A 41717-nucleotide genomic window follows, 5' to 3' on the forward strand; every position below is an offset into this window, starting at 1 on the left:
GCTCGACTTGCATGTATTAGGCACGCCGCCAGCGTTCGTCCTGAGCCAGGATCAAACTCTCCATTTAGGATGTCTTTTCTTTCGATCAAGATCGAAGGGAAAAGAGCATTTGGTTTGACTTGCTCATTACTTTTTTGTATCGCTTTACATTAACCTAAGTTAATGTGGCAGTTTCACTCGTTGTTCAGTTTTCAAAGAACAATTTCTCTTGCTTGCGTTTCGTGCGTGTCTGCCGTATGTCTCAGCGGCGACTCATATAATATATCACGGGTGCCTATACGATTGCAAGTGTTTTTTTTAAAAAATATCATTTCTTTTTAATATAGTGTTTTTCCTTGATGCTCCAAGCCTTGAATCCCTTATATATAAAGGGATAAAGCCGTCCAGAGCTTATTCTGGACGGCTTTATTTAACTATTACATCGACGATTTTACGACCTATACTCTCAATAATAGAAGCTTAATCTATTCCATCTCTACTTAGGATGGAATAACCTCATTGATATGCAAATGGCGCTCTACCGTTAAGTTAATAATAGATCCCTCAATAGAAACCCATGGTCTGGTTGGATGCACATGATCAGAAAACACGATTTCTCCTACCCGTTCATCACTAAGCCTAACCTTTGTTCCATTATGGAACTGCGTCACCTTCTCAACAAACACTCGAACATAAGTCGGATCAAGCTTGCCGAAAGCGTCGCTTTGGATCTGCTCTAGAACTAGATAAGGCGAGACCGCCTTACGATAAGACTTGTTCAAGGTCATAGCGTGAAAAATATCAGCTATTGCTACAATCTTCCCGTACGGATGGATTTTAGCTGCATCAATACCAAGAGGGTACCCCGTTCCGTCTACCCGCTCATGATGCTGAAGAGCAGCCAGCTTGGCGCCATCGTTCAGAGATGCTACATTTTTGAGCATTTGGTAGCCCAGCACGGTATGTCGTTTCATCTCATCCAGCTCTTCTACGGTTAGCGCAGTCGGTTTAGAAAGAATCGAACGATCAATACGCGTATTCCCAAAATCATGAAGCAAGCCGCCAAGAGCAACTTGCATCCATTCTTTTTGAGGAAAGCCGTTCCACTGCGCAATAAGATATGAGGTGAGTGCACAAGCAATGCTATTATGAAGCAAATAATCTCGCTCCATAAAGCTGCGCGGCACAAACGTCAAAATCTGATAGTTCTTAATATGCTGCAGCAAATTCTCCATCTGATTGCGAATATCCATAATAGGGATGCCTTGCGGCGCCGCATGATCATTAAATACTTGTCTCAGCAGCACCAGCATCTTGTCATATTCATCATGCAGGGAAGAAGCAGCAATCGGCTTATCGTCCACTTGTTTGGAGGCAGTACCTGCATTTGCATCTTCAGAAGCTTTAACAGGAACTGCTGGTCCATCAACGGCCACGCTTGAAATGATGAAAGCTCTCAAAATTTCAAGCTCGCGGCCAGCAATAACCTTGCCTTTTTGAAGTAGTACCCGACCTAACGGGGTAAGGACATCTTCACTAATCTTATCGCCTAACTTCACTTGTGATAAAGTCACCGTTGGCACAACGGTTCCCTCCCCATGTCCTGGATTCCCCTGATTTAAAAACTATTCGTTCTCTTGGCTGTCTGAAGGCTGTGAAGCATCAAATTCAGTCGCTTCTCCTTCTTCCAGATCATCGTTTACTTCTTCACTGCGGGCAATACGAGTAACCGTGGCTACTGTGTCTTCATCGCGGGTATTAATCAATTTAACACCTTGCGTATTGCGGCCCATCGTGGAGATGCCTTCCATGCTTGTCCGAATCAATGTGCCTGATGCTGTCATAATCATCAGATCCTCATCGTTTACAACGACCTTCAAGCTGACGATCGGACCGTTCTTATCCGTAACGTTAAGCGTCTTAATCCCTTTACCGCCACGATTTTGAATGCGATATTCGCTCATTGGCGTCCGTTTGCCGTAGCCCTTGGACGTAACGATCAACACATCATTATCATTCATGACGATATCCATATCAATAACAGCATCGCTCTCATCAAGCTGGATACCCTTCACGCCTGTAGCCGATCGGCCCATAGAGCGTACATCATTTTCAGAGAAACGAATCGACATGCCTTCTGCCGTCCCCATAACAATCTCCTGTTGACCGTCTGTCAGCTTAACGCCAATCAGATCATCGTCTTCACGCAGCGAGATGGCAATGAGGCCAACTTTGCGAATGTTGATATAGTCATCGAGAGGCGTTTTCTTCACGACACCTTGACGGGTTGCGAAGAACAGATAATGATTCGGGTCAAAATCCTGTACAGGAATAACCGCATTAATCGTCTCACCCTGCTCGATTTGAATTAAGTTAATAATCGGCGTACCGCGTGCTGTCCGGCTGAGATCAGGAATCTCATAAGCTTTCAGCTTGTACACCTTGCCCTTATTGGTGAAGAAGAGCAAGTAGTGATGCGTATTGGATACAAAAAGATGCTCGACAAAGTCATTGTCCTTCGTATCCATACCAACGACACCTTTACCGCCCCGCTTCTGGCTCCGATAAGTCGTGACCGGCAAGCGCTTGATATAGCCGCTATGCGTAATGGAAATAATAACATCCTCACGAGGAATCAAATCCTCATCAAGAATTTCCTCATCACTAGCCGTAATTTCCGTACGACGCTCATCACCAAAACGATCTCTAAGCTCGTTGAGTTCTGTGCTAATAATAGCAAGTACGAGCTGCTCATCAGCTAGAATAGCTTTGAACTCAGCAATTTTTTGCAGAAGCTCTGTATATTCTGCTTCGATCTTATCGCGTTCCAGACCTGTAAGGCGTTGCAAACGCATATCGAGAATTGCTTGTGCCTGCTCGTGACTCAGATCGAATCGATTGATTAAGCCCTCACGTGCTATTTCTGCTGTTTGGGAACCGCGTATTAACGCAATAACCTCATCCAGATGATCAAGCGCAATCCGATAGCCCTCCAAAATATGAGCGCGAGCTTCGGCTTTCTTCAAATCGTATTCCGTACGACGACGAATAACTTCGATTTGATGCTGCAAATAATGATAGAGCACTTCGCGCAAATTCAGCGTCTTCGGCTCGCCATTAACGAGAGCGAGCATATTAATGCCGAAGTTGGACTGCATTTGCGTCTGTTTATATAAGTTGTTGAGCACAACGCTAGGATTCACATCACGGCGGAGCTCGATAACAACCCGCATGCCCGTACGGTCAGACTCATCGCGCAAATCTGTAATGCCGTCGATCTTCTTCTCCCGAACGAGCTCAGCAATTTTCTCAACGAGACGGGCTTTATTTACTTGATAAGGCAGCTCATACACGATAATACGAGCTTTGTTGCCATTCTCTTCAATCGTTGCCCGCGCACGCATGGTCACCGTTCCACGACCCGTCAAGTAAGCTTGACGAATGCCGCTTAATCCCATAACAATACCTGCCGTTGGGAAATCGGGCCCTTTTACAAAATCGATCAATTCAAGCGGTGTAATATCCGGATTAGCAATAAGCGCCTGTACACCGTCAATGACTTCCCCCAAATTATGCGGAGGAATGTTCGTCGCCATACCTACAGCTATCCCTGTTACACCATTGACTAGCAAGTTAGGAAAACGCGCCGGCAATACCGCAGGCTCCTTCTCTTCACCGTCATAGTTCGGAATGAAATCTACTGTTTCCTTGTTAAGGTCACGCAGCAGCTCCATTGCAACCTTCGATAGACGAGCTTCCGTGTAACGCATGGCTGCTGCCATGTCACCATCAACCGAACCGAAGTTGCCATGTCCATCTACCAGCATATACCTCATTGAGAAATCCTGGGCCATACGCACCATGGACTCATACACAGCCGAATCACCGTGAGGATGATACTTACCGATTACTTCGCCTACAATCCTTGCGGATTTTTTGTGCGGCTTGTCCGGTGACATCCCAAGCTCCGACATTGCGAATAAAATCCGGCGATGAACAGGCTTGAGTCCATCCCTTACATCGGGCAATGCGCGACTTACGATAATACTCATCGCATAATCCATAAAGGAATCGCGCATTTCCGTGCCAATATCACGGTCTTTAATCTGCGAATATTGTTCTTCCGCCATGCTTTACCTCCCTGACGTCTATCTGCAAACCTGTAAACATCATTGTCTCTCTAGTTCTTTCTCAAATAAGACGATACTAAACCTAAATTCCACTAACATAGCCGAAAAAATAGGTTAAACACCGTATTCCGTTACGCTCCGATTGCCATAAACTAAACAAATCCAACTTTTATTATACCACTCATTCGAAACTCTGTCTCCTGTCGGAATAAGAAACGATAGGCTCAGGCAGTGATTTAAAGAAAGGGGAATCAAGCTTGTCTATACAGCGCGTTACTAGCAAATGGGCTAAAACGCAGGTGCTCCTGCGCTCCGAATATTTGCGCGAATACCTGCCTGCCACCAAGCTGTTCAGCAAAGAAAACCTGCTCGCTATGCTCACCGAATACAACATGGTTTATGTTAAACCCGTCAACGGCACATTTGGAAAAGGGGTCATTCGGGTCGAGCGATATGCCGCTCCAGGCCGCGGCTTCCGATACCAGATTGAAACCAGTGTCCGTACGTTCGCCACCTTCGACCAATTGTACAACAGCCTTTATCGCTATCAAGTTGGCAAACGCTACCTCATACAAAGAGGGATCTTCCTGCTTCGCCATCAGAAGCGGCGTTTTGATATCCGAGTAATGGTACAGAAAAATCCGCAAGGCAGTTGGGAAGCAACGGGCATTATTGGCCGCCTTGCTCATCCTGCAAAAATCGTCACCAACTACCATAGTGGAGGCACGCCAATGCCTTTCGAACAGCTCATGAATGGTCATTTGTCCGCATCAGAACAGCAAGCGTATAGACAGCGTTTGAACAAGCTAAGCCTATCCATCGTCCACCAACTGCAGCAAGCTTATCCGCGAATTAAAGAAATCGGTGTCGATATTGCGATCGATACGAAGCTGCGCCCATGGATATTAGAGGTTAACACTTGCCCCGATCCTTTTATTTTCCGCAAGCTTCCCGACAAGTCCGTGTTTCAAAAAATATATCGATACGCCGTTGCCTATGGCCGGTACAAAAGAAAATAGCCGCCACTAGTGCGTATTTCATACTGCGAGCATCGCCCCGTATAAAAACACATTCTAGAAACGGCTATTAATAATTTCAAGCGGCAAACTATGCCGCTGTACTTAAAAGATTCAGCTATTAACCAATCAGCGGCAAGCTAAATATCGAGATTTTTAACGCTTAAAGCATATTGCTGGATGAAGTTACGACGCGGTTCAACGTTGTCGCCCATAAGTGTATCAAAAATCGTATCGGCTTCAATAGCGTCATCAATCGTTACTTGAAGCATGGAACGGCTTTCTGGATCCATCGTTGTTTCCCAGAGCTGGACAGCATCCATCTCGCCCAAGCCTTTATAGCGCTGAATGTTAATTTTGCCGGTTTGACCGAACTCGGCAATAATTTCATCACGTTCCTTCTCGTTCTGCGCATAACGAATGACCTTATTGCGCTCGACTTTATAGAGCGGCGGCTGGGCGATATAAATATAGCCCGCTTCAAGAATTTTACGCATGTAGCGATAGAAGAACGTCAGCAGCAGCGTACGAATATGCGCGCCGTCAACGTCGGCATCCGTCATAATAATGACTTTGTGATAACGCGCCTTCGACAAATCGAAGTCCTCGCTGATGCCCGTTCCAAGCGCCGTAATAATCGCCCGAATCTCCGCGTTGCCGAGAATCCGGTCGAGTCTTGCCCGTTCAACGTTCAGGATTTTACCACGCAGCGGCAAAATCGCCTGGAAGTGACGGTCACGGCCTTGCTTAGCCGAACCACCGGCCGAGTCACCTTCTACGATGTACAGCTCGCTGATCGCCGCATCCTTGGAGGAGCAATCTGCCAGCTTGCCTGGCAGCGAGCTGACTTCAAGCGCACTCTTGCGGCGCGTCAGCTCACGCGCTTTGCGTGCTGCTTCCCGTGCTCTAGCGGCTTGAAGGCCTTTTTCCACAATTTTGCGAGATACAGCTGGGTTCTCATCGAGAAACTCCTGAAGCTTCTCCGCAAGCAGCGATTCGACAATACCGCGAACCTCGCTGTTGCCTAGCTTTGTCTTTGTTTGTCCCTCGAATTGCGGCTCAGGAATTTTGACCGAAATAATCGCCGTCAAACCTTCACGCACATCATCGCCGGAGAAGTTGGAATCATTGTCCTTCAGCAAGTTCGTTTTGCGGGCGTAGTCATTAATAACCCGCGTGAGCGCACTTTTGAAGCCAGACTCATGCGTTCCACCCTCATGGGTATTAATATTATTCGCGAACGAATAAATATTTTCGCTATAGCCATCGTTATACTGGAGGCCCAGTTCAACCTGGATATGATCCTTGGAGCCCTCTACATAAATCGGCGATTCATGGAGCGCTTCCTTGTTGCGGTTCAAAAACTGGACAAACTCATTAAGGCCGCCTTCGTATCTGAACGTATTGGTCATCCCTGTACGCTCATCCGTTAGCGAAATTTCAATTCCTTTATTTAGAAAAGCAAGCTCCCGGATCCGGGACTGCAAAATATCGTATTCATAAACCGTCGTCTCCGTAAAAATCTCCGGGTCCGGCTTAAAGCGAATCGTCGTTCCTGTATCCTCCGGCGATGTCTCTCCAATGACCTTAATATCTGATTCCGGTGCTCCGCGGCGATATTCCTGCTGATGAATTTTCCCCTTCAGCTTGACGGTTGCAACTACATGCTCCGACAAAGCATTAACGACAGAAACACCAACCCCGTGCAAACCGCCGGAAACTTTATAGCCTTCTCCGCCAAATTTACCGCCGGCATGAAGAACGGTCATAACGACTTCAAGCGTAGATTTCTTCAGCTTGGCGTTCTCGCCGACAGGGATACCCCGTCCGTTATCGACTACGGTAATACTGTTATCTTCATGAATCGTCACATTAATTTCAGTACAATAGCCAGCAAGCGCTTCGTCGATACTGTTATCGACAACTTCCCATACGAGATGGTGTAGTCCCTTGCTGCTTGTGGAGCCAATATACATACCAGGGCGCTTGCGGACTGCTTCCAGTCCCTCTAGCACCTGGATCTGACTCTCGTCATACGTATGCTGCGGATTCAAAGACATTAATGCTCACTGCTCCTCTCAACTGCTCTTGCTACACGTTATTCTGGCCCTTGTCAGCCATTCGCTACAAAATGATGAGCTCGCTTCTTCAAGGTGGAGGATGAAATTGGCGAATAATAGATTTTCTGCTTCGTCACAACGATGGATTTCGGCTCCTCTTCGCCAATCGTCTCCACATCCTTGCGCTTGCGAGCGCCTGCAACGAACTGCTTGGATAACTTGGAGGATTGCTCTATGGATATATCGAAAATGGCTACCAGCTCGGCAGCCCGAATAATTTTCTCGCCGCCCAAATGGATATACATGCTCCCCCACCTCCCGATCGTTTGCGCTTATCCGCGCGTCACTTGGCCTTCACGCACATTATAGATACAAGCGTCCTGCAGCTTGCTAATATTGACGCTCTCAAGCCCGGTTGTCGTGATGAACGTCTGCACCTTGCTCTGAAATGTTTCAATGAGCTGCGTCTGCCGGTGCTGGTCAAGCTCAGACAGAACATCATCAAGAAGCAGCAGCGGATATTCCCCAATCTCCTCAGCAATCAGCTCAATTTCTGCCAGCTTTAGCGAGAGTGCGGTTGTGCGCTGCTGTCCCTGGGAACCATATACAGATGCCTCTTTGCCGTTAATAAAAAAGGCCAAATCATCGCGATGAGGCCCAACGAGCGACATCCCTCTGCGAATCTCCTGCTCTTTCACTTGTGTTAACTTTATCATAAATTGCTCAAATAAAACAGATTCATCTTCCGGCTCGCCGCTGCCAAGCGATGGGCGGTAGGTAATCGTGAGCTGTTCGCTGCCAGCCGTAATGCCAGAATGGATCTGCTCAGCCCAGCGCTGCAGTTTATGTATGAAGTGTTCCCTTTTTTTCATAATTTTAACACCTAGCTCGGCAAGCTGTGTATTCCATACATCCAGCATCGTCTGCTGCATGGAGCCAGGAGAAGCAGACTTAAGATAGTTGTTGCGCTGTACAAGCACCTTGCCATATTGCTGAAGGGTATGCAAATAGCCGGGCTGCACCTGACCGATTTCCATATCCAGAAACCGTCTGCGTACACCCGGCGTGCCTTTTACAATTTCGAGATCCTCCGGCGCGAACATGACCACATTCAGCGACCCGATGAAGTTGCTCAGCTTACGCTGCTCCAACCCGTTAATTTTCGCTTTCTTGCCCTGCGTCGACAGCAGCAGTTCAAGCTGTGCCGTACCATAGCGCTTATCTACCATGCCTTGCAGACGAGCCGAATCCGCTTCCCAGCCAATCAGCTCCTTGTCCTTCGACGTACGGTGCGATTTGGTGAGGGCAAGCGCAAATATCGCTTCCAGCAAATTCGTCTTGCCCTGGGCGTTCGGACCAACGAACAGATTGACCTGATTATTCGTCTCCAGCTCAAGCTGTCCGTAGTTGCGGTAATTTTGCAAATGAATATTTTTTAAAAACACGTCTGCTGCCCCTCCCGGTCCTTAGCTAATCGTTATGAACCGGTAACAGTAAAGACGCCGAAGCCTTCTACTTCGACACGGTCCCCGACATACAGCTTGCGTCCACGTCTATTATCCGTCTCGCCGTTGATCGTAATCTTGTTCTCCTGCAAAAAAAATTTAGCTTGTCCACCTGTGGATATACAATCGGACAGCTTTAAAAACTGCCCCAACGGAATATATTCGGTGCGAATGGCAACTTCCTTCATCGTGGCTTGCCCACCTTCCTCTTCTCGAGCTCTATCCAGTCTTTTCGCCAGCCTTCTCGCGAGGCTGCTACGTTGTTGTCCGGTAAGGCAAAATAACGTACATGTTGTACGAATGATCGGTCGGCTTAATGATAATCGGGCTCATAGCACCTGTAAAGCCGATGAAAATTTGCTCGCTGTCAATTACTTTGAGCACATCAAGCATGAATTTGGAGTTGAAAGAAATGCGAAGCGGCTCGCCTTCAAATTTTTTGGCATCGATTTGCTCGGTTACGCGGCCAAGCTCGGTCGAGCTTGAAGAAATTTCAATGGAATTGTCATCAAGCGTAATCAGACGGACAATATTTGTCTTCTCTTCACGCGACATCAAATAAGCGCGGTCGATCGCATCCATCAAATTTTTTGTATCGACGACAAGTTCTGTTTTGTACGTTTGCGGAATAATCTTGGAAGTATCCGGGTACATGCCATCGAGCATGCGCGTATAGAACAGCACATTGCCAAGCTTGAACATAACTTGGTTGTCGGCGACGACAATATCCACGAGTGCATTTTGCTCAGGGACAAGCTTCGACAGCTCGACCAGTGTTTTCGCAGCAATAATGACATTGGAGAAACGATATTCCGGATCGGTTTCGGTATGCGCATTGCGGCTTGCCAGACGATGGCGGTCTGTTGCTATAAATTTCAGCTGCTGGTTGTTAAGCGTCCATAATACGCCGGTCAATACAGCGGTTTGCTCATTGGTGGAAGCTGCTAATACCGTTTGGCGAATCATCGTTTTCAACAAATCGCCTGGCATTTGAAATAAACCGTTCTCTTCAATAGACGGCAAAATTGGAAATTCCTCTGGATCAAGACCGACCATCTGGATGTCGGAGGAGCCGGAGCGGATCATCGTCTGGAACTGGGCGCCAACCTGAATTTCTACATTATCGGATGGCAGCTTTTTAATAATCTCGACAAAAAATTTAGCAGGGAGTACAACGCTTCCCGGTTTATCCACATGTGCAATAAATAAATTATCGCGTTCTACCGGGATGAAGCTTTGAATAGATATTTCAGTATCGCTTGCTGTTAAGGTTACACCTTGATGGGTAACATCTATTTTGATTCCGCCGAGAATCGGAATGGCTGGTCTGGAGGAGATAGCTTTCGCTACCTGCTGGATCGCATCGTTTAACTCATTTTTTGAAATCGTTAATTTCATAATTTCTCTCCTATATCCGCAGGGAGACATTCCGAATCATAGTGGATGTTCCACGAATGTCTTATTCCGCTTATGGATGATGTTTTTTTAAAGATTTTTAGTAGTCGTAGTAGTAGGGGGCCTGAATATGTGGATAAGCGGGACAAGTGCTGATAGATCAAGCCTATCCACATGTGCATAGACTGTGTATAGGCTTGTGTTCGTTTTCCGTATAAAAGTGGATAACTTTTCAGCGCAATATGCCCTTCTTAACGGCTTACGTATGATTTTTGATTTTTTCAGTTAGGTTTTGCAAAATTTTGTACAGATCCTGGTCAATTTTAAGCTGCTGCGTAATTTTCTCATGGGCATGAATGACCGTCGTATGGTCCCGGCCGCCAAAAGCTTCGCCAATCTTCGGCAGCGAGTGGTCCGTCAGCTCGCGAGAGAGATACATGGCGATTTGCCGCGGATATGCCACAGCTTTCGTCCGTTTGCGCGCCTTAAACTCCTCAAGCCGCAGCCCATAAAACTCCCCAACCTTCTGCTGGATCTCGTTAATGGTAATCAGCTTCGGCCGGCTTGAAGGAATAATATCCTTGAGCGCTTCCGCTGCCAAATGGGAGGAGATATCCTGATTAATGAGCGAGGAGTAAGCGACAACCCTGATCAGAGCGCCTTCCAGCTCACGAATATTCGTATCGATCTGGTTAGCGATATAAACCATCGCTTCATTGGGAATATCCAGATTTTCGGCCTTGGCCTTCTTGCGCAAAATCGCAATTCGCGTCTCCAGATCAGGCGCCTGGATGTCGGTAATCAAACCCCATTCAAAGCGGGAACGAAGGCGTTCTTCCAGCGTCGGAATTTCCTTAGGCGTACGGTCGCTGGAGATGACGATCTGCTTGCGCTCTTCATGAAGCGCATTAAAAGTATGGAAAAACTCCTCTTGCGTCCCGTCTTTACCGGCCAAAAACTGAATATCGTCAATAAGCAAAACGTCGATATTCCGGTATTTATTGCGGAAGCTTTCCCCACGGTTGTCACGAATCGCGTTAATAAATTCATTGGTGAATTTCTCCGACGAAATGTACATGATCTTCGTATTGGGGTTGTGATCCTTAATATAGTGGCCGATCGCATGCATCAGATGCGTTTTTCCAAGGCCAACGCCGCCGTAGAGAAACAGCGGATTGTAGGCTTTGGCCGGTGCTTCGGCTACCGCAAGCGATGCCGCATGGGCAAAGCGATTGTTGGCGCCGATAACGAATGTCTCGAACGTATATTTGGAATTCAGCACATGCGTATGGCTTTCTTCCTGAACGACGGGCACATCCATTGCTCTGGGCTGAACCATAGCTGCCGGCTCGGAGCTTCGCGCCTCTTCAATGGAAAAACGCACATCGACCTGTCTGCCTAGAAATTCAAACAGGGTTGTGCGAATTAGTTTTGTATAACGGCCTTCCAGCCATTCAGCTGCAAATGTTGTCGGTGCCGTAACTTCAAGCAAAGTATCATTCACGAACGAAGCTTTGGTTGCCTTAAACCAAGTGTCAAAACTCGGCTTGCTCAGCTTCGTCTGAATAATTGACAACACTTGCTGCCATATATCATAAGCATGGCTGTCCACAGACGTCACTCCTTATCAAAATCGCCGAAACGGCGCAATTAAGCCATATTCTGTCGAATGAATGTCATTTTTCCAAGGAAAACATCCACAATATGAAGAAATGAAAACGGTTGAGTTATAAATAGGGGATTAACTTGTTCACATTTTTATCCACAGGCTGTTAATAAGATTGAGGATAAAGGGAAGGTATCCACATATAAAACATAACTATCATAGCAAAAGATCCCTTGTATTTCAACGGATTCGAAGATTTTATCCACATATTCAATAGCTTGTGTATAAAAGTTGCACACAACACTAGATATTGTTTATATCTTGTTAAGATTTCGACAAAGTTCGTAAGTCGGCTGAAAAAGTTGTGCACAGCTTATTCATTTTCTACAAAATCACTGATTTCATTCATTTATCCACAGCTTTCGATTTCTTGTCTGTAAGGCGTTCGATGAGTTGACTTTCCGAAGGGTACGTGCTTTAATTGAACTACCTGTTTTTTTTATGAAGAAGTACGGGAGGTGCAGAGTAAATGAGACCTACATTTAGACCGAATGTTAGCAAACGTAAAAAAGTGCATGGATTCCGCAAACGGATGAGCACGAAAAACGGACGTAAAGTTTTGGCGGCGCGTCGTCAAAGAGGCAGAAAAGTTCTTAGCGCATAAGCAAAAGACCACGTCGGGTGGTCTTTTTTTTTGCCTTATCGGCGATACTTTTGAACATAATAAGGAAAGAACGGTGAAATGGAGTCGTGCAAAGAAGATTGCGTCTGCGTAACCGTAGCGACTTTGGCCGGGTCTACCGGGGAGGCAGATCGTTCGCCAACGGGCAGTTCGTCGTATATTGGTCGAAGCAGCCTGTGGCGGAGCCTTTCCGACTGGGCATTTCAGCAAGCAAAAAAATCGGCAATGCGGTTGTTCGCAACCGCATGCGCCGTGTCATTAAAGAAATCATCAGATTGAATGAGGCACGGATCGTTCCAAAGGTCGACTTCATTATTATTGTAAGAAAGCCTGCGGTAATGATGGAGACGAGTCAACTGGAAAAAAGCATTATGCATGTGCTAAGGAAGGCTGGGCTCCTCAAACGATAAGCGTAGATAGCGTTATAACCCTGTGGGAACAATACGTTTTGCGTAGAAGGAGAAGTGGGTGGATAATAGAAATGGTTATCCCTGCTAATATTAAAAAAACGGTTACATAGGTATCGAAAATACCTCATGCCATTCCTTTCTTTTGTCCTACCAATTATGGTATAGTTTAAAGGATGAGAAGGTATAAGAAATATGTCTGTAACGATGCAGATTTATCTCATGCGAAACTGCGTAGTTTGTGCTGAATGGCGACGAAACCGTTTATGCTGGATAGGCGAAGCATCGGCTCTCAAGAGAGGAGTTTTCATGTTGTTTCGGAAAGAAAACCGTAAATGGCTTTTGGTTTTAGGCATGCTAATGGCAGTGGTAGTCATTGCAGGCTGCGGTACGGAGATAGCTCAAACGACAAGTACAGAAGATTTGCTTAAGGGAAACTTCTGGCAGAAAAATGTCGTTTATTATTTTGCGCTTACTCTTGATACGTTCGCAGATTGGTTCGGCGGTGCTTATGGCATAGCCATTCTGCTCATTACCATTATTGTAAGAACAGCCATTTTGCCGCTGACGATCAAGCAGTATCGCAGCTCGAAGGCTATGCAGGCTTTGCAGCCGCAAATCGCTGAGATGAAGAAGAAATACAAGGACGACCCTAAAAAGCAGCAGGAAGAGACAATGAAGCTGTTTCAGGCCAATCAGGTAAATCCGATGGCAGGATGTTTGCCGCTCATTATACAGATGCCTGTATTTATCGCATTGTATAATGCGATTTATATGAACCCTGAGGTGCGTACGCATGCTTTCTTGTGGTTGCAGCTAGGGGAGAAGGACCCTTATTACATTCTTCCCGTTATCGCCGCAGCGACAACTTTCATCCAATCGAAGATGATGCAGAAGCAGCAGACGCAAACAATGCCTGGTATGGGAGCTATGCTTGCCATTTTCCCAGTGTTGATTTTCGTCATGGCGATTAATTTCCCAGCAGCTCTGCCGCTTTACTGGATTTACAGCAACATTTACACAATCATTCAAAACTATTTCTTGTATGTGCGCAATGCTGAAAAAAAAGGCAATGACGATACAGGCACCAACGATAAACAATCTAAAGGTAAGGGTAAACGTAAGGGGGCCCTCGCGAAATGAAGAAAATCGTTGCATCAGGGAAAACGGTAGAAGAGGCTGTACAAAGTGGTTTGACACAATTAAATGTGGCTGAGGATCGTGTGAGAGTGGCTGTTCTTGAGCAGCCTTCCAAAGGATTCCTCGGTTTGATCGGCGTGAAAGAAGCGAAAGTAGAACTGGAGCTTATTCCTGATCCAACAAGTGAAGCTGAGCAGTTCCTTCTAGAAGTGGCGAGCACAATGGGGCTAGATGTATCCATTGAACGCAAGCAGACGAGGGAAGGCACGCAGCTTTCGATTTCAGGCGGGGGAGATCTCGGCATGCTAATCGGAAGGCGCGGGCAAACGCTCGATGCATTGCAGTACTTGGTTAATATTGTGGCAAACCGCTATTCGGACAGTCATCTTCGTATCGTACTTGATGCAGAGGATTTTCGCGAGCGCCGGCGCAAGACGCTGGAAGAGCTGTCAGAGCGCCTTGCGGGCAGAGTGATTCGCACGAAAAAAGAGGTGGTGCTGGAGCCGATGTCTTCCCATGAGCGGAAGGTCATTCATTCCCAGCTGCAAAATCATCCTCGTGTGAAGACATACAGTAAAGGTGATGAGCCGCATCGACGGATTGTCATAGCACTTAAGTGATACAATAGTACAGATTCGCAGCAATGGCTCCCGTGGTCATTGCTGTTTTTCCATTTGAGAGGTGCTGAACACAATGATACAAGATACGATAGCCGCGATTTCAACCGCTGTTGGAGAGGGCGGTATTGCCATTATCCGCATAAGCGGTCCGAATGCAATTGCGGGGACAGCTGCGCTATTTCAGAGCCGAACCGATCTGCGCGAAGCAGACAGCCATACGGTGCATTATGGGCATATCGTTCATCCGGCTACAGGCGAGCAGATTGAAGAGGTGCTGGTGACGCTTATGCGTGGGCCGCGTTCTTTTACAGCCGAGGATGTGGTGGAAATCAATGCTCATGGCGGCGTAGTGGCGGTTAAGAAGGTGCTCGATGTCGTGCTGATGCAGGAAGATATGCGATTAGCTGAGCCTGGCGAGTTTACGAAGCGGGCCTTTCTGAACGGGCGCATTGATTTAATGCAGGCGGAAGCGGTCATCGATCTTATTCGTTCAAAGTCGGATCGCGCTTTCTCCATTGCGCGTAAGCAGGCAGAAGGCTTGCTGTCCAAGCGGATTAAAGCGCTCCGGCAGACGGTCATTGAGCTGCTAGCGCATATTGAAGTAAATATCGATTACCCTGAGCATGATGTCGAGGAAATGACGACTGCTTATATTCGTGATCAAAGCCAAATTGCGCTGGATGAAATCGCTAAGCTTTTAAAAACAGCAAATGAAGGCAAAATATTAAGAGAAGGTATTATGACGGCAATCGTCGGCAGGCCAAATGTAGGCAAGTCGTCATTGCTTAATATGCTGGCGCAGGAAAATAAAGCGATTGTGACCGATATTCCCGGCACAACGCGTGATGTTATAGAGGAATATGTAACGCTTAACCATATCCCGCTGAGGCTGCTGGATACGGCAGGCATTCGCGAGACGAGCGATCTCGTCGAGCAGCTTGGGGTAGAGCGGTCGCATACGGCGCTTGCGGAAGCCGATCTTATTTTATTCGTGCTGAATTATAATGAGCCGCTGCATGCCGATGACCGTGAGCTGCTGGACCGAATGGCGGGCCGCCAGGTTGTATTGGTCATTAATAAAACCGACCTGCCGGGCAAGCTCGACATGGAAGAAATCGAAAAGCGTTTCAGCCCAGAAGCGATTGTCCGGATGTCAGTACTGCAGGAAGCGGGACTGGATTATTTGGAGAAGGCGATTAGCGGGATGTTTTTCGAAGGAAAGCTGGATTCCGGCGATTTGACCTATGTTAGTAATGTCCGGCATATTGCTTTATTGAAACGGGCGCAGCAGTCGCTGCTTGATGGTATTGCGGCATCGGAGGCAGGTATTCCAATTGATGTGATGCAGATTGACGTTCGCTCTGCTTGGGAGTCACTTGGTGAGATTATCGGGGATGCCGTCGGCGATTCATTGATTGATCAAATCTTTTCACAATTTTGTTTGGGCAAATAATAAGCGATCAATAGCCTCCGGACGAACATCCATCAGGCTAGCAGCGCTTTGGGAGGTACTTGGAATGGGATACGAAGCAGGGCAATATGACGTTATTGTTATCGGTGCGGGGCATGCAGGCAGCGAAGCTGCGCTTGCGGCAGCGCGTATGGGCTGTGAGACGCTATTGCTGACGATTAATTTGGATATGGTGGCATTCATGCCATGTAATCCGTCGATTGGCGGACCAGCGAAAGGGCATGTTGTACGTGAGCTGGACGCTTTAGGCGGAGAAATGGGCCGCAATATTGATAAAACCTTTATCCAAATGCGGATGCTGAATACAGGCAAAGGGCCTGCGGTTCACGCGCTTCGCGCACAGGCGGATAAGTTTGCCTACCAGCATGAAATGAAGAAGACGATTGAGGAGACGCCAAAACTGACGCTGCGCCAAGGAATGGCCGAGGAGCTGTTGGTGGAGGAAGGCAAAATTGTAGGGCTTGTGACGAAAACAGGCGCGATTTATCGCTCGAAGACGATTGTCCTGACAACAGGCACGTATTTGCGCGGTAAAATCATTATGGGCGAGTTAATGTATGAGAGCGGCCCGAATAACCAGCAGCCGTCGCTGAAGCTGTCTGCGAGCCTGAAGGAGCATGGCTTCGAGCTGGTGCGATTCAAAACCGGTACGCCGCCACGCGTGCACAAGGATACGATCGATTTTACAAAAACAGAAATTCAACCCGGCGATGAGCAGCCGAAATTTTTCTCGCATGAGACGATTTCCTCCAATAATGAGCAGCTTCCATGCTGGCTGACCTATACGTCGGAGCAAACACACAAAATCATCAACGATAATTTGCATCGTGCGCCAATGTTCTCGGGAGCAATCGAAGGCACGGGCCCAAGATATTGCCCATCGATTGAGGATAAAATTGTACGTTTTGCCGATAAGCCGAAGCATCAGATTTTTCTGGAGCCGGAAGGGCTGCATACGTCGGAGTATTATGTACAAGGACTTTCCACAAGCATGCCGGAGGATGTCCAATTAGGTATTTTACGATCAATCCCAGGTTTGGAAAAAGTTGAAATGATGCGCAATGGGTATGCGATTGAATATGATGCGGTTGTACCAACGCAGCTTTGGCCAACACTTGAGACAAAAGTCGTTGACGGGTTATTCACAGCTGGACAAATCAACGGTACTTCCGGTTATGAGGAAGCGGCTGGTCAAGGTGTTATTGCAGGCATTAATGCTGCCCGTAAAGTTCAAGGGAAAGAGCCCGTCATTATTGCACGCTCGCAAGGCTACATTGGCGTAATGATTGATGACCTTGTAACGAAGGGGACGAATGATCCTTATCGGCTGCTGACTTCCCGTGCGGAATATCGCTTGCTGCTTCGCCATGACAACGCTGACCTGCGTCTGACGCCGATTGGCTATGAGATTGGTTTGATTTCGGAAGAGCGTTATGAAAGCTTTTTGAATAAAAAAGCATTGGTTGAGCAAGAAATTGAGAGATTGCGTACGACGAAAGTGAAACCAGAAGAAGCACAGCCCGTATTAAAAGCTGCGGAATCAGCTGAAATTCCGTTTACTGTAGATGCGTTATCGTTGCTGCGCCGGCCGGAAATTACGTATGCGATGCTGGAAAGCATTATACCTTCAGAGCTTGCTTTGACAGAGGAAATGAAGGAGCAGGTCGAAATTCAAATTAAATATGCTGGATATATCGAGAAGCAGTTATTGCAGGTTGAACGACTGAGCAAAATGGAGAAAAAACGGATACCGGATGATATCGACTATTTAGAGGTACAAGGACTTGCTTCTGAAGCGAAGCAAAAACTGTCGGACATCAGGCCGTTATCCATCGGTCAGGCTTCCAGGGTAGCTGGCGTTACACCAGCCGATATTTCCATACTGCTCGTTTATTTGGAGCATTATAACCGCGTTGTAGCGGCGAGAGGATAGAAGAACAAACGATGGAACAGACGATAGAATGGTTTCCAAAGTTGATGCAAGAGCGAGGAATAACCTTATCCCAGCATCAGCTTGATCAGTTCGATACGTATTATCGCTTATTGGTCGAATGGAATGAACGCATGAATTTGACCGGTATAACAGAACGTGAAGCTGTATATGAAAAGCATTTTTATGATTCTGTTTCCCTTTCTTTCTTTATCGATATGGAAGCAATCAGCAAAATAGCCGATATTGGCTCCGGCGCAGGTTTTCCGAGCATCCCGCTTAAAATTTGCTTCCCGCATTTGAAGATTGTTATTGTCGACTCCTTGAATAAACGTATCCAGTTTCTTAATGCTTTAGCAGAGCAGCTGGGTATTGCTGACGATGTCAGCTGTGTTCATGGCCGTGCCGAGGATGTCGGCAGACTGCAAGGTCATCGTGATGCGTATGACTTGGTAACAGCAAGAGCTGTTGCTCGCCTGAATGTACTGAATGAGTTTTGTTTGCCATTTGTACGCAAGGGCGGCCTTTTCGCAGCGATGAAAGGTTCGCAAAGTGAGGAAGAGGTTCGGGAAGCGGGGACCAGCTTGAAGGAGCTGAAAGCTGCTGTTCGTTCTGAACATAGCTTCACTTTACCATTTGAACAATCCGAACGGCATATTGTGCTGATTGAGAAACGAGAAGCTACTCCGCGCAAATATCCTCGTAAAGCGGGAACACCGCTAAAACAGCCTATTTTGTAAATACGATTTATACGATCCATGTTTATAGATTTTAAGATTGAGGCAGATAAGTGGAAATGGTAAGTTTAGGATGTTTCACGTGAAACATTGCTTGCTATTTCCAGATTTCTGCTTGTATTTTTATTTGGCATTCAAGGCTGTCAAGCAGGAAATACTTAGGCGCAAGTAGAAATAAATAGAGAGAACAAAATAGCAGGCCGTTCTGTATTTTTGCAGAGCAGCACACATTTTTAAAAATATAAGCAGGCATAAGGTTTTGCTATATGCTGCTTATATTTCTCGGAATGAAACGCGCCGCGCCGTCAAAGGACGGAGACAGCCGTTTCACCTTAATAGTAAGCATAGATAAGCTAGACACGTAACATCTGCTGCTATTTCAAGGCGTAAGTCATAAATAGTCAGATAAGCAGATGGATCGTTTTCCTTTATATGCAAAACCATTTGTAGGCTTATGTAACAATTTCCGATTGTCTCGATTGAAGTGGAACAGAATACAAGCAAGACTGTTATTTGGCAGCACATCTTTGAAGCGGGCTCTGCTGATGGGGCCGTTTCTTGATCGGGTGGTAGTGGAAAAATGAAAGAACAACTTTCTCGTTTGTTTGGTTTGAATGACCAACGCAGCAACAACAATGAAGAGGTTAAACAAATTCCTGTTAATGAAATCGACACGAGTCCATTTCAACCAAGGTCGATATTTGATGATGAACGAATTGACGAGTTATGCCAGACGATTAAGACGCACGGCATTATTCAGCCTATCGTCGTTCGGATGCGGAATAACCGCTATGAAATTATTGCGGGAGAACGTCGTTGGCGTGCTGTAACGAAGCTCGGTTATGATACGATACCAGGCATTATTCGTGAGTTTAATGACTCGCAAACGGCGTCAATCGCGTTAATCGAAAATTTGCAGCGGGAAAATTTAACGGCTATTGAAGAGGCTGTTGCTTATCAGAAGCTGATTGAGCTGCATCAATTGACGCAGGAGAGCTTGGCGCAAAGATTGGGCAAAAGCCAATCAACGATTGCCAACAAGCTAAGATTGCTGGCACTTAACGATGTAGTTAAAAGTGCGTTGATGGAGCGTAAAATTACAGAGCGTCACGCACGGGCGTTGTTGGTCCTGCCTACTGAAGAACTACAGCTTCAAGTGCTGGAAGAGATTATTTCCAAAGAACTCAATGTAAAACAAACGGAAATTCGGATCGCTTTTCTGAATGAGACAGTCAAAGCCAAAAAAGCAAAACGGGTATCTTTTACGAAAGATGTTCGGCTTGCTCTTAATACGATTAGACAATCTATTGAGATGGTGTCAGGCTCCGGTTTGCAAATTAAGACAAATGAGAAGGATCACGAAGATCATTATGAAATAGTGATTCACATTCCTAAACGTTAAGCGTATGATTCGTTAAAGGGACTCGTAAATCCTCATTTGCATGTAGATACTATTAAATGCGATAATAGATTTAACTGCTGCCGTCCTCGCTGCTTGCTGAGGGCGGCGAATCCATTTATGCTAATATTACTTACTACTATGCGATGTCCCTCTACTGGACGGTTACCGCTTGTACTGCTTCTTTGTTAATAGCTTTTACACAGAGTATAGAGGTGAAAGACTTGTCTAAAATTATAGCAATAGCGAATCAGAAGGGTGGCGTCGGCAAAACGACGACATCAGTTAATTTAGGTGCTTGTCTGGCGACGCTCGGCAGGCGGGTGCTGCTTGTTGATATTGATCCGCAAGGCAATACGACTAGCGGAGTAGGTATTAACAAGGCGGATGTTGAAAGCTGTATTTATGATGTGCTTGTTAATGATATCCATCCGCAGGAAGCAATGGCAGATACAAAAATTCCTGGGCTGAAAATCATTCCTGCTACGATTCAACTTGCTGGAGCAGAGATTGAATTAGTTCCAACTATTTCCAGAGAAGTCCGTTTAAAGAAAGCGCTACATTTATTAAAGGATGAGTTTGATTATATTTTAATTGACTGCCCGCCATCTTTAGGATTATTAACGATTAATTCCTTGACCGCTGCTGATTCGGTCATCATTCCGATTCAATGTGAATATTACGCCCTGGAGGGCTTGAGCCAACTGCTGAATACGGTGAGATTAGTACAAAAGCATCTAAACACGACGCTGCAAATTGAAGGCGTATTGCTCACGATGCTCGATGCCAGAACGAATCTAGGTATTCAGGTTATTGAGGAAGTGAAGAAATACTTTCAACAGAAGGTATACCAGACGATTATTCCACGTAATGTGCGTTTAAGTGAAGCGCCTTCTCATGGACAAGCGATCATTACGTATGATCCCAAATCGAAGGGTGCAGAAGTATATCTTGAACTGGCGAAGGAAGTGATTACGTATGAGCAAGCGGCTAGGTAGAGGTCTGGATGCGCTTATTCCATCGCTTTCGGTAAACGATGATGATAAAGTCATAGAAGTTGCAATTACGCAATTGCGACCGAACCCTTACCAACCACGGAAAACATTTGATGAGCAGTCTATAAAAGAATTGGCCGAATCGATTAAGCAGCATGGTGTCATTCAGCCCATTATTGTTCGTACTGTAATGAAGGGCTACGAGATTATTGCAGGGGAACGCCGATTCAGAGCATCGCAGCTTTGCGGCAACACGACCGTTCCTGCAGTTGTCAGATCTTTCTCGGATCAACAAGTTATGGAAATTGCGCTGATTGAAAATTTGCAACGCGAAGATCTGAATGCGATAGAAGTGGCGATAGCTTATCAGAACTTAATGGACAAGTTCAAATTAACACAAGAAGAGCTTTCTATGAAAGTTGGCAAGTCCAGATCGCATATTGCTAACTTCGTGAGATTGCTGGCATTGCCAGAGTCTATTAAAGACAATGTTTCACGTGGAACAATTTCCATGGGACATGCCCGTGCACTTGCAGGTATTAAGGATTTAAAAGTGCAGCTAGAATTGGCCGAACTCATTATCAATCAGGGCTGGAGTGTACGTGAACTGGAGGAAGCGATTCAGAAGCTGGAGTCGATGAAGGATGAGGAAAACAATGATGGCAAACAGGCGAAAGGCAAAACGAAGAAGCGTGACCCTTATATTGAAAGCTTAGAGGAGTCGCTCAGAGAACGATTCAAAACAACTGTAAAGATTAAGCAGCAAAAGGAAAAAGGTAAGATCGAACTTCAATATTATAATAAACAGGACTTGGAACGGCTTCTGGAGATGCTTCAATACATGGCGTAGTCTTGATAAGATAGCATACCCGAGGTGTAATCTTTGATCCTGAAGATTAAACTAAGGTATGCTATTGTTATGAGAAGATATGTTAGTGATGGTGGGAGTGGATGGATGATGAATGCTGATCGTGAAAAAATCATTTATTTAGATCATGCTGCAACGTCATGGCCGAAACCTAACTCGGTTATTGAAGCAGTTCAGCATGCTATGCTGCATGATGCAGCTAACCCGGGAAGAGGCAGTCATCGGATGGCTGTTCGTGCGAGCCGTGTGTTGTTTGATACTCGAAAGCAGCTAGCTAAGCTGTTTCGGGTGAAAAACCCTAATGACATTGCTTTTGCAGGCAATACGACAGGTGCTTTGAATATGGCGATAAAAGGTTATATCAAAGAGGGCGATCATGTAGTTGCTACTGGAATTGAACATAATTCCGTAAGGCGGCCATTGGAGTTTTTGAAGCAGTCACTCGGGATAAAGGTCACCTACGTAGAGGCAGACGAACAGGGGAATATAACGGTTGATCAAGTTCGAGATGCGATTATACCGCAGACGACGCTGGTTATCGTGAGCCATAGCTCAAACCTGCTGGGAACCATCGTTCCTTTAGCTGAGATCGGTGAGCTTACCCGCCAAAGAGGCGTGAAGCTGCTAGTGGATGCTGCTCAAAGTGCGGGGGTTTTGGAGATCGATGTTGAAGCAATGGGAATTGATATGCTTGCATTCCCTGGACATAAAGGGCTGCTCGGCCCACAGGGCACAGGAGGCTTGTACATCCATCCGGAGCTGGACCTTGTCCCGATGCTGCATGGAGGCACTGGGAGTCAATCTGAGGCGGCTGAGCAGCCTCATGTGCGTCCAGATCGTTATGAAGCGGGGACGCAAAATACACCCGGTCTAGCAGGTTTGAAGGCAGGCGTGGAATATGTTCTGAATGAGACGGTTCATAAAATCCATACTAAGGAATGGGCGCTTACTCAGCAGATGATGGAGGGGTTATCTGCGATAGAAGGAGTCAGGCTGCTTGGACCGAAGCTTGGAGAGCAGCGGACAGGCATGGTTTCTTTTGTGGCGGAAGGCGTGGATCCTTCGGAGATGTCTTTTATTTTAGACCAGCATTACCAGATCGCTGTGCGTGCAGGCTTTCATTGTACGCCGCTTGCCCATACTTGTGCAGGTACGATGGCTACGGGAGCTGTTAGAGCGAGTGTGGGCTATTTTACAACGGAAGCGGAAGTGAGTGCTCTAGTTGATGCTGTACGTGAAATACGTACACAATATAAAATTTAATTTATTTCTGGGGGCGGAAAGGTTTACATGAATGATTGGATGAACAACCCTTTATACGGCTTGTTGGCATTGCTGGTACTGCTGCTTTTTATTATTTTAATTTGGGTCATAACGCTTGGAAGAAGGCTCAAAAAACTGCGCAAGCAGTACGTCGAGGTTATGGGGAATACGGGTGTTACGAATATTGAAGAAGTCGTTATTGGGTTGAAGCAGGAAATAGCCGAGCATGCGCGGCATTCGAGAGCAGTAGAGGCGCAGCTGGAACAACTGGAACGGCGCCAGCTTGAGGAGAAGGGACGCTTGGGTGTTATTCGCTATAATGCGTTCTCGGAGCAAGGAAGCGACCTTAGCTTCTCCATCGCGATTGTAAATGCGGCGCAAGACGGAGTCGTCATGTCGAGTATTCATAGCAGGGATAGTGCTTATGTGTATGCCAAGCCGATAGAGGGCGGGAAATCAACGTATCCGTTAACGCCGGAAGAGCTGCAGGCGGTTGCGAAAGCGAAATAAAAAGGACGAGCCTAGAGCTGGAGGCTGCATCATTCGGCTGAGGCGGCTTGCTCCCTAGTTTGAAGCATGACACGATTGCTGCCCATTATAGCGGAGAAAAGGCTGAAAGCAATAAGGTCGGCCATCTTGATGACAAGATGCAGACGGGTATTTTGCAGCACGAAATATTCCATAAAACCGCCCACATTCACAATGCCGGTAATATGCATATCGCCCACAGGCGGGAGCTCCTTATTAACACCGGCTCCAGGGCGTACCGGACCCGTCCCAATATGAATGGAGCCAATGCTGGAAACTTGTCCTAAACAAGCATCAATACCAATGATGAATGGATTATGGTGGTTTTGATGGATAAGTGCCAGTGTATCGGTCAGATTCATTGCGTGAACCGGCTCTTCCAACGTGCCGTATAAAGCAAAGTAAGGGCTGTTGTATTTTGCGAGAGAGGTTCCGATTATGGGGCCGAGTGAATCGCCCGTTGAACGGTCGGTGCCCACACATACAATGATGAGCGGCCTGGCGCCTGAAAGCTCATTGAGCATAAGGGAGAGGCGGTTTACGATTAACGTCATGGCGTTGGTATCGGTATGCGGAACTTTCAAAGGCGCATCTTTCAAAAAAGAAAGTTTCATAGAATCCCTCCGTTATAGCTAATATGTTATCTAGTATATGGATGGGACAACCATTTTATACGTCATAAACCCACTGATTACGTTGCGTAAAAAGAGGGAGAGGAGAAAACTGGCTTATGTTGATTGCCTTTGATTCCACACAGCAGGCATTGCGCGCGGAAATGCTGCTCGAATATGCGGAAATTGAAATAGATATTTGTCCAACCCCTAAAGAGATTACAGCAGGTTGTGCCTTGTCCATTCATTTTCCAGAGGACGATTTGGATACGGTGCAGCAAGTCATTGTGTCTGAGAAAGTTGAAATAAGAGGGATTTTTAGACCTATTCATTTGGGATATGAACAAGTGAATCCGTAGGAGGAAATAGCTCTTGAATACGCTAAACATGTACAAAAACTTCATGGAGTGGTTGACGAATGTGGAGACTTGGCAGCGCTTCGGCGAATCTGCCATTCGGATAGCGCTCATTATTGTTATTACGCATTTGATTATATGGATTGTCAATAAATCGATTGATCGTATATTATCAAATAAACAAACGAGTCGTTTGCCGGTGCAGGCTAGAAGGATGGTCACGGTAGGACGGCTGCTCAAAAATATCGTCATGTACGCCTGCTATCTAATTGGCGGCATGCTGTTAATGTCGGAGCTGGGCATTCAACTGGGGCCGCTGCTCGCAGGTGCCGGAATCGTAGGTTTGGCTATTGGATTTGGCGCGCAAAGCTTGGTGAAGGACATTATTACTGGCTTCTTTATTATTTTGGAGGACCAGTTTGCCGTAGGCGATGTTATTCAAGCCGGACAGTTTAAAGGGACGGTCGAGGTTATTGGATTGCGTACGACCAGGCTGCTCAGCTGGACAGGGGAAATTTTCATCATTCCGAACGGCATGATTAATGAGGTGACGAACTTCTCCTTACGCAATTCTGTAGCCGTCGTGGACGTTTCGATCGGTTATGAGGAAGATGTAGATCGGGCGACGAACATCATTCAAGCTACGGTAGATAAGCTGGAAGATGAAAACCTCGCCAAACCGCCGGAAGTGCTTGGCATTCAGCTAATGGGCGCATCGGACATAAAAATTCGTATTATTGCGGAATGCTTGCCTAATACCCAGCATGCGCTGGCCAGAAAGATTAACTTGCAGGTGAAGAAAGCGCTGGTTGAGAACGGTATGGATACGCCGTATCCACGCATGGTTACCTATCATCGCGATGAGAGGAGCGGAGAAAGAAATGGAGCGTAAGCAATTTGAGCTTGGTGATGTCGTCCAGATGAAAAAACAGCATCCTTGCGGTTCGAATGAAATGGAAATTATTCGAATGGGCATGGATATCCGTATTAAATGCGTAGGCTGTAAGCACAGTGTATTAATACCTCGGGCGAAATTTGAGAAAAATATGAAAAAAGTGCTTCGTTCCACCGCTTCTGCTGATGGTGGGCAAGCGCCGGCCCAGTCTGAGCCGGAATCACATTAAAATCGTTTACGGAATGAATAATGAAGGAAATGAACGACCTCCAGCCTTTTATTTAAAGGTGATGGAGGTTTTTTGTTTTTTCTCGGTATTTCCATTGTTTACAGTTCGGAAACAAGGCGGACGTCATTAGAAATACTATGTCTTAGCGATCAGGAGAGAGTGGAGGAAAGAATCCAATGTGTGGAATTTTCGGAAAATGGCGAGCCGCGCTCGTTGCGGCTTGTCTCGTGGCTGCCAAACGGCATGAAGTCGCGGCTGCATCGAATGGTGGAGCGGGTTCCGCTCGCTTTTCGCGGAAAAAACGATGTGCTTCGAGAATTCTCGCCGATTGAGCAGCATTTTTACGGAAATGCAAGGCTGCAAGTGGGGACGAATCGACTTACGCAAACGGCATAAAAATATAAGAGGTTTTTGGTTGCATCCAGGCAGCAAATATGATAAGATCTTCTTATATGCGGAGAGGTACCCAAGAGGCCCAAGGGGGCTGACTCGAAATCAGCTAGGCGTGTCAAAGCGTGCGTGGGTTCGAATCCCACCTTCTCCGCCATTCTCGCATATATGCGCTGTTACGGCGATTGTAATATTATAGATTAAATATGATAAGGCTGATTCCTGTTTCAAACGGGAATCAGCCTTTTTTGTTGTGCTTGTCTTGAAAGAAGCCAGCTCCTTAAGGGGCTGGCTTCGCTTCCATCGTTCTTTTGGACAGGATGATAATCAGTGCAGCTGTTACAGACAGTAGGGTGCAGCAAGTAAACATGGCAGAGTAAGAGCTGCTTTGCAGCAAAATGCCCATTGCGAATCCGCCAAGGGAAAAGCCGAGATCGTAGGACGATAAAAAAATCGCCATCAGCACATAGCGGGTTTTCTCCGGCAAAATAAAAGAGAGATAGGTCGTCAGCGTTGGATACAGCAGCGCCACGGCGAAGCCATTAAATACGGCTGACACGTATACAAAAGTGCCTACGATGTCCAGCATGGCGAGCAGTTGGCTCCCAAGCGCAGCAGACAACAGCATCCCGGCCATGAGCCATGTATTCCAGCTGCCATTGGACGGTATTTTTTTGCGCAAAACAAAGCGGCATGTGATGACGACCAGGCCCTGTATAGTTAAATATACACCTGCGTCCCCAGAGCCAGCGGCAAGCATAAACAGAGGAAGAAAGGTCGCGGTTGCCCCAAACACGCAGGAGGCCAGCAGCATAACGATGCTGCTAATGAGCAAGGGCGGACTTTTCCAAATCGTACCGAGGGACGCAGCCATATCGCGAAGCGTATAGGTTTTATCCTGTACGGTCCGTTTCGGAAGCGCCGCGCGGTAGAAGATAAACAGGGGGCCGGCAGCCAGTACGATCATAAGCAATGCAAATAACAGCTCGCTGTTGTTTTGCCATATTTGTAAAGCGGCGATCGGAATAACGAGTGAAGGGACCATCGTAAACAAGGTGTACATGGACAACCCCTGGGCGCGATCTTTATTTTCCAACGATTCAACAATTCCCACCTGCATGGTCATAGAGAAAAAAGCAGTAATGGCTCCCTGCAGCGCTCTCAGCCATAAGTATTGCTCCGTTCCGCTAACGGTATAAATGAAAAGTAGGACAGCATGGGCGCAAAGCAGCCATTTCATAACGGAAAGCGGGCCATAACGTCCAATTAGCTGTGCGGCAAAAGGTCGGAGGAGCATGCACGTAAACATATAGGCCCCCATAATTAAACCAATTTCCGCCTGATTCATGCCAGCCGCCTCACTTCGGAGCGGCAAAATAATCGTTAAAGCCGAATTGGCAGCGAAAAAGAAAAAGGCCAAAACATATAAGCGAATAAATGAAGCAGAGGAAGGATGCTGCTTCGCCGTTACAGAATGCAAAATAATACCCACCTTTGTGCAAATCAATTGCTGTAAATTGTAATCCATACTACAAACTTCGTACTCTGATTACTTTACCATGGAACGGGCATTTTATAATGAAAAAAATAAACACGAAAAAGGAGCTCTTGCGAGCTCCTTCTCCTGACGGTGTTTGATCGATTGAGTACATTTTTCACACTACTTTGCAACAGAAACATGGGAGCAATCACTGTTCAATCAGTACCAACGTTTCCGCTGCTGCGTATTCGTTAACTGACCTGTCCATTCTTTTGGCAGGCGGCATATACCGCTTTACTTTTGGAAATGGACAAGTGTGCGTGTGTTACGGACATTGTCTTTGGCACAACCCTCCGCTTCTAAAGCTCAGTGGACAAATTCCTCTTGTAGCAGCCCTTGCACTATGAAGTCCAACGGAACCACACCTCTCTTCACACCGTCAAAAATAGAATGCCCACGCTGAGCGAAAGCTATACATGCGGTTTGAAATTTAATGGCCCATTCGCTTCCATTTGCGTTCATGGTTCGTGTTGTCCGGGAAGCGCTGGCCTTTGCTCAGCTTCACCTTCTGCGGATTTTGAATGCCTTGATGAAAGGAATTGACGCCATCCTCGATGTAAGTGGCATCATTCGGTGCCTTATCGCCAGCGGAAAACAACGTTCCTTCGCCCATTTTAATTTACCTCCTGTACATGATGTAGATTGACATTTAAGCCGTTATGCCGTTACGACATAAGCCTGCAAGCAGTATAAATTCAACTGCCTGCTACATTAATATGAGCCTAGAACCGGATGTTCATGAACACCAGATAACGGGAGGAAATCGAAGCTTGTTTTTGGGCTATATATTTGGTATAGTTAGAGGATGCGAGTAAGAACCTCGCTCCTTGCTCCATTTATGGGGCCGTTAGTCCAAAAGGAGGTGAAACATAATGCGCAAATACGAAGTGATGTACATTGTTCGTCCTGATGTTGAGCAAGAAGCTCTTCAAGCTGTCGTTGAGAAATTTAATGGCATCATCTCCAATGGTGGAGAAGTTACGAAACAAGATGTTAGCGGTAAACGCCGTCTTGCGTATGAGATCAACAAGATTCGTGAGGGATACTACGTTCTGGTTCATTTCAACGGAACTACGGAAGTCGTTAACGAACTTGACCGTATCCTGAAGATTACGGATGAAGTTATCCGCTTCTTGGTCGTCAGAGACGTAGCTTAGTTGAAGCCAAGGATTGATCGATTGGGAGGTCAGAGACGATGTTGAATCGTGTAATACTTATTGGTAGATTGACGAGAGACCCTGAATTGCGTTATACGCCTGCTGGCGTTGCAGTTGCGCAATTTACAATAGCAGTTGACCGTCCGTTTACGAGCGGTCAGGGCGAGCGTGAAGCGGATTTCATTCCGGTAGTCACGTGGCGCCAGCTAGCCGAGACATGCGCCAACTACTTGCGCAAAGGCCGCTTAACGGCGGTTGAAGGTCGCATTCAGGTTCGGAACTACGAGAACAACGAAGGCAAGCGCGTCTATGTGACGGAAGTAATCGCTGACAACGTCCGTTTCTTGGAATCCAACAAGGATGCGGGCGGAGCGCGTGAAGATAGCGGTGGCGTGAGCGGCGGAAGCGGTTCTTTCGGAGGCGGTTCTTCCTACGGTAACGGTGGAGGAGGCGGAGGCGGCTATAACAGCAGCAACAACAGCAATAACAATAGCGGCCGCTCCAGTAACAACTCACGTAACGACAACCGTGATCCGTTCTCGGATGATGGTCGACCGATCGATATATCTGAGGATGATTTGCCATTTTAATTGAAAGGATGGATTCGAATGAGCTTTAAGCCAAGAGAAGGCGGAGACGGAGAGCGTCCAGAACGCAAATTCGGCGGCCGCAAAGGCGGACGTAACAAACGCCGTAAAGTTTGCTTCTTCACCGTGAACAAAATCACTAAAGTTGATTATAAAGACACGGACCTGCTTAAAAAGTTTATCAGCGAGCGCGGCAAAATTTTGCCACGTCGTGTAACTGGAACAAGCGCAAAGTACCAACGCCTGCTGACTATCGCGATCAAACGTTCGCGCCAAGTAGCATTGCTGCCGTACACAACAGAATAGATCTTTCTATTCGAAAGAAGCCTGCCCGAGATTCGTCTCTGCAGGCTTCTTTTTTATGCATACTTAAGATGGATGATTGAAGCGGGAAAAATACAAGACAAAAAGAGACCCACAGCCCGTTGCTGTGGGTCTAAGCATTTATATTAATTAAAAGGGGGGTTGAGTACAAGTATAGAGGTTGTTTATTAAAGCAAGATGAAGAGAACTTTGCAAATACATTACTAATCATTTCAAGTCATTTCATGTTATTTCAAGCTTGTGGAGCGACGTCAGGAACGGACACTTGCTCGCGATTGCCGGATAGTCTGCGTGAAAGCACAATCAAAATCACAGCAAGCAAGACGCCGAATGCGCCAATCCACGTAATGCTAGGCAAAGAGACTTTGGCGACGATTAGTCCGCCTGCGCTTGCACCGACAGCCATCGCCAGCTGCAGTACTGAAGTATTTAGGCTGAGCATAATGCTCGATGCGCCCGGAGCAAGCGTCAGCAAATTGTATTGCTGTGTAGGTCCGGATGACCAAGCAGCAAATGACCACAGCATAAGCAGAAGGAAAACAATAGCGGAAGAGCTGGCACTGAAGGAAATGAGCAGCAGAGCAGCAGCATGAACGAGCATGCCTCCCATTAACGTACGCTTCACGCCCCATTTATCTGTGCTGTAGCCGCCTAGCTTGGAGCCAATTAGGCTGGCTACCCCAAATCCGAACAAAGCGATGCTTAGTGTATTTTCGCTCATAGAAGTGACTTGCAGAAGGTAGGGCGAAATGTACGTATAGGGAATCGAGTAGCCGGCTATCCATAGAAAAGTGACACCTAGAGCAGCGGCTATTTTTGGAGTCTTGAGCAGGGCCAGCTGCTCGCGCAGCGGTACAGAAGACTCGCCATCGTATCGTGGAATAGCAAATGCAATAATAATGATGGCAAGCAAACCGAGTACGCCGATGCCACCGAAGACGCTTTTCCAGTTATAAGAGGCTGCTACCATACGGCCAATTGGAATGCCGATGATAAGCGCGGCAGTAAACCCAGTTACGACGGTAGCGAGTGCGCTGGCCTGTTTGCCCGGCGGTGCCATTTTTGTAGCAAGCGTTAGTGACGTTACAACGACGACGCCTGCCCCAAGCGCCATAATGATGCGTGCGGCAATGAAATAGCCGAAGCCTGGCAGAGCGATGGCAAGCAAGTTGCCAAGCACGAAGACGACCATCGCATACATGAGCAGCTTGCGGCGCTCAATACGTCCCGTCATGGCCATTAGAATAGGGGTGCCAAGTGCGTAAGTAAGCGAGAAGAACGTGATGAGCTGGCCTGCGGCACTGACTGATACGCCAATATCCTCCGCGATTTTATCCAATATCCCTGCAATGACGTATTCCGAAGTTCCAACCAAAAAACTAATTAAAGCAAGCAAATAAATTTTCCACGTGTTTGACAGCATGATGATAGTCCTCTCCACTTATATTTTTATATTTCTAAAAATATAGAAATTAAAATCAAAAAAATTACGCCAGCAAATAAGGAGCGTATTTCTGTATAACGTCCATATCCGCGCTGTAGTAAATAAACGTACCTTCCTTGCGCATTTTTAGCAGGCCGCATTCGGACAGCTGCTTCAAATGGTGGGAAAGCGTAGAGCTTGCAACCATCTCTAATTGCTGTCCAAGCATGCTGCAGCATTGATCAGGATGCTTGGCAAGCAGTTGGGCGATTTTGAAACGTGTTAAGTAAAGCTTTAATTTTAGGAAGGGATTAGGTGGGATTTTCTTTACAATAACCTCCCTAGGGGGATAAGATGAGGGGAATATGCTAAACGGACAGGAGGCTGGAGATGTGATGCTGGAAGCGCATCAGGCCGGAATTACGACACGGCGAGAAAAAATAAAAATCATCTTGGCGCTTGCTGTACCGACGATGATTGAGAACTTTTTGCTCACTATAGTTGGATTTATCGATACGTTATTTGTGTCTAGAATCGGTCTGAATGAGGTGGCTGCCGTTGGAGTTGGCAATACCGTTATAGCCGTCTATATAGCATTGTTTATGGCTTTGGGAATTGGCACCTCCTCACTAATTGCCCGAGCAGTAGGAGCTGGGGATTTCACTAAAGCTAAGGCTATTGCAAGGCAGTCGACATGGATATCGGCGTTTACAGGCTTATTGTTGGGCATCGTTAGCTTATTTTTTGCAGAGTCCATTTTGCGCTTAATGGGGGCAGCCCCTGATATTCTGGCACATGGGGTCGTCTATTTTCAAATTGTAGCGGTGCCTTCCTTGTTTATATCACTTATGGCGATCTTCGGCAGCATTTTGCGTTCTGGAGGCGATACGAGAACACCGATGGTCGTTGGCATATGGGTCAATCTCATTCATATTGTGCTGGATTACGTGCTCATATTTGGCATTGGAAGCTGGCAGGGCTGGGGCATTGCCGGAGCGGGCTGGGCGACGTCCATTGTCCGCGTCATTGGAACAGTGGTATTGTACAAATACATACAGCAATCGAAGCTTTCTTTTTCCCTATTTAAAAAACAATCTGCGCAGAGCTATACGTATCCGCTATTAACCTTATCATTGCCCGCTGCCGCAGAACGGCTGATTATGCGTGTAGGACAAATGTTTTATTTAGGCCTCGTTATTCGCATTAGTACCGAAGTATATTCTGCGCATTTGATAGCAGGCAATGTAATTGCTCTGTCTTATCTGCCTGGTTATGGCTTGGCAGTAGCGGCTACAACGCTTGTCGGTCAGCAATTGGGAGCGGGGCGAACGCGGGATAGCTATGAATATGGGCTGCTAACTGCGTGGATAGCTGTTGTGTTCATGACCTTAATCGGCATTGTATTCTGGCTTGGCTCAGGAATAGCTGCAAGTTGGTTTACAGGCGACATCGTCATCGTTGAAATGGTTCGTACTGCCCTTGGAATTGACGCGTTTGCTCAGCCGTTTCTGGCAATAAGCTTAGTCATTGCAGGAGCTCTGCAAGGGGCAGGCGACACGAAGAGCCCCATGTATAGTACAATCATTGGTATATGGGGAATACGAGTGCTGGGCATTTATGTGCTGTGCTTGCATTTTCAGATGGGTATCGCAGGCGTCTGGCTGGTCAGCGCAATTGATCAACTGATGCGATCTGTTTATTTGTTGCAGCGTTTCAAGTCTCGGCTGCAGGCGAAACAGACGATCGCTCAAGGTGAATAGAGGAGGATGTGCATTGGAGCAGGATCATACACATACACATACACATACACACACGCATACGCATGAGCATAAGCATCGCAAACAAATTATTAATCGATTAGCCCGTATTGAGGGACATGTTCGATCGGTAAAGGAAATGACGGCTGATGGCCGTGACTGCTCTGATATTTTGCTGCAGATCGCAGCGGTGCGCAAGGCGCTCGATAATGCGGCCAAGCTGCTGCTTAAGGATCATTTGGAGAGCTGTGTGGTGGATGCCATTCACCATGGGGAGAAGAAAACGCTGGAGGATTTGAATAAGGCGCTGGAGCATTTTATACGCTAGCCAATAACGGATAAATAGTAAACAGTAAAACAAGCCGTGTTTCTCTGCTGCAGAGAAGCACGGCTTGTTTTATGCCTATTTTTTCTATACGGCTATTCGGTCTTTCTGCGGGTGAGCGCCAGCATGAGGAAGGAAATCAGAACAATGGCAATCGTCCATGCCCAAGCCATTGCCATGTTTCCCCCGTCTACGGCGACGTAGATCGCGGTTGGTACTGTCTGGGTAACACCTGGAATGTTGCCAGCAATCATGAGCGTAGCACCGAACTCACCGAGCGCTCTGGCGAACCCGAGTATATAGGCGCTGATGAGAGAAGGGAATACAAGCGGCAGCGTAATGTAGCGAAAAATCTGCCATTCATTGCCGCCCATGGAGCGGCCCGCATCCTCCAGATGATGATCTATCCCTGAGAAGCCAACCTTCATCGTCTGGTAGACGAGGGGGAAGGCCACGACAACGGAAGCGATAACCGCCGCCCACCAGGTAAAAATGATCGGAGCATGAAACACCCATTCAATCAGCTTGCCCATCCAGCCTCTGCGGCCGAGCAATACAAGCAGCAGGAAACCAACGACCGTCGGCGGCAGTACGAGCGGCAGCATGAATAGCGTTTCAAGCAGCAGCTTGCCTTTGAATCGGGCTCTCGACATCCATCTTGCAATAAGGACTCCAAGCAAAAGGGTTACAACACTCGATAGTAAGGCAACCTGTAGAGAAAGCCGGATCGGCGTCCAAAATGCGGGCCAATCTATGCCTGCCCCAATCATTGCGCTGCGGAGAACCCGTATTTAATGAATACGTTCATTGCATCTGCTGTTTGCAGGTAAGCGTAAAAAGCTTTTGCTTCGCTTTGATGCTTTGTTTCTTTCACAATACCGATTGGATATACAATTGGCGTGTAAGTTGCTGGGTCAACAGTAGCGGCGATTGTAACTTTATCGGACGTCAAAGCATCTGTACGATAGACGAAACCAGCGTCTACATTGCCTGTTTCTACATATTGCAGCACTTGGCGCACGTCTTTCGCTTGGACAAGCTTGGATTGCAGGCTGTCCCACAGCTTAGCGTTCGTCAAAGCTTCCATCGCATAGTTGCCAGCAGGAACGCTTTCTGGAATACCGATTGCGATTTTACCAAGGGTATCTTGGCTGAGGTCGGCAATAGCTGCTACTTTAACTTTGCTGTCAACTCCCGTCACAATAACGAGTTCGTTGGCCAGCAGTTTCTTTTGCTGGTCTTCAGCAATAAAGCCTCCTTCAACGAGTGCCTTCAGGTTTTTGGAAGAAGCAGAAAGGAACAGGTCAGCCGGGGCCCCTTGCTCGATTTGCTGTTGCAATGCACCGGAAGCGCCGAAGTTGAAGTTCAAGGTAATGGATGGATTTGCAGCTTCATAAGCTTGCTTAATTTCTTGCAGGGCATCCGTCAAGCTGGCAGCAGCAGAAATCGTTAAATCTACTGTCTCGGTAGGTGCAGGAGCTTCGCTCGCTTGCGGCGATGCTGATTCTACAACAGCAGCGCTAGGACTGCTCGTGCTTGTATCCGTTGCAGCCGTTCCGGTATTGTTCGCGCCACACGCCGCGCATACAAGCAGCACAGCCAGCATAAAAAAGAGTACAGCAGGTTTCTTGAATTGTGTAAACATAAACTCTCCTCCAAATATAGTTTATTATATCTATTTATAACTAAATATCATTATAGACTGGCATCAATTCCACTGTAAAGGGAGATGGGATATTTGAAATATAAGACTTTCTAAAGTTCTGAGGACGGATTAGCTTATATTTTAATGTGATGTGAACTCGGTTATTCAGGGTCAGGGAAAGCTCGTTCATTTACGCATCCTGCAATTATGTTACAATTAAAGGTATGAAAATAATAACCAAATTCAGCCTGTAACCTAGGCTGAGCGAGGCTAAGGAGATCCAATATGTCCGCTGACATCTCATATACAACCGAAGAAATTGCCAAGCTATTGAAAATTTCCAAGCTCACCGTATACGATTTAATTAAAAAAGGAGAGCTACCCTCGTACCGAGTAGGCAAGCAGATTCGAATTGACGCTTCCGATCTGGAAGCGTACAAGCTGCGGGCTAAAGGCCTCCAAGCTAATGCGCCTGCCGGCAAGACCATGGCTTTCCAGCCTCAAGGCACTCCATACGCGCACGCCCAGGATTTATCGGACAGAAGCGCTGCCTCGTATAATGCCGGAGGGGGAGGGGGACGCCCTATCGTCATTACCGGACAAGATATGAGCCTTGATATTTTGGCCAAGCATATCGAGCGAGAGGGATTGGGCGTGCGCCCGCTACGCTCCTATGTAGGCAGCATGGACAGCCTGGTATCCATGTACAAAGGAGAATCCGACATCGTCAGCACGCATTTGCTGGACGGCGATACAGGGGAATATAACGTTCCCTATATTCGTAAACTATTGATTGGAGCTCCTTATATCGTTGTGCATTTGCTGACGAGAAGCGCGGGTTTGTTCGTGCAGCAAGGCAATCCGCTTAAGCTTGCAAGCTGGGCCGATTTGGTGAAGCCGGGACTCCGACTCATTAACCGGGAGCGTGGCGCCGGCGCGCGTGTTCTGCTGGATGAGCAGCTTAGGCTGCACAATATTCCGGCAGCTTCAATAGTGGGCTATGATCAGGAGCAGACGAATCATCTTGGAGTAGCTGCGCAGGTTGCGTCAGGCGAGGCCGATGTGGGTATTGGAACGGAGAGGGCTGCAGCGGTCGTTTCCCGCATTACGTATATTCCCCTTATTCAGGAGCAATATGACTTGGTTATGTTGAAGAAGCCGGACAATCAAGTATTTATTGATGCGGTCATTCGCATTTTACAGTCGCAGAGCTTCAAGCAGGAGCTAGGAGCCATTACAGGGTATGATTTAACCCGTACCGGGGAAATTGTTGCGGAAAGCTGAGAACATCATAAGCAGGAAGAAGGAACAGCGGATGAACCATTTTAAAACAGGAACAGAACGGTTTGTACATTTTATTTTAAATAATAAATTTGTTATATTCCTGCTCGTGCTGCTCCTGGTAAGTCTGAATATTTTCGTCATGAGCAAAATCTCCTACGTGTTCACGCCGCTCACCGTATTGTTCAAGACGGTGCTGCTGCCGATTATTTTGGCGGGTGTAGCTTATTATTTGCTAAATCCGATTGTGGATTATTTGGAGACGAAGAAGGCTCCGCGTATTTATTCCATTTTTGTGATCTTTGCGGTCATTTTAGGCTTGCTTACGATTTTGCTAACGGTAGTTATTCCGCTTGTAAGCACACAGATCGTCAGTCTGGTCGAAAATTTACCGGGTTATGGGGATCAACTGCGAACGAAGTTTGATGAGTTGATGCACAGCGGCGACCTGCGGGATATTGAGCGGTGGCTCAATATAAATCCATCAGATTTGAGCGGCAATATTACGAAGCGGGCCACCGAGCTGCTAAATGGTGTGTGGCAAAGTGTAGGTTCTTTCGTGGGGGCGCTCAAAGATGTTGTGCTCGCGGTCATCACGCTGCCGTTTATTCTGTTCTACCTATTAAAGGATGGCAAAAGGCTGCCGGAGTATATTGCTGCTATACTGCCAACGAACATGAGAACGCACACGAAGCGCATTATGGGCGAAATGAATGGCCAAATCAGCAGCTACATAAGAGGACAGATTATTGTGAGCTTCTGTATTGGCTTGCTGCTGTATATCGGTTATTTGATTATTGGGCTTGAGTATTCGCTGGTGCTGGCGCTGATTGCTGCTTGTACAGCCATCATTCCGTATCTGGGCCCAGCTATCGCGATTACGCCAGCGCTTATTGTAGCGATGGTAACATCACCCGTTATGATGCTGAAAATGCTGGTGATCTGGACCATTGTCCAGCTGATTGAAGGGAAGTTTATTTCCCCGCAAATTATGGGCAAAAGTATGAAAATTCATCCCATTACGATTATTTTCGTCATTTTGACTGCTGGGAATTTGTTTGGATTGGCGGGCATTATTTTAGCTGTACCAGGCTATGCGGTGCTAAAAGTTATTGCGACGAATTTCTTCCACTGGCTGCAGGCGCGTTCGCCGCTTTACGCAGCGGAGGAAGTGAATGCAGATAATGATTTTAAGCTATAATATAAGCATTATAAAACGGAGGACTGCTTGCAAAAGCAGTCTTTTTATTAAAATATAAGAATGTATAAGCTGCCACCAGAACATTTGCTTCTATTTCAACGCGAAACGGCATTGCCTTCAAGGGTCTGAAATGCCGTTTACGCTTGAACTTTTCAAAGTAACTAAAAGTTGTAATTGCAGTTTTTGTCGCAAAGGAATAAAATGAACATGAGTGTGGTCAAGTCCCTCTAATTATGCATCCTTATTGTGAAACATTTCACAATTTCAGGTTTTTTTCAGAGGAGGCTTGCCGTTGTAACGGCGTTTAACTAATCATGCAACAAACAACGCAAGGGAGGCATTTTTCGTATGTCGGAAACATTAACAGAGCAAGAAGTACAGACGGGATCTGTACGTAGTGAACTGGACGTTCTGGAGCAATTGCTTAAACCGGAAATCCAAAGCTCGCTGAATCAGCTGGTAGAAAGCTTGCCTAAGCTTGCTGAAATGGTTACTTTGATGACCAAAGCTTATGATGTGGCAACAACTGTGGCGAATGACCAAGTGCTTATGGGCGATATGAAGCATGGTATCGAGGAATTCGTTAAGCCGATTACGGACAAGGCTAAAGGCATTGCATCGGCTGCTGTAGAAGCAAATGATCGTGCACAAGCAGAGCCTACGACAATCGGTCTGTTCGGCATTCTCAAAATGCTGAAAGATCCGCAGGTCCAACAAACATTGCGTTTCGCGCAATCGTTCCTGGATGTATTAGCAGAGCGCAACAAACAACGTTAAGATCGGATCAGAATGAGAACGGAGGATCAGTATGTCTAAGCATATTTTGATTTTGGGTGGCGGATATGGCGGTTTGCTGAGCGCATTGACAACTCGCAAATATTTGTCCCCCGAGGAAGCAAGCATTACCGTTGTTAACCGTATTCCATCGCACCAAATCGTAACCGAATTGCATCGTCTGGCCGTTGGCGGCGTTCATGAGAACAACGTTGCTTTGCCGCTGACGAAGCTGTTCAAAGATAAATCCATCAATTTGGTTATCGACACAGTCGACAAAATTGATCCGGATCAGAAGCAAGTTCACCTTTCCAGCGGTGCAAAAACTTCCTACGATACGCTAGTTATCGCTCTTGGTGGCGAAACGGCATTTTTCGGCATTCCAGGCCTTGAAGAAAACAGCCTGACGCTGAAATCGGTTGAGGAAGCAAACCGCGTGAGCGCGCACATTCAAGAGCGCCTTGCTGCGTACGCACAATCGAAAAACAAAGCTGACGCAACCATCGTTGTTGGCGGCGGCGGCCTGACTGGTATTGAGCTGATCGGTGAAATTGCCGACATGCTGCCAAAATGGTGTGAGCAATACGGCGTTAACATCAGCGAAGTATCGGTATACAACGTTGAAGCAGGCCCGTCGATTCTGGCTGGTTTCCCTGCAGAGCTTGTTGACCGTGCGAAAGCAAGCCTCGAAAAACGCGGCGTTCAATTGCTGATGGGCATTGCGGTTACAGAAGTAAAAGGCAACCAAGTTATTTTGAAAGACGGTCAAACGCTTGTGGCTAACACATTCGTATGGACTGGCGGCGTTACAGGCAACCCTGTTGTAGCAAACTGCGGTATCGAAGTGAACCGTGGCCGCGCTACAGTCAATGAGTTCCTGCAATCGACTTCGCACCCTGAAGTTTACCTAGCTGGCGACAATGCAGTTGTATTTAGCGCAGATGGCCGTCCTTATCCGCCAAGTGCACAAATCGCATGGCAAATGGGCGAAGCAATCGGCTACAACCTGTTCGCGCAATCCAAAGGCTTGCCGCAAAAATCGTTTGCATTCGTTAACTCCGGCGTTCTTGCGAGCCTTGGCCGCAAAGATGCAATCGGAACAGTCGGCGCAAGCCAGCTTCGTCTGAGAGGCACTACGGCTTCTTTGATGAAGGAAGCAAGTAACGTTCGTTACCTGTCGCATGTTAACGGCTTGTTCTCGCTCGTTTACTAATTTAATAAGTAATAACCATAATAAGTCCTCGTTTAAACGGCAGCAGCTGTTTAGGCGGGGACTTTATTTTTTCGCTTAGTGTCTCTGATGAATCATCAACCGAGTAATGCTCGGGGTATTACGATTGATCATGGCTTCATCAGCGAGGTTATGAACGGTACTCCGTTCATAACCTTTAGACTGGACTTAAGTTAAGCTTCTTGGTTGCGATTAGAACTTTTCACTGTTAGTAAATAAGAAATATTATGTTAAGTAGGAAAATGCTGCATTTTGTCGAATATTCTGTTTTGTAACCATGAATTGTTACATGATCGTACAGGATACTGGCAGTCGACTCTTTATTGGCGTTTGGAATGAAAGAGCATACGGGTTTAATTTAACCCTAGCATGGAAGAGAAAACAGTGAAGAATTCAATCGGGATGGAGGGTGCAGATGATAGGTTATGACCGCTTGCGGGTGGAAGGCCCCTGCAAGCTAAAGCATATTCTGGATGTGGAGATAAGCTGGAAGCCGGGCGAGCATGGGACGCTGCGGATTAGCGGAATCGTCGAGGAAGAGCTGCGGACAAGTGCGACGCTGGAAGCGATGTGGCAGGATAAAATCGCCTTGTATGACGAAGAAGAAGGCACACGGAAACCCTTGTTTAAAGGCGTAGCCACGTCCGTACAGACGGTGCACCGCAATGGCGTGTACACAGTCGATATCGAAGCGGTGTCTGGGAGCATTTATAGTGATTTGAAGAAGCGCAAGCGATCTTTTCAGGATACAAGCCAGACGTACGAGAAGATCATCACTACTGTACTGCGTGCGTATCCAGGCGGGGATGTCTTGCTTCAACAGGGAGAGAAGGAGAAACCATCTGAACCTGTCATTCAATATGAGGAGACGGATTGGGAGCTGACAAAAAGGCTGGCAAGCCAGTTCCAGTCGGTCGTGGTGTGTGATATATTGGAAGAAACGCCAAAGCTGTATATTGGAATGCCGGAAGGAAAAACGCATAAGCAGTCCGAATGGTCCTCGTATACGGTGAGCAAGGATTTAGCGGCGTTTCAGAAGGCAGGCGGGCAGGAAGCGGGCCTGCATGATACAGATTTTTTCGGTTATGAAATAGAGTCAAAGAGCTTCTATCGATTAGGTGATCGCTTTAAAATTCGAGGCTATATTGAGCTGATCGTATCGTCGATGACGGCTCGAATGGAAAAGGGACAGTTGATCTACCACTATCGGTTGTCGCGGGAAGCGGGAATACGAGAGCAACGGATGGTGAATAGCAGGCTGTCGGGCCTGACACTGCAAGGAGAAATTCTGGCGGTGAAAGGGGAACAGGTGCAGGTGCATCTGGCAATCGACGATAAGCAAGACAAGGGAACGGCGCATTGGTACCGCTATGCGCCGGAGACGGGCAGCGCGATGTATAGTATGCCGCAGGTAGGGACGAAGGCGAATTTGTATCTCGCCGATGCAGGCGGTCAAGAAGCTATTGTCACCGGAGGCGTGCGAACAAACGGGGCGAGTGCGGAGAAGACGGCTGATCCGAACAACCGTTATTTCGGGACGGAGCATGGCAGTGAAATGAAGCTGTCTCCGACAGGAGTCGAGTTTACAGGCGGAAGCAAGGAGCCGCTGTTTCTGAAGCTGGACGATGCGGTGGGTATTATTTTGAGCAGCCCTCGGAAGCTGACGCTGACAGCGAAGGAAGAGATTTCGCTGTTTACGCCAAAGCGTGTGGTGATTGGTGCGCAGGCGTTACTAGTAGCGAAGAAGACAAGTGCGCCAAGCGGAATCACGCTGGAAGGCGAGTATAACCTCATGGGGGCGCAGATCCGAACGGAAGGGAAAGATCGGACGAGCTACGCGCCGTATGACGATGCGCCATTAGAAGGGCAGCCTCCTCCGCCGCCACCCCCACCGGAAAAACCGCCATTCAGCTGGGGAAAGCTGGCGAGGAATGTGCTGGCGGGAATGGCTGTTGTCGCGGTAGTCGCCGTAGCGGCAGCGTTCACCGTAGCGACGCTGGGAGCAGGAGCGGTCGTTGTGGGTGCAGTACTGGCTGGAGCGGCCATTGCGGGAACCGCAGCGGTGGTGAGCCAAGCGGTGTCGGATATTGCCCGAGGCGAGGTCAGCGATATGGGGACGTATGTTTCAACGGCCTTTCGAGAGACGGTCATCGGGGCGGTATCTGGTGCGGTGTTTGGCCCGTTTGGAGCCTTTGCCTCATTAGGTGGACGAATGGCATTTGGCGCGGTGCAGAATGGGTTTGAGAGTGTCATTCGTCAG

At 47.1% G+C, this 41717-nt stretch carries 41 protein-coding genes, 1 tRNA gene, 1 rRNA gene and 1 pseudogene; 28 read left to right on the forward strand and 16 right to left on the reverse strand.

Going from position 1 to position 41717, the window contains the following annotated elements; all coding sequences use genetic code 11:
- The 3 genes from WH37_RS31130 to gyrA all read right to left on the reverse strand — a co-directional run.
- Nucleotides 1-67, reverse strand: a 16S ribosomal RNA gene (locus WH37_RS31130); the annotation flags it as partial.
- A 412-nt stretch (nucleotides 68-479) separates the two neighbouring features.
- Nucleotides 480-1562 carry an HD-GYP domain-containing protein gene (locus WH37_RS31135; protein ID WP_046234556.1) on the reverse strand — a complete coding sequence of 361 codons (1083 nt, stop codon included), beginning with the start codon at nucleotides 1560-1562 and terminating at the stop codon, nucleotides 480-482.
- A gap of 42 nt (nucleotides 1563-1604) precedes the next feature.
- Nucleotides 1605-4109 (reverse strand): DNA gyrase subunit A, encoded by a 2505-nt coding sequence (gene gyrA / locus WH37_RS31140; protein ID WP_046234557.1) that lies wholly within the window; start codon nucleotides 4107-4109, stop codon nucleotides 1605-1607.
- A 257-nt stretch (nucleotides 4110-4366) separates the two neighbouring features.
- Between gyrA and WH37_RS31145 the strand changes: the two genes are divergently transcribed.
- Nucleotides 4367-5128, forward strand: coding sequence for a YheC/YheD family protein (locus WH37_RS31145; protein ID WP_082111095.1), 762 nt, complete (start codon nucleotides 4367-4369; stop codon nucleotides 5126-5128).
- A 137-nt stretch (nucleotides 5129-5265) separates the two neighbouring features.
- Here WH37_RS31145 and gyrB read toward each other — a convergent pair whose 3' ends face one another.
- The 6 genes from gyrB to dnaA all read right to left on the reverse strand — a co-directional run bounded on the left by gyrB (nucleotide 5266) and on the right by dnaA (nucleotide 11697).
- On the reverse strand, nucleotides 5266-7185 hold the full coding sequence (gene gyrB, locus WH37_RS31150; RefSeq protein WP_046234559.1) for a DNA topoisomerase (ATP-hydrolyzing) subunit B: 1920 nt from the start codon (nucleotides 7183-7185) through the stop codon (nucleotides 5266-5268).
- A 53-nt stretch (nucleotides 7186-7238) separates the two neighbouring features.
- A complete protein-coding gene (gene remB, locus WH37_RS31155) occupies nucleotides 7239-7490 on the reverse strand; it encodes an extracellular matrix regulator RemB (protein WP_028608695.1) in 252 nt (83 codons plus the stop codon).
- A gap of 27 nt (nucleotides 7491-7517) precedes the next feature.
- Nucleotides 7518-8630 carry a DNA replication/repair protein RecF gene (recF, locus tag WH37_RS31160; protein WP_046234560.1) on the reverse strand — a complete coding sequence of 371 codons (1113 nt, stop codon included), beginning with the start codon at nucleotides 8628-8630 and terminating at the stop codon, nucleotides 7518-7520.
- A gap of 32 nt (nucleotides 8631-8662) precedes the next feature.
- A complete protein-coding gene (yaaA, locus tag WH37_RS31165; protein ID WP_046234561.1) occupies nucleotides 8663-8878 on the reverse strand; it encodes a S4 domain-containing protein YaaA in 216 nt (71 codons plus the stop codon).
- Between the two features lie 67 nt (nucleotides 8879-8945).
- Nucleotides 8946-10088: a DNA polymerase III subunit beta gene (gene dnaN, locus WH37_RS31170; RefSeq protein WP_046234562.1), complete on the reverse strand. Its 1143-nt coding sequence runs from the start codon at nucleotides 10086-10088 to the stop codon at nucleotides 8946-8948.
- A gap of 256 nt (nucleotides 10089-10344) precedes the next feature.
- Nucleotides 10345-11697 carry a chromosomal replication initiator protein DnaA gene (dnaA, locus tag WH37_RS31175; protein WP_046234563.1) on the reverse strand — a complete coding sequence of 451 codons (1353 nt, stop codon included), beginning with the start codon at nucleotides 11695-11697 and terminating at the stop codon, nucleotides 10345-10347.
- Between the two features lie 523 nt (nucleotides 11698-12220).
- Between dnaA and rpmH the strand changes: the two genes are divergently transcribed.
- From rpmH to WH37_RS31230, 12 genes are all read left to right on the forward strand, one after another.
- On the forward strand, nucleotides 12221-12355 hold the full coding sequence (gene rpmH, locus WH37_RS35140; protein WP_074904820.1) for a 50S ribosomal protein L34: 135 nt from the start codon (nucleotides 12221-12223) through the stop codon (nucleotides 12353-12355).
- 86 nt (nucleotides 12356-12441) lie between these two features.
- Nucleotides 12442-12783, forward strand: a complete 342-nt coding sequence (gene rnpA / locus WH37_RS31180) for a ribonuclease P protein component (protein WP_046234564.1) — start codon at nucleotides 12442-12444, stop codon at nucleotides 12781-12783.
- Nucleotides 12784-13089: 306 nt separating this feature from the next.
- Entirely contained in the window at nucleotides 13090-13923 is an 834-nt protein-coding gene (gene yidC, locus WH37_RS31185; RefSeq protein WP_046234565.1) for a membrane protein insertase YidC, read from the forward strand.
- Nucleotides 13920-14540 (forward strand): RNA-binding cell elongation regulator Jag/EloR, encoded by a 621-nt coding sequence (gene jag, locus WH37_RS31190; protein WP_046234566.1) that lies wholly within the window; start codon nucleotides 13920-13922, stop codon nucleotides 14538-14540. Before yidC ends, jag begins: the two co-directional genes overlap by 4 nt.
- 73 nt (nucleotides 14541-14613) lie before the next feature.
- On the forward strand, nucleotides 14614-15993 hold the full coding sequence (mnmE, locus tag WH37_RS31195; protein ID WP_046234567.1) for a tRNA uridine-5-carboxymethylaminomethyl(34) synthesis GTPase MnmE: 1380 nt from the start codon (nucleotides 14614-14616) through the stop codon (nucleotides 15991-15993).
- Between the two features lie 64 nt (nucleotides 15994-16057).
- On the forward strand, nucleotides 16058-17944 hold the full coding sequence (gene mnmG / locus WH37_RS31200; RefSeq protein ID WP_046234568.1) for a tRNA uridine-5-carboxymethylaminomethyl(34) synthesis enzyme MnmG: 1887 nt from the start codon (nucleotides 16058-16060) through the stop codon (nucleotides 17942-17944).
- A gap of 11 nt (nucleotides 17945-17955) precedes the next feature.
- Entirely contained in the window at nucleotides 17956-18681 is a 726-nt protein-coding gene (gene rsmG / locus WH37_RS31205) for a 16S rRNA (guanine(527)-N(7))-methyltransferase RsmG (protein ID WP_046234569.1), read from the forward strand.
- Between the two features lie 577 nt (nucleotides 18682-19258).
- Nucleotides 19259-20080, forward strand: coding sequence for a nucleoid occlusion protein (noc, locus tag WH37_RS31210; RefSeq protein WP_046234570.1), 822 nt, complete (start codon nucleotides 19259-19261; stop codon nucleotides 20078-20080).
- Between the two features lie 221 nt (nucleotides 20081-20301).
- A complete protein-coding gene (locus tag WH37_RS31215) occupies nucleotides 20302-21075 on the forward strand; it encodes a ParA family protein (RefSeq protein WP_046234571.1) in 774 nt (257 codons plus the stop codon).
- On the forward strand, nucleotides 21056-21922 hold the full coding sequence (locus tag WH37_RS31220) for a ParB/RepB/Spo0J family partition protein (RefSeq protein ID WP_046234572.1): 867 nt from the start codon (nucleotides 21056-21058) through the stop codon (nucleotides 21920-21922). Before WH37_RS31215 ends, WH37_RS31220 begins: the two co-directional genes overlap by 20 nt.
- Nucleotides 21923-22030: 108 nt before the next feature.
- Nucleotides 22031-23203: an aminotransferase class V-fold PLP-dependent enzyme gene (locus WH37_RS31225; RefSeq protein ID WP_046234573.1), complete on the forward strand. Its 1173-nt coding sequence runs from the start codon at nucleotides 22031-22033 to the stop codon at nucleotides 23201-23203.
- 27 nt (nucleotides 23204-23230) lie between these two features.
- Nucleotides 23231-23713 carry a DUF4446 family protein gene (locus WH37_RS31230; protein ID WP_046234574.1) on the forward strand — a complete coding sequence of 161 codons (483 nt, stop codon included), beginning with the start codon at nucleotides 23231-23233 and terminating at the stop codon, nucleotides 23711-23713.
- Between the two features lie 29 nt (nucleotides 23714-23742).
- On the opposite strand, the gene yyaC is transcribed toward WH37_RS31230, so the two are convergent.
- A complete protein-coding gene (gene yyaC, locus WH37_RS31235) occupies nucleotides 23743-24345 on the reverse strand; it encodes a spore protease YyaC (RefSeq protein ID WP_046234575.1) in 603 nt (200 codons plus the stop codon).
- 116 nt (nucleotides 24346-24461) lie between these two features.
- On the opposite strand from yyaC, the gene WH37_RS31240 reads away from it, so the two are divergent.
- The 5 genes from WH37_RS31240 (at nucleotide 24462) to WH37_RS31260 (ending at nucleotide 26369) form a co-directional block, all read left to right on the forward strand.
- Nucleotides 24462-24701, forward strand: a complete 240-nt coding sequence (locus WH37_RS31240; protein WP_046234576.1) for a putative Se/S carrier protein — start codon at nucleotides 24462-24464, stop codon at nucleotides 24699-24701.
- Nucleotides 24702-24714: 13 nt separating this feature from the next.
- Nucleotides 24715-25590: a mechanosensitive ion channel family protein gene (locus WH37_RS31245; RefSeq protein ID WP_046234577.1), complete on the forward strand. Its 876-nt coding sequence runs from the start codon at nucleotides 24715-24717 to the stop codon at nucleotides 25588-25590.
- Nucleotides 25580-25822 carry a DUF951 domain-containing protein gene (locus WH37_RS31250; RefSeq protein WP_046234578.1) on the forward strand — a complete coding sequence of 81 codons (243 nt, stop codon included), beginning with the start codon at nucleotides 25580-25582 and terminating at the stop codon, nucleotides 25820-25822. Before WH37_RS31245 ends, WH37_RS31250 begins: the two co-directional genes overlap by 11 nt.
- A gap of 180 nt (nucleotides 25823-26002) precedes the next feature.
- Nucleotides 26003-26218: a hypothetical protein gene (locus tag WH37_RS31255; RefSeq protein ID WP_046234579.1), complete on the forward strand. Its 216-nt coding sequence runs from the start codon at nucleotides 26003-26005 to the stop codon at nucleotides 26216-26218.
- Between the two features lie 60 nt (nucleotides 26219-26278).
- A tRNA-Ser gene (locus tag WH37_RS31260) sits at nucleotides 26279-26369 on the forward strand.
- A gap of 123 nt (nucleotides 26370-26492) precedes the next feature.
- Here the strand turns inward: WH37_RS31260 and cntE are convergent.
- Together cntE and WH37_RS31270 are read right to left on the reverse strand one after the other, a co-directional pair.
- On the reverse strand, nucleotides 26493-27740 hold the full coding sequence (gene cntE / locus WH37_RS31265; protein ID WP_082111096.1) for a staphylopine family metallophore export MFS transporter CntE: 1248 nt from the start codon (nucleotides 27738-27740) through the stop codon (nucleotides 26493-26495).
- Between the two features lie 442 nt (nucleotides 27741-28182).
- Entirely contained in the window at nucleotides 28183-28365 is a 183-nt protein-coding gene (locus tag WH37_RS31270) for a YjzC family protein (protein ID WP_046234580.1), read from the reverse strand.
- 259 nt (nucleotides 28366-28624) lie between these two features.
- Here WH37_RS31270 and rpsF point away from each other — a divergent pair, with 259 nt between their 5' ends.
- From rpsF to rpsR, 3 genes are read left to right on the forward strand one after another with little or no spacing between them, the layout of a single operon-like run.
- Entirely contained in the window at nucleotides 28625-28909 is a 285-nt protein-coding gene (gene rpsF / locus WH37_RS31275; protein ID WP_046234581.1) for a 30S ribosomal protein S6, read from the forward strand.
- 38 nt (nucleotides 28910-28947) lie between these two features.
- Complete coding sequence (ssb, locus tag WH37_RS31280) at nucleotides 28948-29499, forward strand: single-stranded DNA-binding protein (protein ID WP_046234582.1); 552 nt, start codon at nucleotides 28948-28950, stop codon at nucleotides 29497-29499.
- Between the two features lie 18 nt (nucleotides 29500-29517).
- Nucleotides 29518-29802, forward strand: coding sequence for a 30S ribosomal protein S18 (gene rpsR, locus WH37_RS31285; RefSeq protein WP_046234583.1), 285 nt, complete (start codon nucleotides 29518-29520; stop codon nucleotides 29800-29802).
- Between the two features lie 250 nt (nucleotides 29803-30052).
- Here the strand turns inward: rpsR and WH37_RS31290 are convergent, their stop codons facing one another.
- Together WH37_RS31290 and WH37_RS31295 are read right to left on the reverse strand one after the other, a co-directional pair.
- Nucleotides 30053-31240 (reverse strand): MFS transporter, encoded by a 1188-nt coding sequence (locus WH37_RS31290; protein ID WP_143088525.1) that lies wholly within the window; start codon nucleotides 31238-31240, stop codon nucleotides 30053-30055.
- Between the two features lie 67 nt (nucleotides 31241-31307).
- Nucleotides 31308-31577 (reverse strand): ArsR/SmtB family transcription factor, encoded by a 270-nt coding sequence (locus tag WH37_RS31295; protein WP_143088522.1) that lies wholly within the window; start codon nucleotides 31575-31577, stop codon nucleotides 31308-31310.
- Between the two features lie 61 nt (nucleotides 31578-31638).
- Between WH37_RS31295 and WH37_RS31300 the strand changes: the two genes are divergently transcribed.
- Together WH37_RS31300 and WH37_RS31305 are read left to right on the forward strand one after the other, a co-directional pair.
- Nucleotides 31639-33003, forward strand: a complete 1365-nt coding sequence (locus WH37_RS31300; protein ID WP_046234586.1) for an MATE family efflux transporter — start codon at nucleotides 31639-31641, stop codon at nucleotides 33001-33003.
- A 13-nt stretch (nucleotides 33004-33016) separates the two neighbouring features.
- The gene (locus WH37_RS31305; RefSeq protein ID WP_052737365.1) at nucleotides 33017-33328 is read left to right on the forward strand and encodes a metal-sensing transcriptional repressor; all 312 of its coding nucleotides are present in this window, start codon (nucleotides 33017-33019) and stop codon (nucleotides 33326-33328) included.
- A gap of 92 nt (nucleotides 33329-33420) precedes the next feature.
- Here WH37_RS31305 and modB read toward each other — a convergent pair whose 3' ends face one another.
- Both modB and modA read right to left on the reverse strand, forming a co-directional pair.
- Nucleotides 33421-34095: a molybdate ABC transporter permease subunit gene (gene modB, locus WH37_RS31310; RefSeq protein WP_046234588.1), complete on the reverse strand. Its 675-nt coding sequence runs from the start codon at nucleotides 34093-34095 to the stop codon at nucleotides 33421-33423.
- Entirely contained in the window at nucleotides 34092-34970 is an 879-nt protein-coding gene (gene modA, locus WH37_RS31315) for a molybdate ABC transporter substrate-binding protein (protein WP_046234589.1), read from the reverse strand. Before modA ends, modB begins: the two co-directional genes overlap by 4 nt.
- A 285-nt stretch (nucleotides 34971-35255) precedes the next feature.
- On the opposite strand from modA, the gene WH37_RS31320 reads away from it, so the two are divergent.
- The 5 genes and pseudogenes from WH37_RS31320 to WH37_RS31340 all read left to right on the forward strand — a co-directional run.
- Entirely contained in the window at nucleotides 35256-36254 is a 999-nt protein-coding gene (locus WH37_RS31320; RefSeq protein WP_046234590.1) for a substrate-binding domain-containing protein, read from the forward strand.
- Between the two features lie 31 nt (nucleotides 36255-36285).
- Nucleotides 36286-37452, forward strand: a complete 1167-nt coding sequence (locus tag WH37_RS31325; protein WP_046234591.1) for an AI-2E family transporter — start codon at nucleotides 36286-36288, stop codon at nucleotides 37450-37452.
- A gap of 348 nt (nucleotides 37453-37800) precedes the next feature.
- Entirely contained in the window at nucleotides 37801-38229 is a 429-nt protein-coding gene (locus tag WH37_RS31330) for a DUF1641 domain-containing protein (protein WP_046234592.1), read from the forward strand.
- 31 nt (nucleotides 38230-38260) lie between these two features.
- Entirely contained in the window at nucleotides 38261-39439 is a 1179-nt protein-coding gene (locus WH37_RS31335) for an NAD(P)/FAD-dependent oxidoreductase (RefSeq protein ID WP_046234593.1), read from the forward strand.
- A 433-nt stretch (nucleotides 39440-39872) separates the two neighbouring features.
- Nucleotides 39873-41717: pseudogene (locus WH37_RS31340) on the forward strand (HNH endonuclease); the annotation flags it as partial.

The organism is Paenibacillus algorifonticola (genome assembly GCF_000971975.1).
In the GTDB taxonomy this organism is placed as follows: Bacteria; Bacillota; Bacilli; order Paenibacillales; family Paenibacillaceae; genus Pristimantibacillus; species Pristimantibacillus algorifonticola.

Excerpts from the sequence above, each read along its gene's own strand:
- modA (WP_046234589.1), bottom strand. The coding sequence starts at position 34,970 with ATGTTTACACAATTCAAGAAACCTGCTGTACTCTTTTTTATGCTGGCT.
- WH37_RS31300 (WP_046234586.1), top strand. The coding sequence starts at position 31,639 with ATGCTGGAAGCGCATCAGGCCGGAATTACGACACGGCGAGAAAAAATA.
- WH37_RS31270 (WP_046234580.1), bottom strand. The coding sequence starts at position 28,365 with ATGGGCGAAGGAACGTTGTTTTCCGCTGGCGATAAGGCACCGAATGAT.
- WH37_RS31250 (WP_046234578.1), top strand. The coding sequence starts at position 25,580 with ATGGAGCGTAAGCAATTTGAGCTTGGTGATGTCGTCCAGATGAAAAAA.
- mnmG (WP_046234568.1), top strand. The coding sequence starts at position 16,058 with ATGGGATACGAAGCAGGGCAATATGACGTTATTGTTATCGGTGCGGGG.
- cntE (WP_082111096.1), bottom strand. The coding sequence starts at position 27,740 with ATGGATTACAATTTACAGCAATTGATTTGCACAAAGGTGGGTATTATT.
- yyaC (WP_046234575.1), bottom strand. The coding sequence starts at position 24,345 with ATGAAACTTTCTTTTTTGAAAGATGCGCCTTTGAAAGTTCCGCATACC.
- WH37_RS31330 (WP_046234592.1), top strand. The coding sequence starts at position 37,801 with ATGTCGGAAACATTAACAGAGCAAGAAGTACAGACGGGATCTGTACGT.
- ssb (WP_046234582.1), top strand. The coding sequence starts at position 28,948 with ATGTTGAATCGTGTAATACTTATTGGTAGATTGACGAGAGACCCTGAA.
- WH37_RS31320 (WP_046234590.1), top strand. The coding sequence starts at position 35,256 with ATGTCCGCTGACATCTCATATACAACCGAAGAAATTGCCAAGCTATTG.
- yaaA (WP_046234561.1), bottom strand. The coding sequence starts at position 8,878 with ATGAAGGAAGTTGCCATTCGCACCGAATATATTCCGTTGGGGCAGTTT.
- rpmH (WP_074904820.1), top strand. The coding sequence starts at position 12,221 with ATGAGACCTACATTTAGACCGAATGTTAGCAAACGTAAAAAAGTGCAT.
- rpsR (WP_046234583.1), top strand. The coding sequence starts at position 29,518 with ATGAGCTTTAAGCCAAGAGAAGGCGGAGACGGAGAGCGTCCAGAACGC.
- jag (WP_046234566.1), top strand. The coding sequence starts at position 13,920 with ATGAAGAAAATCGTTGCATCAGGGAAAACGGTAGAAGAGGCTGTACAA.
- WH37_RS31220 (WP_046234572.1), top strand. The coding sequence starts at position 21,056 with ATGAGCAAGCGGCTAGGTAGAGGTCTGGATGCGCTTATTCCATCGCTT.
- mnmE (WP_046234567.1), top strand. The coding sequence starts at position 14,614 with ATGATACAAGATACGATAGCCGCGATTTCAACCGCTGTTGGAGAGGGC.
- WH37_RS31240 (WP_046234576.1), top strand. The coding sequence starts at position 24,462 with ATGTTGATTGCCTTTGATTCCACACAGCAGGCATTGCGCGCGGAAATG.
- WH37_RS31325 (WP_046234591.1), top strand. The coding sequence starts at position 36,286 with ATGAACCATTTTAAAACAGGAACAGAACGGTTTGTACATTTTATTTTA.
- gyrA (WP_046234557.1), bottom strand. The coding sequence starts at position 4,109 with ATGGCGGAAGAACAATATTCGCAGATTAAAGACCGTGATATTGGCACG.
- gyrB (WP_046234559.1), bottom strand. The coding sequence starts at position 7,185 with ATGTCTTTGAATCCGCAGCATACGTATGACGAGAGTCAGATCCAGGTG.
- yidC (WP_046234565.1), top strand. The coding sequence starts at position 13,090 with ATGTTGTTTCGGAAAGAAAACCGTAAATGGCTTTTGGTTTTAGGCATG.
- rpsF (WP_046234581.1), top strand. The coding sequence starts at position 28,625 with ATGCGCAAATACGAAGTGATGTACATTGTTCGTCCTGATGTTGAGCAA.
- remB (WP_028608695.1), bottom strand. The coding sequence starts at position 7,490 with ATGTATATCCATTTGGGCGGCGAGAAAATTATTCGGGCTGCCGAGCTG.
- dnaN (WP_046234562.1), bottom strand. The coding sequence starts at position 10,088 with ATGAAATTAACGATTTCAAAAAATGAGTTAAACGATGCGATCCAGCAG.
- noc (WP_046234570.1), top strand. The coding sequence starts at position 19,259 with ATGAAAGAACAACTTTCTCGTTTGTTTGGTTTGAATGACCAACGCAGC.
- WH37_RS31225 (WP_046234573.1), top strand. The coding sequence starts at position 22,031 with ATGAATGCTGATCGTGAAAAAATCATTTATTTAGATCATGCTGCAACG.
- rsmG (WP_046234569.1), top strand. The coding sequence starts at position 17,956 with ATGGAACAGACGATAGAATGGTTTCCAAAGTTGATGCAAGAGCGAGGA.
- WH37_RS31230 (WP_046234574.1), top strand. The coding sequence starts at position 23,231 with ATGAATGATTGGATGAACAACCCTTTATACGGCTTGTTGGCATTGCTG.
- modB (WP_046234588.1), bottom strand. The coding sequence starts at position 34,095 with ATGATTGGGGCAGGCATAGATTGGCCCGCATTTTGGACGCCGATCCGG.
- WH37_RS31335 (WP_046234593.1), top strand. The coding sequence starts at position 38,261 with ATGTCTAAGCATATTTTGATTTTGGGTGGCGGATATGGCGGTTTGCTG.